This is a genomic window from Micromonospora sp. CPCC 206061 (genome assembly GCF_036906915.1).
GTDB lineage: Bacteria > Actinomycetota > Actinomycetes > Mycobacteriales > Micromonosporaceae > Phytohabitans.
Genome location: NZ_JBAKHX010000019.1, coordinates 57,672 through 106,804, shown reverse-complemented (window position 1 = coordinate 106,804; position 49,133 = coordinate 57,672). Strand labels below are relative to the sequence as shown.

The following is a 49,133-nucleotide window of genomic DNA, read 5'->3' as shown; positions in this document are numbered from 1 at the left end:
CGGCAGCCGCCGACGGCCGCGCCGCCACCGCCGCCACCACCGCCCGGTGCCGCCGCTGGGCCCGTCGCCGAGCCGGCCGCCCAACCGGAGGCGTCGACCCGCGAGGTGCAAAACATCTTCCTCGGGCTGGGCGCGCTGCTGCTCGCCGTCGCCGCGGTCGTGTTCGCGCTGGTGGCGCTCAGCTCGTTCGACGATGTCAGCCGCGTCGGAATCCTGCTCGGGGCCACCGCGCTGATGCTGGTCGCGCCGCCCGCCGTCGCCCGCCGGGGCCTCACCTCGACCGCCGAGACGATCGCCGCCGTCGGGCTCATGCTGATCCCGCTCGACGGGTATGCGCTGTGGACGGTCGACGCGCTCCACTCGGAGACGGTGCCGGACGCCGTCGCCGCAGGGGTCATCTTCGCCATCACCGCGCTCGCCGCCGGCTGGTACGCGGGCGTGACCGGGTTCAGCGTGCCGCGGTACGCGACCGTGCTCGCCCTCCAACCGATCGTGCCGCTGCTGGCGTACGAGTGGATCTCGGGGCCGACCGGCTGGGCGCTGGCCTTCACCGCCGTCGCCGGGCTCGACCTGGCGCTCGCGCGGCAGTTCGACCAGCGCGGCCTGGGCACTGCGCCGCTGCTGAGCACGGCGGCACCCGCAGCACCGGCGAAGCCGGCCGGCCCACCCACAAACGGACAGACCTCGCAGAACGGCGAGACGAGCGAGCCGGACCGGCCGGAGAGCGCGCCGGAAGAGGCCGACGCGGTGGTCTCCCCCGCCGGACAGCCCGCCCGCACAGCCGCACCGGTGCCAGCGATCTGGCTGCGACAGGTGACGTGGGGTCTGCACGGCGTGGCGGTAGCCATCGCGCTGGCGTACGCGACCATCGCCACGGTCGACACCGGCACCGTGCCGGGTGCGGTGAGCGCCGGGCTTGCCCTGGTGCTGGCAGCCGTGCTCGGGCTGGCCGGTGCGCGCAGCGTCGACCGGTTCCAACTGCCGGACCTCGCGGCCGGCATCGTCACGCTCGCCGTCATCGGCGCGGCTGGACGCGTCGTCTCGGTCGCGGTACCGGGACGGGCGCTCCTGCTGATGGCCATCGTCATCGTGTTGACCGGGTTCGGCGTGCGGGCACTGCCGGAAGACGCGCGGCGCGGGCCGCAGCTCGCCTCGGCGGGCGCGCTCATCGTCATGGGCCTGGTGGTCGCCGGCTCGGCGATCCGCGCCGCACTCGCCCCGGTGCAGGCCGCGCTGCCGGTGTGGAAGGCGGATCTGTCGGCGTACCCGGACAAGCTCGCCGACGCGGTGGGTGACATGGGCTGGCAGCTGGCGGTGAGCGCGCTGCTCCTGACCATCGCCGCTGTGCTGTCGCTGCCGCCCGAAGGGCGGCGGGCGTCCGCGGTGGCTGGCGCGGCGCTGACCGCGGTGGCCGCGCCGGCATCGTTGGGGCTGCCCTGGGCCGCCGCGCCGTGGCTGCCCGTTCTAGCGGCGATCGGCATCGGCGCGACCGGCCTGTACGCGCGCACCACCGGCGCCGCGCGAGCTCACATCGCCGGGGCGGCCGTGGTCGGTCTCGTGGGTGCCGGCGCGGCGCTCGCCCGGCCCGCGCTGACCGCCGGGGTGCTCGCTGTGCTGGCGCTCGCGGGGGCAATGATCGCGATTGCCGCGCCGTGGCTCTCCGAGCAGACCGACGTCCTGCGCGACGAGCCGGTGCCGGCGCAACTCGTGCGGGCCGGCCCAGACGCGCACGAGGTCGGCGAGTGGGCGGCCGGCGGCGCGGCGTTCGCGCTCCCCGGCGCGGTCGCGGCGGGCGTGGCGGCGATGGCCGGCATGACGGCGACCGCCGTGCTGGCGGCGGCCTTCGTGGCGGTGTGCGCGACGCTCGGGTACGCGGCGCTGTCCCAGGTCGCGCGGCGTCACATCAGCCTGCCGCTCACGCTCGGCACCGGCCTCGGCGCGCTCGCGGTGACGGCGGCGGCGTTCGGCGCGCCGGGCGCCACGGTCTCCGACGCGTGGGTCGGAGCGCTGCTGCTCGTCGGCGCGGTGCTGCTGGTCATGGCGCCCTCGATCGACGCGGGCCGGCGGGCCGACCGGGTCCTGGACGGCGCGGACTTCGCCGCGGCGGCGGCCACCGCTGGCGTGATCGGTACGTTCGCACGGATCTCCGCGATCCTCTTCCCCGACGCCGTCCTCGCGGTGAGCGCCCTGATCGTCCTGCTGGTCGCGGTCGGTGTCCGCGCGATGCCGTCAGATTGGCGGCGCGGGCCGGTGCTCGGCGTTGCGGCCAGCGGTGCGGTGATCGCGGTGATCGCCGGATACACCGCACTCAGCGGCGGCCTGCGGGTGCTGGCCACGCCGGGCGCGCTGTGGGAGGCCGACCTGAACGCTTGGCCCGCTACGCCCGGCGGGGTGGGCTGGCAGGCGCCGGTCGCGCTGGCCCTGCTCGCCGCGGCGGCGGCGGTCGTGCTACCCAGGCCGTGGGCGTACGACGTGGCCGGCGTCTGCGTCGGCCTGGCGACCGTCGGTGCCCCGGTGGCGCTTGGCCTGCCCTGGTGGTCGCCCATGCTGGTCGGCGGCGCGGTGGCGACGGCGTACGGCGTGGCGGCCGTGATGGCGAAGGACCCGCGCGCCGGGCTGGCCCGCACGGCGGTGGCTGCCGCGGTGGCGCTGCACGCCGTGGGCGCGAGCCTCGTGCGCCCCTGGACCACCGCGGCCGCCCTGGGCGTGGTGACCCTCGTTGGGCTGCTGGTCGCGGTGCTGGCCCGGTTGCAGGCCGACGAAGACATGCCGCCGCACCTGGGGCAGATCGGCGGGCTCGCGGCGGGTGGAGCGCTGCTTGCGCTGCCCGGCATGCTCGCGGCGGGCGCCGCCGAGGCCGGCCGCCCCGCCTCGCTCGTGCTGGCCGCCGCCGTGGCGGGCTCCACGATCGGGCTGGGGCTGGTCGCGCTGGCGCGCCGGCAGGTACCGCGATACCTGCCCTACGCCACCGTTGGCATAGCCGGCGGTGCCACGATCACGGCGATCGCGTCGCTGCCCACCGGCCTGTCCACCGGCGTGTACGCGGCCGCCGCCGCCCTCCTCGGTGTGGTGGCCGAACTGCTGCGCAGTGCCACCCCGGCCCCCGACACCGTGGTCGAGCCGACCCAGCGCTGGTCGGTGCGGCTCGGCGGGGTGTGGCGGCGCATCGAGGGCTTCGAGGGTTTCCGCGGCCGCTGGGCGGTCAGCCCCGCGATGGGCGCGGTGCTGGTCGCGGCGGTGCCGACCGCGCTGGCTCTCGCCGGCATCGCCCCGATCCTGGTCGACTCGCTGATCGACCCGCACCAGACCGTGTACCACATCTGGGAGGGGCCGCCGGCCGTGCTCACCCAGGTGCGGCCGGGCGCCGACCCGACCGACGTGCTGGCCGCGCTGCTACTGACGATCGCCGCGGCGCTGGCGGCCATCGGGTTCGGCGGGCGGCGGATCTCGCGCGCGATCCCGGTCGTGCTGCCCGGCGCGGCGATCACGCTGCTGATCGCGCCGCTGTCGCTGGGCGCCGAGTGGCCGGCCGCCACGATGGCCGCCCTGGCCGTCTTCACGCTGTCGATGCTCGGGCTCGCGGTCACTCCGCCGCCACCACCGTCCGAGCGTGCCCGTCCGCTGCGCGTGACGCGGCTCGTGGTGTTCGCGATCGGGCTGGCCGCGGGTGGCGCCGGGCTCGCCGGCAGCCTGGCCGAAAAGCCGCTCACCCTCGTCACCCTCGGCGGGGCGGTCGCGGTGGGCGCCACAGCGGCGATCGTCGGGCAGACCCAGAAGGCCCGCATCCTGGGCTGGCTGTTCGCGGCCGTGTCGGCGGAAGGCTTCGTGCTCACCAGCGCGCTGATCGCCGGGCTGGAGCCCGAGTGGTCCGCGTTCGGCGTACTGGCCGTTGGCGCCGCCCTACTCGTGGTCGCCGCGGTGCTGCCGCGCCTGCGCCGGCCGGAGTCCTACCGCGAGGCCGCCACCGTGGAGTGGAGCGGGTACGCCGCCGCGCTGATCGCGCTGGCGCTGGCGTTCGACTCGCCGCGGCACGTGGCGGCACTGCTGGCCGCCTGGGGCGCGGTGTTGGGTATCGCGTCCACCCGGCCCGGCCGCCGGACGTTCGAGCGGCGCATCCTCTTCTGGTCAGCGGTGCTGTGTGAGCTGATCGCCTGGTGGCTGCTGATGGGCCTGTCCAATGTGGGCGTGCCCGAGGTATACACCCTGCCGTTCGCGGCGTTGGCGCTGCTCATCGGCGTGATCGAGCTGCGTCAGCGGCCCGATCTGAGCAGCTGGACGGCGTACGGGCCGGCGCTGGTGGCCGCGTTCGTGCCGACGCTGGTGATCGCGCTGACCACCGAGGCGACCGCGATCCGCGAGGTGGGGCTGCTGCTCGGCGCGGTGGCTACGTTGATCTTCGGGGCGTTCACCCGGCAGCAGGCGCCGCTGGTGGTCGGCACGGTGGTCACGGTGATCACCGCGCTGCACGCGCTGACGCTGGTGGGGCTGTCGTGGCTGATGCTGATCCCGGTCGGGCTGCTGCTGATGCTCTTCGGCGCCACGAACGAAAGCCGGCGCCGCACCCAGGAACGCTTCCGCGCGGTAACCCGAATGCGCTAGGCGTTGCGGGCGGCGGCTGCCTTCATGTCGCGCTTGAGCTCCTGCGGGAGCGAGAACGTCAGCCGCTCCTCGGCCGTGGTGACCTCGGTGACGTCGGCGAAGCCGCGCTCGGCCAGGTGGTCGAGCACCTGCGTCACCAGGTCGTCGGGGACGCTCGCGCCCGAGGTCACCCCGACCGTCGTGGCGCCCGCCAGCCACTCGTCCTGGATCTCGGAGGCGTAGTCGATCAGGTATCCGCCGCGGGCGCCGCCGTCGAGGGCCACCTCGACGAGGCGTACCGAGTTGGACGAGTTGCGGGAGCCGACCACGAGCACCACGTCGCACTCCGGGGCGATCTCCTTGACGACGTGCTGGCGGTTCTGCGTGGCGTAGCAGATGTCGTCGCTGGGCGGCGACTGGAGCAACGGCAGCCGGGTCTTGAGCCGGGCGACAGTCTCCATGGTCTCGTCGACGGAGAGCGTGGTCTGCGAGAGCCAGACGACCTTGCTCGGGTCACGGACGGTCACCTTGTCGACCCCGTCGGGACCGTCGACGAGCTGGATGTGGGCGGGCGCCTCGCCGGCCGTACCGATGACCTCTTCGTGCCCTTCGTGACCGATGAGCAGAATGTCGTAGTCCTCCGCCGCGAACCGGCGGGCCTCATGGTGCACCTTCGTGACCAGCGGGCAGGTGGCGTCGATCGCCTTCAGCGACCGCTCCTTCGCCTGCTCGTACACCTCGGGCGCCACGCCGTGCGCCGAGAAGATCACGGTGGACCCCTCCGGCACCTCTTCGTTTTCCTCCACGAAGATCGCGCCGCGCGCCTCCAGCGTCGAGACCACGTGCTTGTTGTGCACGATCTGCTTACGAACGTAGATCGGCGCCCCGTAGAGCTTGAGCGCCTCCTCGACGGTCTGAACCGCACGATCGACGCCGGCGCAGTAGCCGCGCGGCTTGGCCAGCAGCACACGCTTGCGGGTCTCGGTCACCCCGCTATGGTACGTGGCCCACGTGGACCGGGCCGGCGCGAGCGAAGGCGAGCGCCAGATGATGCTGCGACTAGGGCCACACTTAGGCTCACAGAGTGACGCAGCCGGAGATACCTCGCAGTACGCCCGAGGAGCCGTGGCCCGTACGGGTGGTCAGCCAGAAGCTGAGCGCGTGGATCGCGAAGCTCGGCTGGGTGTGGGTCGATGGCCAGGTCGCCCAGATCAGCCGGCGCCCCGGCGCGAGCACCGTCTTCCTCACGCTCCGTGACCCGTCCGCCGACCTGAGCCTGACCGTCACCACGAACCGTGACGTCCTCGACTTGGGCGCCCCCTCTCTCGAAGAGGGAGCCCGGGTGGTCATGCACGCCAAGCCGGAGTTCTACGCCGCCCGGGGCACCCTCAGCCTGCGCGCCGACGAGGTCCGCCAGGTGGGGCTCGGCGAGCTGCTGGCGCGCCTGGAAAAGCTCAAGAAGCTGCTGGCCGCCGAGGGGCTCTTCGCCCGCGAGCGCAAGCGCCGCCCGCCCTTCCTGCCGAGCCGCATCGGGCTGATCACCGGTCGGTCCTCCGCCGCCGAGCGCGACGTGCTCACCAACGCCAAGCGGCGCTGGCCGGCAGTGGAGTTCCGGGTGATCAACGTGGCGGTGCAGGGGCCGACGGCGGTGCCGCAGATGATCGACGCGCTCAAGGTGCTCGACGGCGACGACACGATCGACGTGATCATCCTGGCCCGGGGCGGCGGCAGCGTCGAAGACCTGCTGCCGTTCTCGGACGAGGCGCTGTGCCGTGCGGTTTTCCACTGCCGCACCCCGGTCGTGAGCGCCATCGGGCACGAGACCGACACGCCACTGGTCGACTACGTCGCCGACGTCCGCGCGTCCACCCCCACCGACGCCGCCAAGCGGATCGTGCCTGATCTGGCCGAGGAGCTGCGCCTCATCAAGCTCGCGCGGCACCGCCTCGACCGCGCGGTCACCGGCCTGCTCGACCGCGAGCAGCACCGCCTCGACGCCATCCGGTCCCGCCCCGTGCTCGCCCGGCCGGACGTGATGGTCGACCAGCGCGCCACCGACGTGACCGCGCTGCGCGACCGGGCCACCCGCTGCCTCGACCACCGACTCAGGGGCGCGGGCGAGGAACTGCGGCACACGCTCGCCCGGCTCCGTGCGCTCTCCCCGGCGGCGACGCTCCAGCGGGGGTACGCGATCGTGCAACGCGCCGACGGCCACGTGGTGCGAGCGGCGGGCGATGTCGCGGAGGACGACCCGCTGCGGGTGCGCCTGTCCGAGGGGGAGCTGGCCGCTAGGGTGGTTGGTCATGGGTGAGGCGCAGTTGAGCTACGAGCAGGCCCGCGCCGAGCTGGCGTCCGTGGTCGAGCGGCTGGAGGCCGGCGGCGGGACGCTGGAAGAGTCGCTCGCGCTCTGGGAGCGCGGCGAGCAGCTCGCCGACGTGTGCCAGCGGTGGCTCGACGGCGCCCGCGAGCGTCTGGACGCCGCGCGGGCCGCCCGCGACGCGGGTTAGCGGGTCACACCGCCGCCGCCAGCTCCCGCAGCTCGTCTTCGTCGGCGTGGCCGACCACGATCACCGTCCGGTCCGGTTGAAGCAGCACCAGCGCCGATTCGCCCTTCCGCGCGCTGTACCGCTGCCAGGTCTCCCCGTCGACCTCGGCCGACCCCTCCGGCGCGCCGCCCTCGGACAGCTCGGCGGGCAGCAGTCGCTCGACCGGCACGCTGCTCTGGATGAGCTGCACGCCACCGTCGTCCGGCGTCACGTACCCGATCCGCAGCGTCCGGCCGCCGTCGCCCTGCTGAAACGCCGCGCTGATCGGCAGCCATTCGTCGTCGAGCCCGGCCATGTCGCTCACCGGGAACTCGCCCGCGGCTCGCGCCTGGGCGATCACCGACGCGGTGTCGACCTCGACAGGCTGGTCACCGCCCTGCACCACCCGATAGATGAGCACCACGACTAGAACCGGCACCAGCAGCACCACGAGCGACAGTGCCATGTCGCGGGGTCGCCGCTCGCTTCGCGTCGGGCGCGGCACCTCGGTCTCAGCCTCCATGTGACCATCTTGGCAGCCCCGGCTAGGGCCTGTATCGGAGTGGGGCCGGAGCCAGGCGAGGCCCGGGGGTCGTCCGGCAGCGCCGGTCGAAGTCTGGGTCCGCCACAGCCCGATCATCTGCTCCGATATCGGCCCTTGGGGCAGCTCATGACAGTATCTGTGTAAGGACTGCCCGCAGCGCCGCGAGGAGGACCCGGCATGAGCACCGCCCGCACCCCGCAGGATCTCGACCGCAACCTGGCCCTGGACCTGGTACGGGTCACCGAGGCAGCCGCCATGGCCGCAGGACGGTGGGTCGGCCGCGGCGACAAGGAAGGCGGCGACGGCGCTGCGGTAGACGCCATGCGCAAACTCATCAACTCGATCCAGATGCGCGGCGTCGTCGTCATCGGCGAGGGTGAAAAAGACAACGCGCCGATGCTCTTCAACGGCGAAGAGGTGGGCGACGGCACGGGCCCAGACGTCGACGTGGCGGTCGACCCGATCGACGGCACGACGCTGATGAGCAAGGGCATGCCGAACGCGCTCGCGGTGCTCGCGGTCGCCGAGCGCGGCGCGATGTTCGACCCGAGCGCGGTCTTCTACATGGAAAAGCTCGCCGTCGGCCCCGACTGCGCCGACGTCATCGATATCAACGCGGGCGTGGCGGAAAATCTGCGCCGCATCGCCAAGGTGAAGAACTCCACCGTCTCCGACGTCACCGTGTGCATCCTCGACCGCCCCAGGCACCAGCAGCTCGTGCAGGAGGTCCGCAAGTCCGGCGCGCGCATCCGCTTCATCTCCGACGGCGACATCGCCGGCGCCATCTCCGCCGCGAGCGAGCAGTCCGATGTAGACGTTCTGATGGGCATCGGCGGCACACCCGAGGGCATCACCGCGGCGTGCGCGCTCAAGTGCATGGGCGGCGCGATCCAGACCAAGCTATGGCCGCGCGACGAGGCCGAGCGCGAAAAGGCGCTCGCCGCCGGCCACGATCTTGATCGCGTACTGTCGACAGACGACCTGGTAACCGGTGACAACGCCTTCTTCGTCGCCACGGGCATCACGACGGGTGACCTGCTTCGCGGTGTGCGCTACCGGTCCGGCGGCGCATACACCCAGTCGATCGTCATGCGCTCGAAGAGCGGCACGATCCGCGTCATCGACTCCTACCACCGCCTGGAAAAGCTGGCCCGCTACTCCATGGTCGACTTCGACGGCACCCCTCTGGTCGACCTCGACTGAGCCCCTTCTCCGTCGATCAAGGGCAAATGCACGTGGTTTGACCTCATTTCCACGTGCATTTGCCCTTGATCGATGCGAATGCCCTTGATCGACGGGGAGAGGGCGCCGGAGGCCGCGGGCGTCCGACGAAGGGCGCCCTGGCACGAGGGGCGCTAGCGCGGCTGAGAGCGGAGGAACTTCTCCAGGCCGGCCAGGTCGTCGGTGTTGATGTGGTCTACGCCTGCCGCAAGCAGCTCGTGCCATACCGCTTCGCGGGCGGGGCCGGGCGCGTCCGGAGTGGCCCAGAAGCGCACCCGCTGCCCGCTGGCGTGCGCGATGGCGACGGCCTGGTGCAGGAACTGCCGCTCGCCGGCCGGCATCTCGCCGACGCCCTGCCACGTGAAGACGCCGGTCCAGTTCTCGCTGAGCAGCGGCATGAACGACGCCGGTACGCCCGTACCCAGGTCCGGGCCGCGCCCGTCGTAGAACGCGTACCGGACCTCCTGCGACGCCATCAAATCGCGCGGCCGGTCACCGCTGATCACGACGGTGATCGCGTCCTGCTTGACCTCGCCGTGCGCGTACGTGGTCAGCATCTTGCGGTACTTGCGCAGCACCCGGTCGAGCTCGGTGTACGCGTTCACCCCGTCGTACTTGATGTCGACCAGGAGCTGAAGCTGCTGCTTGCTGCCCCGGAAGACCTTGCCCTTGTTGGCTTTCACGATGCGGGCCAGCGGGTCGAGGTAGAGCTTCTGGAGCGTCCGGCCGGGCACCAGCTCTTCTGGGCTGTGTGCGACCAGCAGCTCCCCGTCGACGAGGAAGATGTCGGCCTCGACGCTGGTGAAGCCGTGGCTGAGCGCGTCGTACAGCGGGCGCTCGTGCAGGTAGTCGTTGTGTGCGTGGGCGTTGGGCAGCGGCGCGGGCCGGTGGCGGCCGCCCGCCTGTGCCGGAGCGGCGCCGACCAAGGCGCCGACCATCGCACCTGCCAGCGCCAGTGCGGCCAGTTTTCGATGGAACATGCTTAGTCCTCCCCTGTGGCATCGAAGTCCAGGACGCATCGACCCTATGGGGGGACGGCAAATTCTCAGCCAGCGTCGGAGGAATGCCCGGGGAAGAGATGTGCGGCCGGGTCGATGACGATGGCGGCGTTGTTGACGGCGGTGGCGGCCTCGCCGAATCCGGTCGCGATGAGGCGCACCTTGCCCGGGTACTCGGTGATGTCGCCGGCGGCGAAGATCCGCGGCCGGTTGGTGGCCATTGTGGAGTCGACGCGAATGTGTCGCTTGTCGAGCTCCAGCCCCCACTCGACGAGCGGGCCGAGGTCGGCGGTGAAGCCGAGCGCGGCCACGACGGTGTCGACCGGCACGGTCTCGGTGCCGCCGCCCTTGATGCTGATGTCCGCACCGGTGACCCGCTCGGCGCCGTGCAGCTTGGTGACTTCGGCGTTCACCACGATGCGTACGGGGAGCTGCTGGACCCGGGCGACGGTGGAAGCGTGGGCGCGGAACTTCTCGCGGCGGTGCACGAGCGTCACCGAGCGGGCGAGCGGCTCCAGCGCGAGCGCCCAGTCGAACGCCGAGTCGCCGCCACCCACGATCAGCACGTCTTGCCCGGCGAGTTCGGCGAGGCGGGGCACGAAGAACATCACGCCCTCGCCGTCGAACGCGTCAGCAGCCGGCAACGGTCGCGGGCTGAAGCTGCCCAGTCCCGCGGTGATGATCACCGCGCCGCAGTGCAGCTTGTCACCCTGCGACAGCGCGAGCACCGGTCGATCGTCCAGATAGGAGAGCTCTTCGGCGCGTACGCCCAGTATGTACTCCGGCGTGAACTGGTCGGCCTGGGCGACGAGGTTGGCGACCAGGTCGCGGCCCTTGATCGTCGGAAACCCGGCGACGTCGAAGATGGCCTTCTCCGGGTACATGGCGGTGACCTGACCGCCCGGCTCGGGCAGCGCGTCGAGCACCGCCACGGAGAGCCCGCGGAAGCCTGCGTAGTAGGCCGCGAACAGGCCGGTCGGGCCGGCACCGATTATCGCGACATCGATCTCCCGCATTTGTCACCGTCGCTTTCGCTCGCGGTATCCACGGCTGCTGAGCAGACGGTAGGCACAGTCATGACCAGCCGGCAAGCACATCGCGGTCAATAGGGGACCCCTGAGACCGGGCGTCGTGCCCGAAAGATGACGGCGGCGATCATTCCGCCCAGAAAGCCGAACAGGTGACCTTGCCAGGAGACCCGCGGGTCGGTGGGCAGGAGGCCGATCAGCTGCCAGCCGTACAGCAGGCCCACCAGCAGCACCACACCGAAGTTCCACCAGCTGCGCTCGACGATCCCGCGCATGAGCAGCAGGCCGAAGTATCCGAAGATGACCCCGCTGGCGCCGACCACGATCGTGTTGGGGCTGCCGGTGAACCAGACCCCCAGGCCGCTCACAAAAATGATCAACAGCGTCGAGTACAGGAACCGGCGCACCCCCGCGGCCAGCACGAACGTGCCAAGCAGGATCAGCGGCACGCTGTTGCTGTACAGGTGCTCGAAGCCGTGGTGCAACAACGGCGCGAAGAACACGCCGTCGAGCCCCTCGATGCGGCGCGGCACGATGCCGGCTGCCGTGTCGAACGGGTTGTCGAGCCACCCGTCGATGGCCTCGATCGCGAAGAGCACCGGAATCGCGGCGCACATCGCGACGAACGCCCGTCCGATGGAGGCGTAGAACGCCTCGGTGCCAAAGCGGTTGGCGTCGGTCCGGTCGTAGGCCACGCTCAAGTTGCTATCAGGTCAGCGGCGTACCCGCCACCGTAGCGAGGCGCGCCTCCGACAGGTCAACCGATTTACGCGCGATTGTCCGGGCGACCGTGGACACCTGCGTGTACACGCCCGCGTATCCCTTGCGCGCGCAGCCATACCCCCAGCTGACGATGCCGACCTGGATCCACCTGCCGGAGCCGTCGCGGCGCACTAGCGGCCCGCCAGAGTCGCCCTGGCACGCGTCGATGCCGCCCCGCCTGGGGTCACCGGCGCAGAGCATCTTCTTGGCCACGAAGCCGTACCCGAGGTCCCGGTAGGGACGCCCACAGGTCTTGTCGGACACGAAGGGCACGTCAACCTCGCGCAGGTGCCACTGCTGCCTGACCCCTCCCTCGCGGGTGGCGCCCCAGCCCATCACGGTGAAGGTGCCGCGGTCGTAGGTGCGGTCGGTGGCGATCCGGAGCAGCGGCAGGTCGAGATCCTCGGCCAGTTGTACGAGCGCCCAGTCGTCGCCCTCGGTGGCGTCCCGGAAGCCGGGGGCCCGCATGACGTACCGCGACTTGACCCGGATGGCGTCCCGCGCGTGCAGGTCGGTGCTGCCCGCCGTGACCGTGATGCTGCTGTCGTACCCGGTGCCCTTGACGCAGTGCGCGGCGGTGAGCACGACGCGCGGCGCGGTCAACGCACCCGCGCAGCCCATCGAGAGGCGGACCATCCAGGGGTACGCGTCAGCCGGTGCGGTGGTGCCGCCGACGATCTCCTCGCGGTCGCCCCGCTGCGCGTATGCCGGGCCAGCCATCACAGGGCCAGCCATCACAGGGCCAGCCATCACAGGGCCAGCCATCACAGGGCCAGCCATCACAGGGCCAGCCATCACAGGGCCAGCCATCACAGGGCCAGCCATCACAGGGCCAGCCACGAGTGACCCCACCGCCGCCGCTACCGCCAACACGCCGATCCACCGCCACGACCTCATATGCGCTCCTCCCGATTCCGCCAGGTTTGCCCATTATGGACGGATACTCGTCGGCCACCCGGAAGCAAACGCCAGGAAGGGCACGCACCGAACCGGTGCGCGCCCTTTCCCGACGGTCAGTGACTCAGTACCAGCCCACGTCCTGCGAATGCGCCCAGGCGCCACAGGGGTTCTTGTACCGGCCCTTGATGTACCCGAGGCCCCACTTGATCTGTGTGGCCGGGTTGGTCTGCCAGTCGTCCGCGACCGAACTCATCTTGCCCGGCGGCAGCGCCTGCGCGATGCCGTAGGCGCCGGACGAAGGGTTGCGGGCCTTGTGGTTCCAGCCGCTCTCCTTGTCCCACAGCTTGTTCAGGCACGGGAACTGGTCGATCTTGAAGCCGGCCGCGATCATCAACGCACACCCGGTCTTACGGTTGCCGCTGAACTCGTTGCACGACGCGGGAATCGGGCCCGTGTAGGGCTTCGGCGCGGCGTTGTTCTTGGCTTCCTCGCGCTTCTTGCGGCTCGCGGCGTCTTCGGCCTTCTGCGCCCGCTCGGCCTCCGCCTTGGCGGCGGCCAGAGCCTTCTCGCGGGCGACCCGCTCCGCCTCCCGCTGCTGAGCGGTGGCGATCATGTTTTGCCGGTGCCGCTCCTTGATCAGCTCCTTCTCCTGCTGATCGGCGTTGGCGGCGAGCTGCGCGCTGATGCCTTGCTGCTGGACTTCCCGATCCTGACCCAGGTAGTACCCGCCAACCACGCCCACGAGGAGCAGAACGACAGCGAGTGCCCGGATACCGAACCGGCTCCACAGCCGACTCACGAAGCGGTCCCTTCGTCGGGGGCAAGGTCCCGGCGCGGACCGTGGCTGGGGGTGCCAACCGTGGCTGGAGACCAGCGGTCCATGCCGTGGGCGCCTCGCACCCCCGACGAATGGTGCCGGTGATGCGCGAGCGCCCGCAGGACACCATTGCGCACCGTGAGGCCGAAGGGAAACCGCAGGCCGCTATTGTGACTTGCGCCACGCCATTTATCGGGGCGAAATCGGACCTAACGCGGGATGTCTTCGAGGAGATCGGTGACCACCTCAGCGATCGGTGACCGCTCGGACCGCGTCAGTGTGACATGGGCGAAGATCGGATGGCCCTTCAGGGCCTCGATCACCGCGGTCACACCGTCGTGGCGGCCAACCCGCAGGTTGTCGCGCTGGGCCACGTCGTGGGTGAGCACCACCCGCGAGCCCTGCCCGATCCGCGAGAGCACGGTGAGCAGCACGCCTCGTTCGAGCGACTGCGCCTCGTCGACGATGACGAACGCGTCGTGCAGGCTCCGGCCGCGGATGTGGGTCAGCGGCAGCACTTCGAGCATGCCGCGCGACATGACCTCTTCCATGACGTTCTCGTGCACGACAGCGCCCAGGGTGTCGAAGACCGCCTGTGCCCACGGCGACATCTTCTCCGCCTCCGAGCCGGGCAGGTAGCCGAGTTCCTGGCCACCCACGGCGTATAGCGGCCGGAAGACGATGACCCTCTTGTGCTTGCGGCGTTCCATCGTCGCTTCGAGGCCGGCGCAGAGCGCGAGCGCCGACTTGCCGGTGCCCGCCCGGCCACCGAGCGAGACGATGCCGATCGACTCGTCGAGCAGCAGGTCGAGCGCGACCCGCTGCTCGGCGGAGCGGCCGCGAAGGCCGAACGCGTCGCGGTCGCCGCGGACCAGCCGGACGGTCTTGTCGGGCAGGACTCTGCCGAGGGCCGAGCCGCGCGGCGAGTGCAGCACCAAGCCGGTGTGGCAGGGCAGACCCGCGGCGTCGTCGAGGCTCAGTGCCTCGCCCGCGTACAGCTGATTGATCTCTTCTTCGCCTAGCTCCAGATCGGACATACCGGTCCAGGTCGGGTCACTGGCCTGCCCGTGGCGGTATTCGTCGGCGTCCAAGCCGACGGACGCCGCCTTGACCCGCAGCGGCATGTCCTTGCTCACGAGCGTGACGTCGCGCCCTTCGGCCGCGAGGCCGAGCGCGACCGACAGGATGCGCGCGTCGTTCGAGTCGTTGCGAAAGCCCTGCGGCAACACGTCGAAGTCGGCGTGGTTGAGCTCTACGCGCAGCGTGCCCCCGACGTCGTTGACCGGCAGCGGCGCGTCCAGGCGGCCGTGCTTGATGCGCAGCTCGTCGAGCATGCGCAGGCACTGTCGGGCGAACCAGCCGAGCTCAGGGTGGTGGCGCTTCCCCTCCAACTCAGAGATGACCACCAGCGGTAGCACCACTTCGTGCTCTGCGAACCGGTAGAAACCAGCCGGGTCGGACAGAAGCACGGAGGTGTCAAGCACATAGGTCTTGATCGCGGTGGATTCCTGATCGGCTCGGGGATTGGTACGGCGAGTCGTCACAGGCCAGCTCCTGGCGGGCGTGCACCCGGACACCCGCGTCGCGCCGCTTCCGGCACCCGGTGGACACGGGGTCGGATGCGGGCCCCGTGGCAAAATCGCAGGTCCGGGCCGGCCGGATGGCTTGGGATGACCCCGCGCCATGGAATAGAAGCTAACCGTCCAAAGCCAGCTTGGGTAGTACGTAGGTCACGGCGCGCCGAGCGGCCTGACTCCTTACTCAGCTCAACGGACGCGCCGGTGACAAGCGGGTACGCTGGCGCCCGTGCGGCCGAACGACCTGGGCGGAGCCCGCCCGTCCCGTCCCTTCACCGCGGATCAGGCGTGGCATCACACCGCTACGCGAGCCGCGGAATGCGTCCTGTTCTTCGACTTCGACGGGGTGCTCGCGCCGGTCGAAGACGACCCGAATGCCGCGCAGCCGGTGCCCGAGGTGACGGCCGCCGTCGCCGGTTTGGCCGAGCACGTGCGGCAGGTATCGCTGGTGTCGGCCCGTCCGGTCGACTTCCTGCGCGACCGGTTCCCGACGCTGGACAACGTGGACTTCCACGGGCTCTACGGCCTGGAGCACAGTCGCGGCATGGGTGAGACGGTCACAGAGCCGGACGCTCTGCCCTGGGTGCCTGCCATGGCAGAGCTGGCCGAGCGGGCCAGGGCCGAGCTTCCCGAGGGCGCGCTGGTGGAGTACAAGCGGCTCTCCGTCGCCCTGCACTACCGCACGGGCCCGCACCTGGCGTCCGAGGTCGAGGCGTGGGGTATGGCAGAAGCCAGCCGGCTGGGCCTCAAGGTGCAGGGTGGCCGCATGGTCATCGAGCTGAAGCCGCCGGTCGACCGCGACAAGGGCATGGTGACCCGGGATGCGGTCGGTGACGCCCGCATCGCCTGGTACTTCGGCGACGACGTCTCGGACATCAAGGCGTTCAACGCGTTGCGCGCCCGGGAGGCCGAAGACCCCGACTTCTTCGGAGTGTGCGTGGCCGTCGCCAACCCGGAGACCGGCCAGGAGGTGGCCGGCGCCGCCGACCTGACCATCGACTCGCCGCAGGCGCTAGGCAAATTCCTGGCGTCGGCCCTGCAAAGCCTGCGCTGAAATGTTGGCCCTCGCTCCGCTTGAGCGGCTCGCGGCCCTGTGCGTGGCCTAGGCGCCGTAGCGGCGCTGGCGGTTGCCGTACGACCGCAGCGCCCGCAGGAAGTCGATGTGCCGGAAGTCCGGCCAGTTCATGTCGCAGAAGTAGAACTCGGACTGTGCCGACTGCCACAGCAGGAACCCGGACAGGCGCTGCTCGCCACTGGTCCGGATGATCAGGTCGGGGTCCGGCTGGCCGCGCGTGTACAGGTGCTCCGCGATGTGGTCGACGTCGAGCACCTCGACCAGCTCTTCGATCGTGCCGCCCGCCTTGGCGTGCTCGTGCAGCAGCGACCGCACCGCGTCGGCGATCTCCCGCCGGCCTCCGTACCCAACTGCCAGGTTGATCTCGACGCCACCGGTGCGCCCGAGCGTGCGCTCCTGGGCTGCCTTCAGCGTGGTCGCCGTCTCGGTCGGCAGCACGTCGAGCGCGCCGACCACGCGCAGCTGCCACGGGTTGCCGTCTTCGGCCAGCTCCGTCACGAGATCTTCGATGATCCGCAACAGCGGGTCGAGCTCACTCGCTGGCCGCCGCAGGTTGTCGGTCGCCAGCAGGTACAGCGTGACGATGCCAACACCCGCCTGGTCGCACCAACCGAGCATGTGCTTGATCTTTTCGGCGCCGACGCGGTGACCGTCGTTGGGGTCGACGTACCCCATTTCCCGCGCCCACCGGCGATTCCCGTCACACATGACGCCCACGTGCTGCGGCACCGGCTTGCCAGTGAGCTTCTTGGTCAGCCGCCGCTCGTACACCGAGTAGATCAGGCTTCGCAGATTCACCTATGCAGAGTAGGGCTTACAGCGACAAACAACTACCTGCCGGCCGCAATCCGACCAAGAGTACGGCGATCGAGCAGCCCGTCTCCCAGACCCAGATCCACCAGGGACGCGAACACCCGTTGATCCCGGTCGGCCGCGCGGATGGCCCGGTCGACCACCCACCGGCGGCTCGCCAGCGATGCCGCCACGCGGCTGTGCCGCAGGTGCTTTCCCAGCCGCCGGCCCAGCGCGTCCGCGTACCGGATGGCCGCCTCGGGCCCGGAGGTCGACGCGGTGCCGGCGAGCGCTCCGGACAGCACCGCGTAGAAGATCCCCTCGCCGGTGAACGGATTGATCAGCGAAAGCGCGTCACCGGCCAGCACGATCCGGCCCCGGCCCGGCGGCGGACGGCGCGTCGACAGCGGCAGGTGGTGCGCGCGCAGCCCCGTCACCGCCGCCGGATCCACGTCGGGCAGCAGCCTCGCCAGCCGGTCGAGCAGGTGCGCGCGGCTCACCGGACGACCGCGCAGCAGTTCGCCGTACCCGATGTTGGCCGACCCGTCGCCCACCGGAAACGACCACGCGTAGGCCGGCCATCCCGCCGCCGATGTCACGATGAGCTGCTCGACCTCCGGTCGAGCCGGCGCGTAGCCGCGGATCGCGAGCGCGAGATGGCCGGGCGGGTTGGGCGCGAAGCCCAGTGTCCGCCGCACGACGGACCCGGCGCCGTCGGCGCCAACCACCGCCCGCGCCACGAATTCTCCGTCGATGGCCACCAGGTCATCGCGCACCTCAAGATGGCGTACGCCGTGAGTGTGCACCTCGGCACCGATGGCCACCGCCGTCGCGAGCAGGCGTGCGTCGAAGACCTTGCGGGGCACCGTGTACGCCGGGCGAGGCAGCGCCCGGGCGACCGCACCGCCTCCCGGACCCACCATCCGCAGCACCGGCACCGGCGCGTACCCGTTCACCGGATCGGGCACGCCAAGCTCCGCCAACACGTCGAGCGCATGGGCCGCGATCCCGTCGCCACACGCCTTGTCGCGCGGGAACTCGGCACGGTCCAGTAGCAGCACCCGTGCACCGGCGCGCCGGGCGGCGATCGCCGCACACGACCCCGCCGGCCCGGCACCGACGACCGCGACGTCGTACACCGTCATCGCGCCCGACCCATGCCGTACAGGGCGAGCCCGGCGGCGACCACGAGCGGGCCGCCGTCGCGGATCAGTCCGTCGACGCCGAGCAGCCACCAGCACAGCGGCAGGTCGAAGACGAGCACGCCCAGCGTGATACCCGCCATCATCCACCGTGCCCACCCCTGCCCCCGCAGCAGGAAGATCGAGGCGAACAGCACTGCGTAGCTCACACCGATCGCGACCAGAAACCACACCACGATCACCGGCAGCGCGTACACCCTGTCGTCGAAGGCCACGCCGATCGACACCAGGCACGGCACCAGCATCAGCGGCGCGTACGTGAAGGAAGCGACCCGGGCGGTGAGCAGCCAGCCGGTGGCCTGCGGGCGGCGCGGCGCCGCCTCCTGCCACTTGATGCCCTTGCGGTCTGCTACCAGCCGGTTCGGGTGGCGAACCAGGTACTCCTGGATCGACGGCCAGCGGTAGAGCAGCACGACGATCGTGGCGCACAGCAGGGCGAGCGCCGCGAACGCGAGGACGCCGGGCAGCGGTGGCATGCCGTTGCGCGGCACCAGCAGGCGGCCGACCGCGAAGACCGTGGTGACCGCGAGGATCAGCCCGAACGGCTTGGCGCCGGCGCGCCCGCGGCGCACGTGCCACACCAGGATCAGGAAGCCGAGCGACCGCAGCAGAGCCCATCCGGTGCGCACGCCGAGCGTGAAACCCTGCTCGTCGGCGTGCCACCAGTTGAGGGCCTCCACCGCCGCGGTCGCGACCGCCGCGAGATACAGCAGCGCCGTGAGCGCGCGAACGGCAGGCGGCCTCATGCCGCTCAGCTTCCCCGTGATCAACGCGTCCTTCAAGTTGTAGGAGCGACTTGAAGGACGAATGGTCCGAGTCGCTGCGCGGCGCCTTCGCACGACGTCGTATGCGACTCGGACCATTCACTGCCTTGTCACTGAGCTACGCGGCGTCCAGGCGAGCCTTCAGCGCGTCTAGTTCCGCCCACAGGACGCCAGGGAGCTTGTCGCCGAACTTCTCGAACCACTCGGTGACCTGTGGGATCTCGGCCTTCCACTCCTCGGCGTCGACCCGCAGCACCTCTTCGAGGTCGTCACGGGTGAGGTCGAGGCCGGAGACGTCGAGCGCGTCGGCGGTCGGCACGAAGCCGATCGGCGTCTCGACGGCCGCGCCGCTGCCTTCCAGCCGCTCGACGATCCACTTGAGGACCCGCGAGTTCTCGCCGAAGCCTGGCCACAGGAAGCGGCCGTCGTCGCCGCGGCGGAACCAGTTCACATAGAAGATCTTGGGAAGCTTGCTGGCGTCGCCGGCACCGGCACCCGCGCCCTTGCCCATCTCGATCCAGTGCCGGAAGTAGTCGCCGCCGTGGTACCCGATGAAGGGCAGCATCGCCATCGGATCGCGCCGCACGACGCCGACCTGGCCCACCGCCGCAGCGGTCGTCTCGGACGAGAGCGTCGCGCCCATGTACACGCCGTGCACCCAGTCACGGGCCTCCGTGACCAGCGGGATCGTGGTCTTGCGGCGACCGCCGAAGAGGATCGCGTCGATCGGCACGCCGCGCGGGTCGTAGTACTCGTCGGCGAGGATCGGGCACTGCGTGATCGGCGTGCAGAAACGCGAGTTGGGGTGGCTGGACAGCTCGTCCGAGTCGGGTGTCCAGTCGTTGGCCTTCCAGTCGGTGAGGTGCGCGGGCGGCTCGCCCATGCCCTCCCACCAGATGTCGCCGTCGTCGGTGAGGGCGACGTTGGTGAAGACGGAGTTGCCCCGGTCCAGCGTGCGCATGGCGTTGGGGTTGGTCTTCCAGTCGGTGCCCGGCGCCACGCCGAACAGCCCGTATTCGGGGTTCGTGGCGTACAGGCGGCCGTCGTCACCGAAGCGCATCCACGCGATGTCGTCGCCGATCGTCTCGACCTTCCAGCCGGGGATCGTGGGTTGGAGCATCGCGAGGTTGGTCTTGCCGCACGCCGACGGGAATGCGCCCGCCACGTAGTGCACGCGCCCTTCGGGCGAGGTCAGCTTGAGGATCAGCATGTGCTCGGCCAGCCAGCCCTCGTCGCGGGCCATGACGCTGGCGATACGCAGGGAGTAGCACTTCTTGCCGAGCAGCGAGTTGCCGCCGTACCCGGACCCGTACGACCAGATTTCGCGGGTCTCCGGGAAGTGCGAGATGTACTTGGTCTGGTTGCAGGGCCAGGCCGTGTCGGCCTCGTCGTTATCGAGAGGCGCGCCGACCGAGTGCAGCGCGTGCACGAACCAGGCATCGTCGCCCATGGCTTCGAGCACATCGCTTCCCATTCGCGTCATGATCCGCATCGACGCTACGACGTAGGGGCTGTCGGTCAGCTCCACGCCGAACATCGGCTCGGCCGCCTCCAGCGAGCCCATGCAGAACGGGATCACGTACATCGTCCGGCCCCGCATGCTGCCCCGGTACAGGCCGGTCATCGTGCGCTTCATCTCGGCCGGTGCCATCCAGTTGTTGGTGGGACCGGCGTCGGCCTCGTCGACCGAGCAGATGAACGTGCGCTCCTCCACCCGCGCCACGTCGGACGGGTCGGTGCGGGCCCAGAACGAGTTGGGCTTGCGCTCCGCGTTGAGCCGGACGAGGGTGCCGGCGTCGACCAGTTCGTCGGTGAGCCGCCGCCACTCTGCTTCGGAGCCGTCGCACCAGACGATCCGATCGGGGGTGGTCAGGTCGGCGACCTCACCTACCCATGCGAGAAGCTTCGGGTGGCGGGTAGGGGCGCTGTCGAGCCCGGGGACGGTAGCCGGAGGAGCCGTCATGACCTGTTCTCCTTGGTGGTCGTCGTTGACCGAAATTGGAAATGCGTAGTACGGACGTACCGGAAAAACCGCCACGCCGTACGAGGTCACAGGATTTCCAGTCAGCGTAAACCGAGCCGCCGTTCGGGGCAGCGTGAGCGGTTGTGAAAATGTGCACAAGCTGCGGCCGACCTGCACTCTGACGGCCTTTTCCACGCTCCCATGCGCAACTTCGCGCAAGATTTTCAGACGGATCACGTTCCGGCCCTGGTGAAAATCACCCCTTCGCTACTCGCCCGTATTGCCCTAGGGTGACAGCTATCTGGTGAACCGCCCGATTAGTCCCCCAGGAGGCGGAGTTGACGACCCAGGAGTTGAGTGACGCCCATCTGCTCGCCGCCGTACGCGGCGGCGACCTAACCGCGTACGGCGCGCTCTACGCACGGCACGCCGGAGCCGCTCGGCGGCTCGCATACACGCTCGTCCACTGCCCGGCCGACGCCGACGACCTCGTCGCCGAGACGTTCGCCAAGGTGCTCGCGGTGCTGCGCGCCGGTCGCGGCCCGCACGTCGCGTTCCGGGCGTACCTGCACACCACCCTGCGGCACGTCCGGTACGACCGGGTGCGCCGCGACCGCCGCATCGAGTTCACCGATGACCTGTCGCGGTACGAACAGGTGGTGCCCTTCCACGACACGACGATCGCCCGGCTCGAACGGCTGCACGCCGCCCGGGCGTTCGCCAAGCTGCCCGAGCGATGGCGCACCGTGCTGTGGCACACCGCCATCGAGGGCGAGCCGCACGCGCAGGTCGCGCCCCTGCTCGGCCTCACGCCCGGCGGGGTCGCGGCGCTGGCGTTCCGGGCCAGGGAGCGGCTGCGTCAGATATACGAACGGGAGGCGGCAGGTGCCGGGTGACCGCAGCCGGTACTCTCGACTCCGTGTCCGCGACCGTCACAGGCGAGCCCTCCACACCCACGCCACGACCCGGCTTCCTGCGTCGCCTGTGGGAGCGGTTTGGCCACCTGGTGCACGAGTTGGGCAAGTTCGGGATCGTCGGGATCATAGCGTTCATCGTCGATCTGATCCTGTTCAATATCGCGTTGGCCGTCCTCGATATGGAGTCATTGACCGCCAAGGTCTTCTCCACGGCGATCGCCGCCTCGGTTGCCTTTGTCGGCAACCGGTTCTGGACGTGGCGGCACCGCGCCCGCTCCAACCTCGCCCGCGAGTACGTCCTCTACTTCGTACTCAACGCGATCGGCCTGGGCTTCAGCTTGATAACGCTCGCGATTTCGCACTACGGCCTGGGGAGTGTGTGGCCGGTATTTCAAACCCCGGTCGTCGATAACATTTCCGCAAACTTTATTGGCGCTGCGATGGGCACCACGTTCCGTTTCTGGTCGTACCGCCGTTGGGTATTCCTGAACCCAGCTGTCCAGCCAGATACACAGCGCGTGCCAGCGGTCGTCACGGAGAGCGAGTAGCTCGGAGTGACGTTAGCCAAACCGTTGCCGGTCGCCAGGACGCGGCCGCCGAACTGCCGTAAGGTGGCCCAATGCGTCTTGTCCGCCTGCTACCCGAGCGTTGGCAAAAGTTCATCCGCGAGGCGTTCAAGTTCGGTGCCGTAGGCGGCATCAACACGATCCTCAACTACGGATTGTTCAACGTTCTGGTGCTCACCGTCCTCAAAGACGGTCAGCTCAAGGCGACTGTGATCGCGACTGTGGTTGCCACCACATCGTCGTACTTCATGAACCGGCACTGGACCTATCGCGACCGGTCCAAGTCGGCGATGCGCCGCGAGTACCTGCTGTTCTTCGTCTTCAACGCCACCGGCCTGCTGATCGAGCTGGGCATCCTGGCGATCGCGAAGTACGGCCTGGCCATCACCGGCCTGCTCGCCATCAACCTCGTCAAGACCTTCGGGCTGGTGCTCGGCATGGTCTTCCGCTTCTGGTCGTACCGCACGTTCGTCTTCCGTCCGGTGCCCGCCGGTGCCGAGCACCCGCACCACTTCGACCCGGTTGGCGAGCTGGTCGAGGCGGTCGCCGAGCTGGAAGAGACCCCCACCGTCGTGCCACCGCAGCCGCGCTCCGCGGAGGCGCAGGACGGCATCGACGAGCTCGACATGGAGCTGGCGGCCGAACTGGACGCCGCGCAGCGGTCCACCACCTCCTGAGCCCGGCCGTGCGGTCGGGCACCGGGGCGAAAGCGGAGCTCTTCTTCGAAGACCTCGTGCCCGGCCGGTGGTTCGACCTGGGCGCCATCACCGTCGATGGCACCGAGATGGTGGCGTTCGCCGAGCGGTACGACCCACAGTGGTACCACGTCGACGCCGCGCTGGCCGCGGAGAGCGAGTACGGCGGCCTGATCGCCAGTGGGTTCTACACGGTCAGCCTGTTCATGCGGGCGTACGTCGACCACGTGCTCGCCAGGGCCGCCGCGGACGCCTCGCCAGGGCTGGAGGAGCTGCGGTGGCTTGCCGCGGTGCGCGCCGGCGATCGGCTGGTGGTGCGGCTCGAAGTACTCGATCAGCGGCCATCCACCGCGAAGCCGCACCTCGGCACGGTGACGCTGCAGGGCGTGATGCTGCGCGACGAACGCGAGGTGCTGCGTCTGCGGTTCCGCGGCTGGTTCCGGCGGCGCGGGGCGGCGCCCGCCGTAGCGGGCGCCTGACCGCGTTACAGCTGCGTTTCCTTCATGATCTGCCGCATCTCATCGTCACCGAGGGAGTGCTTGTCCTGGTTGGCTTCGATCAGCTCGTAGAGCGTGGTCTGAACCTTCTCGACCTGTGGCATGTCGCGCAACACCGACTGGCCACGTTCGCCGGCCGACTCGATGGTAAGCGTGCCGCAGCCGAGCATCCGCTCGATGAACGTCTGGCTCATGGCGTGGTCGTTGACCCGCCCCAGCGGGATGTCGCGCCGGTCGCGGGAGAAGACACCGTGCTGGAGGATCACCCGCTCGTTCGTGAAGACGTGGTGGGTGGTGCGCCAGAGCAGTACCGGCCAGAGTGTCTGCCAGAGCACCAGGACCACCGCCGCGGCGGCGATCGCGTACAGCGCGATCATCCCGCCCGTGCCTGACGGCAGCAGCACCCATCCGGTGATGAGCGCGGCCAGAGCAAGGACCAGCACGAACGCCGGCCGGATCGCTTCTTTCCAGTGCGGGTGCATATGGAGAACGACATGCTCATCCTTGGTGAGCACGTCATCGGGGAAAGCCACGCCAACCTCCTCATACCGTTTATGACGGGCTGACGGTAGCGTCTGCGCGGTCCCCGCGGAAACGTGGAGCGCCAGCGGAGCGTTTTTTGTGGGGTGCGTTCAGCGCACGTGGAGCACGTCTCCGGCCGCTATCGAGTGTTCGCCGCCGGCGCCGCTCACGACCAGCTGGCCGTCCGCGTCGATCCCGGTGGCCGTGCCGGATAGCTCAGCACCCCCAGGCAGCTGCACCCGCACCTCGCGGCCAAGCGTGCCGCAGTGGTGCCGATACGCCTCCCGCAGCCCGCTCGCCTCGGCGTCGCCGGCCGCGAGCCGCCACCGGTCGTACCAGGTCGCGAAGGCACGCAGCAGCGACCGCAACAGCGGGTCGCGGTCGGTCAGCTCGGCGCCGGCGAGCTGGAGTGAGGTCGCCGGGCGGTCGGTGGGAAGCTCGTGCGCGCGCAAGGTGACGTTGAGCCCGATGCCGACGACGACCGCGCCGGCCACCCCTTCGGCGAGGATGCCCGCGCACTTCGCATCGCCGATCATCAGATCGTTTGGCCACTTGAGCACCGCCGGGACCTCGGCCACCCGGGTCGCGGTCTCGACCAGGGCCACGCCGGCCATCAGCGGCAGCCAGCCGTACGCCGCCACGGGCGCCGCGGGCCACGCCCGGTCGACGTTGGGCTGGCCGGGCCGCAGCAGGACGCTGGCGGCGATCCCGGCGCGCGCCGGGGAGACCCATGTGCGGTCGCGGCGCCCACGGCCGGCGGTCTGGCGCTCGGCGACAACGACCAGGCCCTCGGGCTCGCCGCGCTGCGCCGCCTCGGCCGCGTCGGCGTTGGTCGAGGCGGTCTCGGCCCGCAGGTCCAGGCGGGTCCAGAGCCCACCGGGTCGCACCAGCGCCCGCTCCAGGTTGCGCCCGTGAAGTGGCGGCCGGTCGATATCGGTGTACGGGGAGCTCACCAACCCAACCTAGTCGTCCTCCACCTGGGGTATGCCGGAGACGTAGATGGTGCCCCGGTCGGCCGGTACATAGATCGGTTGCGCCTCGTAGTCGATCGCCGGCGGCTCGGCGGCGGGCTCGGGATCCTCGTCACGGACGTCCCGCCACCATCGCGAGTGGCGCATCGCCACCAGCACGCCAGCCCCTAGCAGGATGAGCGCCAGACCCAACAGCATCACGTTATGTCAACGAACAGGGCAATACCGACGAAACGTTGAGGCGAACCGCACAGGCTGTGAACCCCTGCCGCCTCCCCGCCGTCGATACGATCCAGGCATGACCACCGCCGAGATCAATATCCACACGACCGCCGGCAAGCTGGCCGACCTGGAGCGCCGGGTCGACGACGCAGTGCACGCCGGCTCCGCCCGGGCGGTGGAGAAGCAGCACGCCCGCGGCAAGAAGACGGCCCGCGAGCGGATCGAGATGCTGCTCGACCCCGGCTCGTTCGTGGAGATGGACGAGCTGGCCCGGCACCGGTCGACCAACTTCGGGCTCGACAAGACCCGCCCGTACGGCGACGGGGTGGTCACCGGATACGGCACGGTCGACGGCCGGCCGGTGTGCATCTTCGCGCAGGACTTCACGATCTTCGGCGGCTCGCTCGGCGAGGTCTTCGGCGAAAAGATCGTCAAGGTCATGGACCTGGCGATGAAGACCGGCTGCCCGGTCATCGGCATCAACGACTCCGGCGGCGCCCGCATCCAGGAGGGCGTGGTCAGCCTTGGCCTGTACGGCGAGATCTTCTTCCGCAACGTGCGCGCCAGCGGCGTGATCCCGCAGATCTCGCTCGTCATGGGCCCGTGCGCGGGCGGCGCGGTGTACTCCCCCGCCGTCACCGACTTCACCGTGATGGTCGACCAGACCTCGCACATGTTCATCACCGGTCCCGACGTAATCAAGACGGTCACCGGCGAAGACGTTGGTTTCGAGGAGCTCGGCGGCGCGCGCACCCACAACACCCGCAGCGGCAACGCGCACTACCTCGGCGCCGACGAGGAAGACGCCATCGACTACGTCAAGGCGTTGCTGTCGTATCTGCCGTCCAACAACATGGACGACCCACCGCTGGTCCCAGTTGACTCCTCTGTGGACGTCACCGACGACGACCTGGCTCTCGACACGCTGATCCCCGACTCAGCCAACCAGCCGTACGACATCCACCGTGTGATCGAGCACGTGCTCGACGACGGTGAGTTCCTCGAAGTACAGCCGTTGTACGCGCAGAACATCGTCGTCGGCTTCGGTCGCGTCGAGGGCCGGCCGGTCGGCGTCGTCGCCAACCAGCCCATGCACTTCGCCGGCTGCCTCGACATCGCGGCGTCCGAAAAGGCGGCCCGGTTCGTGCGCACCTGCGACGCCTTCAACCTGCCCGTACTGACCTTTGTGGACGTTCCCGGGTTCCTGCCCGGGACCGGCCAGGAGTGGGACGGCATCATCCGGCGCGGCGCGAAGCTCATCTACGCGTACGCCGAAGCCACCGTCCCGAAGGTCACCGTCATCACGCGCAAGGCGTACGGCGGCGCGTACGACGTCATGGGTTCCAAGCACCTCGGCGCCGACCTGAACTTCGCCTGGCCCACCGCGCAGATCGCGGTCATGGGCGCGCAGGGCGCGGTAAACATCCTGCACCGGGCCGCGCTGGCCGCCGCCGACGACCCGGCCGCGCTGCGCGCCGACCTCGTCACCGAGTACGAGGACACGCTCGCCAACCCGTACGTCGCAGCGGAACGCGGCTATGTGGACGCGGTGATCCGGCCGTCGCAGACGCGGGTGCAGATCGTGCGGGCGCTGCGAACGCTGCGCACCAAGCGCGAGACGCTGCCGCCGAAGAAGCACGGCAACATCCCGCTGTAGCTGCGGCGGTTACAGGAACGGGCTTGCGAGCAGGGCCGCGCCGGCTAGCAGGGCGGCCAGGTTCACCAAGCCGAAGAAGCCCACCCAGAACAGGCCGGGAACGCGCGTCAGCCCGGCCAACTGGTCCGCGTCCGAGTCCGGCAGGCGCCCACGTGAGCGCAGCGTCTGCAGCTCACCCACCGGCCGTACACCGCCGATCAGCAGGAACCACACGCCCGCGTACGCGAACGCCGCCTGTACGTCAGCAGGCGTGAACCAGGAGACGCAGAAGACGACGCCGCCCGTCACCACGAGCGAGATGATCCCGAAGACGTTCCGGATCATCACGAGCATGGCCAGCAGCAACGCGATGGCCACCCAGAGCAACAGCGTGATGCGGTTTCCGCCGAGCAGCCAGGCACCCGCCAGGCCGATCAGCGACGGCGCGAGGTACCCGGCGAGCAGCGTGAACACCATGCCCAGCCCGGTCGGGCGGCCAGCCGACAGAGTGAGACCGGAGGTGTCGGAGTGCAGGCGGATGCCGCGCAGCTTGCGCCCGGTCAGCAGGGCCACCAGAGCGTGCCCGCCTTCGTGGGCGATGGTGATGGCGTTGCGGGCTATTCGCCACGGCAGGCGGGTCAGCACCACCACGAGCGCCACGACGCCGGTGATGGCGACGAGCAGCACGGGCGGATCAGGCTGGGCACCGAAGAGCCGGTCCCAGAGGTCGGTCACGCCGTCGAGAGACAACACAGCCCGCGAGCCTAGCGGGATATTCTCTCGCACGCTCATGCGGTTACGGACGAATTACCGGATTCTCCCCCGGCGGCTGTGACGCACTGCGCAGGCTGCCAACGGGTGGGCAACTCGCCTACTCCCGGTCAACACCGGATCGGTGCAGTCATTCATGGGGGACAGATGAGGATCACGCATCGCCGGCTCGCCGCCCTTGCCATCGCCGCCACGCTGGTCACGGGCGGCCTTGCCACCGGTGGCGCGGCGGCAGCGTCTGCGGCGCCCGGCACGACTACCCAGTCGGCGCTAGCAGACGACGGCGACCAGGAGGACGGGGATCGCTGCCCTGAGTGGCTCTGGTGGGACTTCTGCGACCACAAGGGCAAACACGAGTACGAGCACGAGTACAAGGACCATCACGGCTGGTTCCGCGGGGGTCCCTGGTGTGATGGTGAGACTTCCGGATGGGACGGCGCCGTTGGCGCCGCCCCATCTCGTGGCCGTCTCGCCTCCCCAGGATCAGGACTGACCTGAGCCCATCTTTGAAGAAAACTGCCCAAGATCACAATGGTTAGCACGGAAATTTTCGCGCTCGCTCGGCCGCCCTAACGGGCGAGTCGACGCTGCGGGCCGTGCCGCACAGGCTGGGGCTCAGGGCGCCGCAGGACCATCCAGGCGGCGGCGACTACGCCAAGCGCCACGACCGCGGCCACCGCGAGAACGAAGAGCATGACGGCGACGCTCACGCCCGAGACCAGCAGGGCCGCGTCACCCGCCGCGATCAGCGCCCACAGCGCCATCGTCGGCTTCGTCGCATGTCGTCGGTATCTCACGAGGAAGTGGTACCCCCGATGGGAACCAACCATGCCAGCTAGTCCCGTACGGGCCTGAAACTGCTCGCTATCAGGGCAAACTCGTCTTGGTTGGCCGCCCAACTGGCGTCCGGCGTGGACCAGTAGATCGCGTACGCCTTGTCGGGAGCGGTGACGAAGCCGCGGTTGACGACGTGGATCCTGTTGCCGGCCAGGCTGGTGTAGACCCACTCCCAGTCGGCGGCCTTGTCGAAGTAGTCCACCGCGGCGATCTTCACGCGCTGGTAGCTGCGGTAGTCGTTGCGACGCTGCTGCTCTTGCCTGGTCCAGTCGGCCACGGGGTCCGACTTCGGCTGGTCGGTCTGGTCGATCCCGAGGATGCGGTACTCACCGCCCTGCTCGCGGAAGTAGACCATCGTGCGGCTGCGGCTCACCGTCCAGCTCTCAGGCACCGCCACGGAGAAGCCGGTGCGGTCGGTGTAGATGTGCCAGCCGGCTGGCAGAGTCAGGCCACTGGGAGCGGCGGTCGCGCTGGGCGCCGGCGTGGTCGGCGCGGCCGTCGTCGGTGCCGGCGCCGCCGTCGTCGGCGCGGCAGCCGGCGTGGTCGGCGCTGACGTGCCTGCCGCCGGGCCGCCCGACACCTGCTCATCGTCGTTCAGCACCGAGATGAGCACCACCGCGAGCACCACGACCAGCAGCGCTGCCACCGCCGCAAGCCATGGCAACCGGTTGACCGGCGCAGGCTCACTCGGCACGGCCGGCTGCTTCGATGTCGTCTCGACGACCTCAGCCGGCTCCACGACCGTCGTCTCGGCGGCCGGAGGCTCCGGAGTCGGTGCCGTGGACGGCATTGCAATCTTCGCCGTTTTGCCCGGAATGACAGGGATCGCCATCTCAGCCGACTGCCGCGGTGCCGGCACGACCTTGGTAGCGGGCTCACTCTCGCGAGGACCGAACACGCTTGGCCGGCGTACCCCATCAAGAAGTGGACGCCCCGCGCGGGGCCGGCGGCCGGTCGCGCGCCGCAACAGCTTCTCCGCCTCGTCCGCCGTGATCCGCGCCCGGGGATCCTTGCGCAGCAGACCGTTGAGCACCGGCTTCAGCGGACCCGCGCGGCGCGGCGGTGGCGGCGGCTCGGTCGCCAGCGCGGCCAGCGTGCCGATCGCGGACGGGCGCGCGTACGGCGATTGGCCCTCCACAGCGGCGAAAAGCGTGGCGCCCAGCGACCACAGGTCGGCCTCGGGACCGGCTGTGCCGTCGCGGGCACGCTCCGGAGCGATGTACGCCGGCGAACCGAGCACCAGTCCGGTGCGCGTCACGTTGGGGTCACCCGGCACCGTGGCCAAGCCGAAGTCGGTGAGCACCACCCGACCGTCGTCGGCCAGCAACACGTTGCCCGGCTTGACATCGCGGTGAACGACCCCGGACCGGTGCGCGGCACCCAGCGCACCCAGCACGCCCAGCCCGATCTCCGCCGCCCGCACCGGCGTCACTGGCCCGTCACTCGCGAGCACGTCCTGCAACGACCGCGAAGCCACATACTCCATGACGATCCAGGGATCACCGTCGGTGCGCAGCACGTCGAAGATGCGGACCACGTTGACGTTGTTGAGCCGGGCGATCGCGCGCGCCTCGCGCAAGGAGCGCTCCCGCATCTCTTGCCGCTCCTCGGGCGTCAATCCCGGCGGCGGCACCAGCTCCTTGATGGCGACGTCACGGTGCAACACCTCGTCGCGGGCCTTCCACACGCGCCCCATGCCGCCCTGGCCGAGCGGTTCGATCAGCCGGTAACGATCGGCGACGAGTTGGGGGGTGGCAGACACCCGTGGACTTTACCCTGCCAGCACACCAGCTACACGTCAGGGAGTCCGTCGCTGTGACGTAGGCTGCTTGTCATGTCGGAGTCTGAGCCGCTGTTTCGAGTGGTTCGCGGCACGCCCACCGCGGAAGAGCTGGCCGCCCTGGTCGGTGCGGTCCTCTCGCGCTCCCGAACCGCCGTCCCGGCGCCGCCCGCTGTCTCCCAGTGGGCTCGCAGTGCTCGTCCCGGTGGGGGCGCGTTGAGGCGATGGAATCGACTAGCATCGTGATGTGGTGGCGCGACCGTTCGACGACCCCACACCGGGGTGGCTAAGCGACTACGCCCAAATCGAGGCTGATATCGGCCAGATGGCCGAGTTCGCCGCCGTCCTGCGCTCCGAAGTCGTCGACAACTACGCGCCGCGCGCACTCCACGTCTCCGACGAGCTCGCCGCCGAGCTGCCCGACCCACCCGCGTCATTTCCCGAGCTGGCAAACTTCGCGCGCACCCACCGAGACTCTCAGCTCAACACGTCCGACCTCGTGTACTTCTACCAGGAAGCCACCTGGGGCCTCGCCACCGCCGCATCCGACATCAGCGCACGATACGGCGAAGCCGACGCGTTCTCCGCCGCCCGAGTGTCCGAAGTGGAGGATGCACTCGACCGGACCGCGGCCGCCAAGCCGCCTCCGACCGAGGCCTGACAATGTCCTGGGAGCGAAGCGGAATCCCGGGCGGCTACACCGGCACCGACTGGCACCGCCACGACGTAGCGACAATGTGGCAAGCCGTCCAAGACCAGCACACCGACAACCATTGGAAACTCGTATCCGGCTGGCGCCGCACCGCCGAACTGACCTCAACTCACCTGAGCCGGCTCGAGCAGTACCGCGCCAACCTCATCGCCGCCTGGCCACCCGACCGCAACGCAGCAGCGGCCGCATACGTGTCCCGCCTCGACTTCCTCATCCAAAATGTCCGCACGACACACGAAGTCGCGGTGGCCAACTACACGACGTTCGGCGCGACCGTTGGGGCACTAGCGGGGGCACAACGGGAGCTGAAGCCGCTCTACGACGAGTACCTGCGGACGCGGCAGGCGATCCGCGACCACGAGACGATGATGGCCCACAACGGCGCGTCGGAAGCGGTAAGCACGGTGTGGCGCCCGCCCGCGACCCAGCGCGACATCGAGGTGCTGAACAACCGAGCCCGCGCCATCATGTTCTCCCTGAGCCAAACCATAATCGAGGCCGAAGCCGCCCTAAAACACCCCCCGACCTACCCATCGCAGATTCCACGCGAGAATCTTGATCCTGACATCTACGGTCCAAGCACGACTCAGTCAGTCGGTCGTCACCGGCCGTCGGTGACCGCAGCCACCTGGGACTTCAGCAGTCCATCGCCAGCTGCACAATCGGTCAACAATAGACCCGCCGCCGGCAGCATGCGGACAAGGCCACGCACAGAACCCACGCCTACCAGGGCAACGAACTCGACATTACCGGCGCCAGGCCTGGGACGCTCCCAACCGACAACGCCTGGAGCGACGAGACGCAGCCACCTCGACGATACGCAAACCGCGACACGGAGAGGATTACCAGCGGGTGAAATCATCGGCGCGGTGCGCAGCGTAACGAATTCTCCGGCCCCACGGCGGCCGCCATCCCGCGTCAATCCGATCGGCGGTGTGATCGGCGAAACGCCAACCCCGCCGCCACCCGGGATGCTCGCAGTTAGCCGGCCCACCGACCCGACGGCGGGCGAAAAACATCGACGTAGAGGCATCAACGACGAGCCGTGGGATGTCGCAGAAGGTGTTCCACCGGTCCTACAACCGTCGAAGCGCCGAGACCTGACTGATCCCGGTCCCGCGATCGGCTTGTGGCGTTGAACTCGATTGTACTGAAGCGCGCTGCATCGCTGGCTGCGGCAATCAACCTTATCGTCCCCCTATTCCATGCGGATCGCATCCGAGACGATCAGTGGCATTTGCGTTTTCTAAGCATTGATAGCGCGCACAAGCAAAATTTGGGAGAAGGTGTGACGGTTGCCACCGTTGACACCGGCGTATCACCTCACAGCGACCTGCGGAAGAACCTCACATCTGGGACGGACCTAATCACGGGCGGCAACGGGCAGCAAGACATAAACTCGCACGGGACCAGCATGGCCGGCCTGATTGCAGCGCATGGGAATGGCAGCGGTGGCGCTCTTGGAATTGCGCCGAGGTCGCGAATTCTACCCGTGCGAATAGCTGCCCAAGACGGTCGTGGCACACCCGACGACGTCGCCGCAGGAATCGATTGGGCCATTGAGCATGAGGCAAAGGTTATAAGCGTTTCGTATGCGGGTGCTTCGTCGGCCAGGCTCAGGATGTCAGTAGATCGTGCGGCAAGAGAAGACACCATTGTTGTTGCGGCTGCCGGAAACAGACCGGAGAGCCTAGCGGTGGGATTCCCGGCGGCGTTGGATGGGGTTTTGGCGGTTGGGGCTGTGGGGCGGGACGGGGAGCATGCTGAGTTGTCTGTCACCGGGGAGGCTGTTGCGATCACGGCGCCGGGTGTAGACATCTACAGCACGAGTACGAACAACAACTATTCGAAAGGCAGCGGCACGTCGGCGGCTACGGCGATCGTGGCGGGGGCGGCTGCGCTGGTGCGGAGTAAGTATCCGGAGTTGTCGGCGCCCGAGGTGGTTCATAGGCTTACTGCCACGGCCACCGACAAAGGGGCGCCTGGGCGGGACGAGCAGTACGGGTACGGAGTGCTCAATCTTGTCGCGGCGCTGACCGCCGATGTGCCGCCGCTTTCGGCGAGCGCCGCACCGCCGGCGACGTCGTCTGCTGCTACCCCCGAGCACGAAGGCGGTGGGCGGCTTCCTTGGGCGGTGGTGGTGGTTCTCGTGGCGGCGGGTCTTGCGCTTCCTTTGTTCTTGTGGATGCGGTATCGGCGCCGGGAAGGCGCGGTGAAGTAGAGCGAGGCGGGCGCGACGCTGCGGGCGGGGCTGCCACGAAGTTATCTTGACCGTTTCCGTTGCCCTGACAGCGACTCGGCTGCCTAACGGGGTCTACGTGCGAAGGCGGGAGGCCATTGTCTCGGCCATCGATCGGGCCTGGTTCTCGATGTCGCCTGGCAGGCTCAGCGTGCTGACCAGGGATCCGACGCGGACGACGACGAGGTAGGCGACGTTTCTGCCTGACTGCTTGCGGATCAGCAGGGAATTGTCGCCAGCGAAGCCCTGGTCGACCACCGTCTGCTTAATTTCGACTCCATCCGGGACGGCGTAAGCGCGGCAATTGATGAGAACGCGGCCGATGTCCAGGATGTTCGCTTGCGCGTCCGGGTAGCGCTCGACGATCTGCACGGCCTGCCAGCCGTCGGCGCTCGTATAGGTGGCTGCGCGTGCGCTGCGGCGTTGTGACAGCGACGGATAGTCGGCCGGGCGGTACTCGGGACAGGACTTTTCGGCGAAGGGCCAGTCTGGGCCGTCCGCGCCTTGGTCGTCGAGCTCGCCGACCTCGACTTCGACGGAGGAGAAGTCGGGCCCTCTCAGGAGGGCGGACGTTGGGATTCCGGTCGGCACCGCGGAGGGCGGCGCTGATGGGGAGACCGAGGTGCCGGGGCGGGGTGGGGCGGCGGACGGACGGATTGCGGCCCAGCCGGCGCCCGCGCCGGCGACAGCGAGTATCGCGCACGCTGCCGCCATGACCTGGCGGCGGCTGCGCTGGCGGCCGCGGCTGCGGACCTGGTCCGAGGACGCGAACGGGGCCGGTGGTTGGGCGCCGTGCATCTGCTCGAAGAGCGTCGAAAGCTTGTCAGACATGCGAGTCCTCCGACGGGTCCAGGGATAGCAGTTCGGCGAGCGCGCGGCGGCCGCGGGAGAGACGGGCCTTGACTGTGCCGGGCGCTACGCCGGTTTCGCGGGCCACCTCGGCAACTGGCAGGCCCACCAGGTGGTGGAGCACGATCGCTTCGCGCTGGGGTAACGGCAGGCGGCTGAGGGCTGAGATCAGGAGGACGGTGTCGGGGTTGGGGCCGGGGATCGGGGGCGGTGGCCCGGCGCGGCGGTGGGCGAAGACGGCGTTTCGGGCGCGGCGCCAGCGGCTGATGGCGATCCGGCGGGCGACGGTGCGCACCCAGGCTTCGGGGTCGCCGTACCCGCGCACAGTTGACCAGCGTTGCCACGCGCGGGCGTACGCCTCCTGGATGACGTCCTGGGCTTCGGCTGCGTTGCTGGTCAGGGCGTACAGGCACTCGAAGAGCCGCTGGCGACTCTCCGCATAAAAAGCATCAAAACCGTCATTATCTGCCACAACCGCTCCCCCAGGATCGCTGATCCGACCCTAGTCACGCCCGCCGAGGCCAGAAGGTTGCATGAATTGGGGAAGACCAACCGGCCGCCCCCAAGGCCCGCGATCTGCCCGGTAGCGTCGGAGCCGTGCGTACCCACAACGGGCCGCGGCTGGTGCTCGCGTCGGCGAGTCCGGCGCGGCGCAAGTTGCTTCAAGCCGCCGGCATCGAGCCGGAAGTCCTGGTGAGCGGCGTCGACGAGTCGGCAGTTGAGGCGGCCACCGCCGAAGAGCTCTGCCTCACGCTGGCCCGTCTGAAGGCAGAGGCCATCAAAGATCCGGATGCGCTAGTGCTCGGCTGCGACTCCGTGCTGGCCTTCGAGGGCGAGATCCTCGGCAAGCCCGCCGACGCCGACGAGGCCACCAAGCGCTGGCTGCGGATGCGCGGCCGGAGCGGGATCCTGCACACCGGCCACTGCCTCATCGGCGGTGAAAGCAGGGCCGAAGCCGTCGCGAAGACCACCGTCTACTTCGCCGACGTCAGCGACGCGGAGATCGCGGCGTACGTGGCGACGGGTGAGCCGCTGCGGGTGGCGGGAGCGTTCACGATCGATGGGATTGGCGCGGCGTTCATCGAACGGCTTGAGGGCGATCATGGCAATGTGATCGGCTTGTCGCTGCCGCTATTGCGTAGGCTGCTCGGCGAACTCGGATATTCGATCACCGATCTGTGGAGGCGATGATGACGCTCAAGACGCTGCCGATGACTGCGGATCTGCAGGCGTACGTCGTCGCCCATGGCGCGCCGCCCGACGAGATCATCCAGGATCTGATCGACGAGACACAGGCGGCGCTGCCGGCAAACGCGGAGATGCAGGTCGCGCCGGACCAGGCGGCGCTGCTGACGTTTCTGACCAGGCTGGTCGGTGCGCGCCAGGCCGTCGAGGTGGGCACGTTCACCGGGTTGTCATCGCTGTCTATTGCGCGCGGGCTGCCCGCCGACGGCAAGCTGACCTGCTTCGACATCTCTGACGAGTTCACCTCGGTGGCCCGGCGGTACTGGGAGCGGGCCGGGGTGGCCGATCGGATCGAGCTGCTCATCGGGCCAGCTGCCGAGCGGCTCACGGAGTTGCCCGCCGAGCCGCACCTGGACTTGGCGTTCATCGACGCCGACAAGACGGGGTACCCGACGTACTGGGCGGAGATCGTGCCACGCATGCGCCCGGGTGGCCTGATCCTCGTCGACAACGTGCTGCGGCACGGCCGGGTCCTCGCCCCGAACGACGCCGGCGACCACGCGATCGTGAAGTTCAACGAGCAGGTGCTGGGCGACGACCGGGTCGACCAGGTGTTGCTGCCAGTCGCGGACGGCCTGACGCTAGCCCGTCGCCGGTAGCAGACGCAGGCTCGAAGAATCAACGACGCGAGCGCGACCAGCGCGATCAGGACGACCACGACGGCGGGGCCGGGCCGCCAGCCTCGTCGCGCAACAGTGGCACCAACTGGACCGAAGCCGTAGAGGAAGAAGCCCCACGTGCCGAGCTGCGCCTAGATCAATCAGGTCACGCGGTCATGCACGAGCCGGGGCACGGTCCTACCGTACGGACCGTGCCCGGCTGTAACAGCTAGCTTCTATCGAACGCCGCGGGCGAACGAGCGGCCCGCCCACATGAGCGCAGCCACGGTGAGCACGCCGAGAATCAGCAGCGACTGCCACACCTTCGGGTCGCCGGCGTTGCCGGCGAAAAGCGCCCGGCTGGCGTCGACCGCCCACGCGAACGGGTTGAACTTGGCGACCGTCGCCAGCCAGCCGGTCAGCGGCAGCAGGATGCCGGAGAGGAGCAGGAGCGGCTGCGCGAGCCCGTTCATGAACGGTGCCAGCGCGTCTTCGGTCTTCAGCTTGAGCGCGAGCGCGTTGGACGCCGCCGACATCATCACGCCGATCAAGCCGAGCATGAGGAACGCCAGCAGCAGGTTACCAATGTGGACGGTCAGCCCGAACGGGATGGCCAGCAGCGTGATGAGCAGCGCCTGGACGAGCAGCGTGGCCACGTCGCGCAGGGCGCGGCCGAGCATGAGCGCAATGCGGCTGATCGGGGTGACCCGGCTGCGTTCGATCACGCCGGCCCGCAGCTCCGCGATCAGCCCGAACCCGGTGAACATCGCGCCGAACATCGCCAGCATCACCAGCAGGCCGGGTACGAAGATTCGGTACGCCTCGGCGGCGTTGCTGACCGGGAGCGCGTCCTTGAGCAGCGGACCGAAGAGCAGCAGGAAGTAGAGCGGCTGGAGCACCCCGATGATCAGCCACACCGGGTTGCGCAGGATGAGCAGCGTCTGGCGCTGGAAGATCAGCCAGGTGTCACGGAACGGTTTCATCGTCAGCTCTCCCGCAGGGATCGGCCGGTCTTCTCCAGGAACACGTCGTCGAGGCTCGGGCGGTGCAGCTCAATCGAGCCCAGCGCGATGCCGGCGCCGTCGAGCTTGCGCAGGATCAGCGGGATGACGGTGGCGCCCTCGTCGACGTACAGCCGCAGGCCGTCGTCAACGGTCTCCAGCTTTTTGATGTACGGCTCGGTGTCGAACAGCTCGGCCACCTTCGGCGTCGATCCGTTGAGCCCGACGGTGACCACGTCGCCGGAGATCTCGCGCTTGAGCTCGGCGGGCGTGCCCTCGGCGACGATTAGGCCGTGGTCCATGATCGCCATCCGGTCGCAGAGCGCATCGGCCTCTTCGAGGTAGTGCGTGGTCACGAAGATCGTTATGCCCTCGGCGCGCAGCCGGCGGATCTCGTCCCACATGTGCGCGCGGCTTTGCGGGTCGAGGCCGGTGGTGGGCTCGTCGAGGAAGAGCACCTTGGGCTCGTGGATGATGCCGAGCGCGATGTCGACGCGGCGACGCTGGCCGCCGGAGTAGGTCTTGCACTTGCGGTCGGCGTACTCGGTCAGCTGGAACGCGTCCAGCGCGCGCACCGCGCGGCGCTGCGCCTCCACCTTGCTGATGCCGTACATGCGGGCGTGCAGCACCAGCTCTTCGCGGGCGCTGACCTCGTCCCACGTCGTGCCGCCCTGCGCGACGTACCCGATGCGCCGGCGCACCTCGCCCGGGTCTTTGCGGAGGTCGGCCCCCGCGACGGTGGCCTCGCCATCGTCGGGCTCGATGAGCGTCGCCAGCATGCGCAGCGTGGTGGTCTTGCCGGCGCCGTTCGGCCCGAGGAAGCCGAAGATCTCCCCCGGCTGAACGAACAGGTCGACGCCGCGCACCGCCTCGACGGTCTTGGTCTCGCGGCCTTGCCTGGATTTGAACGACTTCCGTAGGCCCTTGGTTTCGATCATGCCCCGCTCCCCGTGACACGGTTGACTGTCACGCGCCACGCTAACGCGATATAACGCAACTAGTCAAGCTTGATTATTACTCGACCTTGTCTCGCCACTGCTGCCAACCCGGATGCGGGGGCATCCTGCCCGGCAGGTACGACGTTCCGGACTCGATCAGCCCCGCCACCCACTCGCACCAGGCGATCTCACCCTCGTTGCGCGCCACGGCCAGCTCCCACATCCAGGTCACGTGCGGCGGCTTCTCGCGCAGCCAGCCCTTTTCGGCGGCCACCTCGAGGCTGTCGTTACCGGCGCGCAGCTGGGCGGCCCGGTTGCGCAGCGCCGCCGCCGCCTCGTCGCGAGGCATCGCCGGCAGGAACGCCAGCGCCGCGAAGAACGGGTCAGGAGCCGGCTTTACCTCCCACCAGTAGCTCCGCAGCAGGTTTTCGAACTCGTCCACACCCTTCGGCGTGATCTCGTACGTCGTCCGGGCTGGGCGCGATCCGACCTGCTCGGTCCTGACCTCGCGCAGCAGCTCTTCCTCGGTCAGCTTGCGCAGGGCATGGTAGATGGAACCGGGCTGAACGTTCCCCCATTTATCGGCGCTCCAGCTGAGCAGCTCACGACGCACGTCGTAGCCGTGCACAGGCTGCATCCAGTTGACGAGGCCCAGGATTAACATGCGCGTTGTCGACACCCCACAAGCGTAATAGACAAATTTGACTAACCAACGAGTAACATCGGCTCAAGAACGTCGCTATACACTCCCCACCATGCGCAAGGTCCTCATCGCCAACCGTGGCGAGATCGCCGTGCGGGTCATCCGCGCGTGCCGCGACGCCGGGCTTGGCAGCGTGGCGGTTTATGCCGATTCCGACCGCGACGCGCTGCACGCGACGCTCGCCGACGAGGCCTACGCGCTCGGGGGTGACACGGCCGCCGAGACGTACCTGCGCATCGACAAGCTCATCGACGTGGCTCGTAAGGCGGATGCCGACGCCGTCCACCCCGGATACGGCTTCCTGGCCGAAAACGCGGACTTCGCGGAGGCCGTCCTCGCAGCGGGACTCACCTGGATCGGCCCCACCCCGCAGGCCATCCGCGACCTCGGCGACAAGGTGACGGCCCGCCACATCGCGCAGCGGGCAGGCGCGCCGCTCGTGCCCGGCACCCCCGACCCGGTCGGTGGGCCGGACGAGGTGGTCGCGTTCGCCGAGCAGCACGGCCTTCCGGTGGCGATCAAGGCGGCGTTCGGCGGCGGCGGGCGCGGCCTCAAGGTCGCCCGCACCATCGAGGAGATCCCCGCACTGTTCGAGTCGGCCACCCGCGAGGCGGTCGCCGCGTTCGGGCGCGGCGAGTGCTTCGTCGAGCGTTACCTCGACAAGCCCCGGCACGTCGAGGCCCAGGTCCTCGCCGACCAGCACGGCAACGTGATCGTCGTCGGCACGCGCGACTGCTCGCTCCAGCGTCGCCACCAGAAGCTCGTCGAGGAGGCCCCTGCTCCCTTCCTCAGCGACGACCAACGCAAGCAGATCCACGAGTCGGCCAAGGCGATCTGCCGCGAGGCCGGCTACCACGGCGCCGGCACGGTCGAGTACCTCGTCGGGCAGGACGGCACCATCTCGTTCCTGGAGGTCAACACGCGCCTCCAGGTCGAGCACCCGGTCACCGAGGAGACCGCCGGCGTCGACCTGGTGCGCGAGCAGTTCCGGATCGCGGACGGCGACAAACTCCGGCTGCTGGCCGACCCGACGCCGCGCGGGCACTCGATCGAGTTCCGCATCAACGGTGAGGACGCCGGCCGCAACTTCCTGCCCGCCCCCGGCACCGTCACCGAACTGCGCCTGCCGTCCGGGCCGGGCGTCCGCGTCGACAGCGGCGTGAGCGCCGGCGACGTGATCGGCGGCAACTTCGACTCGCTGCTCGCCAAGGTGGTCATCACGGGCGAGACCCGCACCGAAGCCATCGAACGCGCCCGCCGCGCCCTCGACGAGATGGTCGTCGAAGGGATGGCGACGGTCCTGCCGTTCCACCGCCTGATCGTCCGCGACCCCGCCTTCACCAGCGAACCCTTCACCGTCCACACCCGCTGGATCGAAACCGAGTGGTCGCAGGGCGTGCCCCCGTTCGGCGCCGGGGCCGCCGCGAGCGGCCCCGAAGAACGCGACACCGTCGTGGTCGAGGTCGGCGGCAAGCGCCTCGAGGTCTCCTTTCCAGCCGGCTTCGGCGGTACGGCAGGTGGGGCGGCCGCCCGAGGCGCCGCTCCGCGCCGCGGTCGTGGCCGCCCCGCTGCAGCGGCTGCCGGTGGTGACGCGCTCACGTCCCCGATGCAGGGCACGATCGTGAAGATCGCCGTTGCCGACGGTGACACCGTGGCCGAAGGCGACACGATCGTGGTCCTCGAAGCCATGAAGATGGAGCAGCCGCTCACCGCACACAAGGCCGGCGTAGTGACGGATCTCACAGCCTCAGTTGGCGACGTCGTCACCGCGGGAGCGGCGATCTGCCAGCTCAAATAACATGAGCTAAGTGCGGTTTCTCTCCGGCGCGTCCTACGCGCACGATCTGACCTACAGCGACGTCTTCATGGTGCCGACCCGGTCCGAGATCGGGTCGCGGCTCGACGTCGACCTCGCCACCACCGACGGCACCGGCACGACCGTCCCCATCGTGGTGGCGAACATGACCGCGGTGGCCGGCCGCCGGATGGCCGAGACGGTGGCCCGGCGGGGTGCGGTCGCCGTGATCCCGCAGGACATCCCGATCGACGTGGTCGCCGAGGTGATCTCGTGGGTCAAGCAGCGGCACCTCGTACACGACACGGCGATCACGCTGCGCCCCACCGACACCGTGGGCGACGCGATTCACCTGCTGCCGAAGCGTGCTCACGGCGCGGTGGTCGTGGTCGACGACGACGAGCGGCCGGTCGGCGTGGTCACCGAGGCAGACTGCGTGAGCGTCGACCGGTTCGCGCAGCTGCGGCACGTGATGTCCACGGAGCTGCACACCGTGCGGGCCGAGGCCGATCCCCGGGAAGGGTTCGAGCGGCTGTCGGCGGGGCGGCGCCGGCTCGCCCCTGTCGTCGACATCGAGGGGCGGCTGGTCGGCGTACTGACCCGGCAGGGTGCCCTGCGGGCCACGCTGTACCGGCCGGCGCTCGACGACAAGGGGCGCCTGCGCACCGCCGCCGCGATCGGCATCAACGGCGACGTGGCCCGCAAGGCGGCCGCGCTGCTGGAGGCGGGCGTCGACACGCTGGTCATCGACACCGCGCACGGTCACCAGGAGCGGATGATCGCGGCGCTGCGGGCGGTGCGCTCGCTCGACCCGGCGGTGCCGATCGTGGGCGGCAACGTGGTGACCGCCGAGGGCGTGCGCGAGCTTGTCGAGGCGGGCGCCGACATCGTCAAGGTGGGCGTCGGACCGGGCGCGATGTGCACCACGCGCATGATGACCGGTGTGGGGCGGCCGCAGTTCTCGGCGGTACTCGAATGCGCCGCCGCCGCGCGTGAGCTGGGCCGGCACGTGTGGGCGGACGGCGGGGTGCGGCACCCGCGCGATGTGGCGCTGGCGCTGGCGGCGGGCGCGTCCAACGTGATGATCGGTTCGTGGTTCGCCGGCACCTACGAGTCGCCCGGCGACCTGTACACCGACGCGGACGGCCGGCGGTACAAGGAGAACTTCGGGATGGCGTCGGCTCGGGCGGTGAGCGCCCGCACCGCCGACGACACCCCGTTCGACCGGGCTCGCAAGGCGGTCTTCGAGGAGGGCATCTCGACCGCCCGCATGTACCTGGATCCCGAGCGCCCCGGCGTGGAAGACGTGCTCGACGAGATCGTGGCCGGGGTGCGCAGCGCGTGCACGTACGCCGGCGCCCGCTCGCTGGCCGAACTCCACGAGCGAGCGGTCGTGGGTGTGCAGACGTCCGCCGGCTTCACCGAGGGGATGCCGGTGCCGACGAGCTGGTAGCTCCTCGGTCGCTGAACAGGAAGCGGGCCATAGTTCGTACGGCGGCCTCCGGATCGGTGCCCACCTCGGGTGGCAGCGCGCCGCCGAGCCAAAGTGTCGCGAAGCCGTGCACGATCGACCAGGCGGCGATCTGGGCGGGCAGCGCGTCGCCGCCCACCCGTTCCTTCGGCAGGGTCGCCACACCGAGGCTCAGTCCTTCCCCGGACCGGTCGCGGGCGGCCTGGAGCGCCGGGTCGTCGGCGTCGTAGAGGTCTGGGCGGAACATCACCTCGAAGTGCGCCCGGTGGTCGACGGCGAACCGCACGTATGCCACGCCGACCTCCAGCAGGTCGCCGGTGCGTTCGCGCGCCTCGGACAGTGCGGCCGCCAGCAGGTCGAACCCTTCGGTGGCGAGCGCGGTGAGCAGCCCGGACTTGTCGCCGAAGTGGTGCGCCGGCGCCGCGTGCGATACGCCCGCCCGGCGCGCGAGGTCGCGCAGGCTGAGCGCAGCCGGCCCGGATTCGTTGATCGCGGCGACCGCGGCCGACAGCAGCGTGCGCCGCAGGTCGCCGTGGTGGTACGAGCGCCTGTTCATGCGCCGCGCGAGCGAAGGTGAGCGCTAGCAAACTCCGTCATGTCCATCACTCTAACTTGTCATTGACAAGATGACACTCGCGAGGGCAATCTTGTCAGCGACAAGTTAGGGAGGTACCGCCGCATGGCACCACTGATCGCTCTGATCGCCGGCTCGCTCCTGGCGCGCATAGCCGGCTTCGCCGGTGTCGACGCGCTCGACGGCTGGCAGCCGGCCCTGCGGGTGGGGTTGGCACTGATGTTCCTGCTCACGGGGTACGCACACTTCGCACCGAAGATGCGAAGTGACCTGATCGCGATGGTCCCGCCCGCGCTGCCCCGCCCCGACCTGCTGGTCACCGCCACCGGCGTACTCGAAATCGCCGGGGCGATCGGCCTGCTGATCCCCGCGACCGCACCCTGGGCGGCGGCGGGGTTGGCCCTGTTGATGCTCGCGATGTTTCCGGCCAACGTCTCCGCCGCGCGCCGCAAGGTGCCGTTCGGCGACCGCCCGGCAACGCCGTTGGGGCCCCGCACGGCAGAACAGGCTCTCTTCGTTGGCGCGGCCGTGGCAATCTTGTTTGGCACCTAACTGTCAGGGGGCTAACCTAGCCACGGTCAGGTGGCCGAGCACTGCCTCGTCCGGCCCGCCACGCTCACCGGCATCGTGGACACGCTGGAAAATCCGGGCGGCTACTGGTCGCCTACACGCACCGGGGCCTGCCGCTGACCACTGTGGACGCCGATCCCGCCAAGGCCGCCGTGGTTCGCGAGTTTCTCCTCGAACTCATCCGCAAACTACACACGGGGGAGGAATCAGATGAGCGCAGCCGTTGAGGTGCGCGACCTGGTGAAGCGATACCCGAAACGCGACGTCAACGCCGTCGACGGGCTGAGCTTCACGGTCAAGCCGGGAGAGATCTTCGGGCTGCTCGGCCCGAACGGCGCTGGCAAGTCCACGACGATCGGGGTGCTCACCACCCGCGTCCGGGCCACCAGTGGCGACGCGATGGTCGCCGGTGTCGACGTGGTGCGCGACCCGGTCCCCGCGCGGCGGCTTCTCGCAGTCGTGCCCCAGCAGAGCAACCTGGACCGGTCGCTCACGCCCCGCCAGAACCTGGCGTTTCACGCGGCGTACCACGGCTATCCGCGCGCGGAACGCAACGCCCGCGCGACAACCCTGCTCGACGAGTTCGGCCTCGCCGAGCAGGCCGACGTCAAGGTCGACTGGTATTCGGGCGGCATGGCGCAGCGCCTCATGATCGCCCGCGCGATGATGCACGAGCCCAAGGTGTTGTTTCTCGACGAGCCCACGACCGGGCTCGACCCGCAGTCACGCATCTTCATGTGGGAGCGAGTGCGCGACCTGCGCTCCCGCGGCGTCACCGTGGTGCTGACCACGCACGACATGGACGAGGCGGCGGAGATGGCCGACCGGGTCGGCATCGTCGACCACGGCAAGCTGCTGGCGTTGGACACACCGGCGGGCCTCACCCGCCGCCTCGCCGGGCAGGGCGTGCTCGACCTCAGCGTCACCCCCGCACCCGGCGACGACCTCGACAAGCTGATCGCGGCACTCACCGACGTGGCCGGGGTGGAGCGCGGCGAATCGGTGGATAACGGCTCCATCCGGCTGTACCTGACCGCGGAGCCCGAGACGCTGATCGGGCCGGCGGTGACCGTGCTGACCGCGCGCTGCGCCACCGTCACCGACGTGCACATGGGCTCCGCCACCCTCGAAGACGTGTTCATCGAGCTCACCGGGAGGGCACTGCGATGACCGATGTGGACATTCGCCCCTCCGCCGGACGGGCGTTCCGCGCGATCCTCTGGCGCGACGTGTTCGTGACCGGCAAGGAGTTCTGGGTGTTCCTGGCCCAGGTGGCGCTCCAGCCGCTGTTCATGCTCTTCGTGTTCGCCAAGGTGCTCAACGCCGGCGGATACGTCAGCGACGACTACGCGCACCTGCTACTGCCCGGGATCGTGGCGCTGACCGCGTTCCTGACCGCGCTGCAAACCGTGTCGTTCCCACTGATCATGGAGTTCAGCTTCACCCGTGAGATCGAAGACCGGCTGCTCGCACCGCTCCCGACATACCTGGTGGCGGTCGAGAAGCTGACGCTGGCCGTGGTGCGGGCGCTCGCGTCGGCCGTGGTGATGTTTCCAGTCGGCGCCCTGGTGCTCGGCTCGGCGCCATGGCACCCCGACGGTCTGCTCCTGCTGATCGTCAGCCTGATTCTCGGCAGCTGGGTGGGCGCGGGCATCGGGTTGACGCTCGGCACGATGGTGCCGCCCAGCAAGATCAGCGTGATCTTCGCGGTGATCCTGACACCGTTGATGTTCACCGGCGCCACCCAGTACCCGTGGAAGTCGCTGGACTCGATGCGCTGGTTCCAGGTGGTGACCGCATTCAACCCACTGACGTACCTGTCCGAGGTCGTGCGGGCCGCGGTCGTGCCCGACGTGCCGCACATCGCGCCGTGGATCTGCCTCCTCGTCCTGGTGCTGTCCGGCGCCTTGTTCACGGCAGTGGGCATCCGCGGCTTCATGCGCCGCGCCCTGTCCTAGCACCACCTCCAGCCGCAGCCCCAGGCATGGGGCTGCGGCTGGTCACGCGCGGTCAGTGGACCGAGGCCGCGGCGGCGATCTCGGCGATGGCCTCGCGGAACGGGACCGGCGGGAGGGGGTCCGCGGACCTCGGGCGCAGGGACACCCGGTCGGGGTCGCGGGCGCCGATCACTGCCGCATACGGGATGCGGCGGCCGGCCACCTCGCGGATCCGGGAACCGAGGCTGCCTTCGGCGTTCACCCGGACGCGCAGCCCTGCCGCGATGGCCTCCTGGACAAAACCGTCCACCGACCCTCCAATCGCCGAGCGGTTTCCCACAGGCAGGACTTCCACCTGCACCGGGGCGTACCACACCGGAAACGCGCCCTCGTGCACCTCGATGAGGTACGCGAACAGCCGCTCCATACTGCCCACGATGCTGCGGTGCACGATGACCGGCCGGCGCCGCTCGCCATCGCGGTCCACATAGGACAAGTCGAACTGGGCCGGCTGGTGGAAGTCGAGTTGCACGGTCGACAGGCTCATCTCCCGACCGGCCGCGTCGAGCACCTGCACGTCGATTTTCGGACCGTAGAACGCAGCCTCACCCGGCGCGTCCACATAGGGCAGTCCGAGCCGGTCGAGTGCCGAACGGAGCACCGCCGAGGCACGGTCCCACATCGGCGGGTTGTCGACGTACTTGCCGCCCTCACCACGCAGCGACAGCCGGAACCCGGCCGGCCGTACGCCAAGCGCGGCGTGCGCCCGCTGGATCATCTGAAGGATCGCGGCGACCTCGTCGCCGGCCTGGTCGATCGCGCAGAAGTTGTGCGCGTCGTTGAGCCAGATGCTGCGCACCCGGCTCAAGCCGCCGAGCACGCCGGAGCGCTCCGCGCGGTACATGCCGCCCAGTTCGGCGATCCGCAGCGGCAGGTCGCGATAGGAGCGTCCTCTGGACCGGAAGACCAGGGCATGGTACGGACACATGGCCGGCCGCAGCACGAACTCGTCGTCCTCCGACAGGCGCATCGAGGGGAACATGTCGTCTTCGAAGTGCGGCAGATGGCCCGAGAGCTCGAAGAGCTGCCGTTTACCGAGCGGCGGCGAATACACGTGCTGGTATCCGGCGCGCCGCTCCTCCTCCCGTATGTACTCCTCGACGGCGTGCCGCGCGGCGGCGCCGTCGGGCAGCCAGATCGGCAGGCCGGCGCCGGCGAGCGGGTCGGAACGGAACAGGTCGAGCTCGCGGCCGAGCTTGCGGTGGTCGATCATTTCTCCCCCTGACGGGTGCGTGGGGCGACCCGCCGCGAGGCACGACAAAGGCCCCGGAGCGGATTGCCCCGGGGCCTTTGGATGTCGTGGTCAGCGCATCACGATTCGGCGCCGGGGTGACCCGGCGTTGTCGTGACGAATGCGCTGCGCATGAATCAACGATACTCCTCACCGCAAGCGTGTAATGGCGACCTCGACGCCCTGGCCGGTGTTCGCCGGGCCCGAGTAGACGCCCTTGAGGGGCGGCACGTCGCCGTACTCGCGGCCCCGCCCTATCACGACGTGCTGCTCGCGAACGGGGATGCCGTTGGTGGCGTCGAAGGCCATCCACCGGCCGACCCACCACTCGGCCCAGGCGTGGCTCTGCCCGACGACGGTCTCGCCGATGGCCGCGTTGGACGAGGGGTGCAGGTACCCGGACACGTACCGCGTCGGCACCCCGACCGACCGCAGCAGCCCGACGACGAGGTGGCTGATGTCCTGGCAGACGCCCTTGCGCTGCCGCCAGGCGTGTACCGCGTCGGTCTGCACCCCCGTCGCACCGGGCTCGTACTCGACCTCGGCGCGCACCCGCTCGCAGATGGCCATGGCGGCCGCCTGCGGGGTGGCGTGCGCACCCTTGATCGACTCGGCCAGCTCGGTCAGTTCTTCGTCGAGCGCGGTGCGCGGGGTGGGCAGCAGCAACTCGTGCCAGCGGTCGACATTGTCGGGCATCGCCAGGTCGGCCCAGCCCGCACCGTCACCGGTCAGCCGGTCACCCGCCGGAAGCGCCTCGACCGTGGCGGTCGCCGTGACCTGGAGCGCCTCGTGCGCGGCGTGAACGTCGAAAGCGGTGACCGCCGTGCCCCAGTAGTCCTCGTACCGGTAGGTGCGGGCCGGCGGCCACACCTCCACGCGCGCGTCGAGCACCGCCTGGTGCGGCTCGTTGCGAGGCGACATCCGGGCCTCGTTGTACGACGAGCTGACCTTGCCCGCGTACGTGAACCCGGTCTTGTGCTGCACCCGCAGCCGCCAACTCTGCACCACTTATGCCACCGCCTCAGACACCCACATGACCGCTGACGTCTGGCGGAAGTACCGCCGCGACACCGCGTCGTTGACCTGCGAACACGTGCGTTCCAGGCCGCCCAGCACCGAGCCCAGGTCGGCGATCAGCTCGTCGGCGCCGCGAAACTCCAGGTTGGTGCGGGACCGGCCGACGATCCGCTGCGCGTCGGTGACGACGCCGGCGCGGCCCTGGTCTGGTTCCAGCTCGGCGAGGCACGACTCGGCAGCCGACAGCACGGCGAACACCGAGCGCGGGAAGAGCCGGTCGAGCAGCAGGAACTCGGCGGCGTGGCGGTCGTCGAGGGAGCCACGGTAGGTGCGGAGGTAGGTTTCCCAGGCGCCGCAGGAGCGCAGCAGCGTCAGCCATGACGGGATGCTGCCCCCGGCACGCACGTGGGTCGACAGCAGCCGCGCGGTCATGTCGACCCGTTCGATGCTGCGTCCGAGTACCAGAAAGAGCCAGCCCTCGTCGCGGCTCATGGTGGCGTCGGTGAGCCCGGCCATCACCGCGCAGCGCTCCCGTACCCACCGGAAGAACGCGTGGACGCCCTGCTGCTCGACCCGCCGCCGCGCGTCCGGCAGCCCGTGCCACGTGGCGTTCAGCGTTTCCCACATCTCCGACGAGACGGTCTCGCGCGCGCCGCGGGCGTTTTCCCGGGCGGCGGCCAGCGCGCCGACGACCGAGCTGGGGTTACTCTCGTCGAGCCCCAACAGGCCCACGACGCGCGCGGCCGACATTGGCTGCTCCACATTGGATACGCCCATGACGCCGAGCAGCGACCGGCAGGCGGTCTTCTCGTCGACCCACGGGTCGGCGAGCATCCGGTGCAGGTGCACGTCGAGGATGCGGGCGGTGTCTTCGGCGCGCTCGACGTAGCGGCCGATCCAGTACAGGGACTCGGCGATCCGACTCAGCACGGCACACTCCTTGCGGCCTGTTGCTGTTGCTGTTGCTGGGCGGTGACCGGCCCGAGGTCGGGACCGGGGTCGGGCCCTTGCGAGGTGGGCGTGACCGTGATCGGCGGATCGAGGGCCTCTTGGAGCACCGCCGGGTCGGTCGGGCTGTCGGTCAGCACCCAGGTGTCCTTGGAGCCGCCGCCCTGGCTGGAGTTGACGACCAGGGCGCCCTCGGGCAGCGCGACGCGGGTGAGCCCGCCGGGCAGCACCCACACGTTCTCGCCGTCGTTGACCGCGAACGGGCGCAGGTCGACGTGCCTGGCCCGCAGCCGGTTGCCGATCAGCGTAGGCACCATCGACAGGGCCACCTCGCGCTGGGCGATCCAGCCGCGCGGGTCTTTCTCGACCCGCTCGCGCAGCCGGGTCAGCTGCTCGTCGGTGGCCTGGGAGCCGATGACGATGCCGGCGCCGCCCGAGCCGTCGACGGGCTTGAGCACGAGCTGGTCGAGGCGGTCGAGCACGTGGGCCAGGACGTCCGCGTCGCCGTCGAGGCGGTACGTCTCGACGTTGGGCAGGAGCGACTCCTCGTTGAGGTAGTACCGGATCAGGTCGGGGACGTACGTGTAGAGCAGCTTGTCGTCGGCGACCCCGTTGCCGATCGCGTTGGCGACCGTGACCCGGCCGGCGCGGGCGGCGTTGAGCAGGCCCGCGCAGCCGACCACCGAGTCGGCTCGGAAGTGCACCGGATCGAGAAACTCGTCGTCGATCCGGCGGTAGATCACGTCGACCCGCCGCTCGCCCGCCGTGGTGCGCATGGCCACCTCGTTGCCCACGCAGATCAGGTCGCGCCCCTCCACCAGTTCGACGCCCATCTCGCGGGCGAGCAGGGCGTGCTCGAAGTAGGCCGAGTTGTAGACGCCAGGCGTGAGGACCACGACGGTGGGCTCGTTCACGCCGACCGGTGCGGCGGCGCGCAGCGCGCGCAGGAGCTGCCCCGGGTACGAGTCGACGGGCTGGACCCGGGTCGACGCGAACACCTCGGGCAGCACGTGCGCCATGGCCCGCCGGTTCTCCATCACGTAGCTGACCCCGGAGGGCACCCGGACGTTGTCTTCCAGCACCC

Annotated in this window: 50 protein-coding genes (1 of these 50 only partly in view); 22 read left to right on the top strand and 28 right to left on the bottom strand. The window is 69.6% G+C overall.

Annotated features, from left to right (window positions below; translation table 11 throughout):
* Positions 1-4,599: SCO7613 C-terminal domain-containing membrane protein (locus V6V89_RS16175; RefSeq protein WP_334619935.1), on the top strand; the 4,599-nt coding region annotated here is incomplete at its 5' end.
* Here V6V89_RS16175 and V6V89_RS16170 read toward each other — a convergent pair.
* Positions 4,596-5,567: a 4-hydroxy-3-methylbut-2-enyl diphosphate reductase gene (locus tag V6V89_RS16170; RefSeq protein WP_334619934.1), complete on the bottom strand. Its 972-nt coding sequence runs from the start codon at positions 5,565-5,567 to the stop codon at positions 4,596-4,598. The genes V6V89_RS16175 and V6V89_RS16170 overlap by 4 nt on opposite strands.
* 95 nt (positions 5,568-5,662) lie before the next feature.
* Between V6V89_RS16170 and xseA the strand changes: the two genes are divergently transcribed.
* A complete protein-coding gene (gene xseA, locus V6V89_RS16165) occupies positions 5,663-6,889 on the top strand; it encodes an exodeoxyribonuclease VII large subunit (protein WP_334619933.1) in 1,227 nt (408 codons plus the stop codon).
* The gene (locus tag V6V89_RS16160; protein ID WP_334619932.1) at positions 6,882-7,085 is read left to right on the top strand and encodes an exodeoxyribonuclease VII small subunit; all 204 of its coding nucleotides are present in this window, start codon (positions 6,882-6,884) and stop codon (positions 7,083-7,085) included. Before xseA ends, V6V89_RS16160 begins: the two co-directional genes overlap by 8 nt.
* Before the next feature lie 4 nt (positions 7,086-7,089).
* Here V6V89_RS16160 and V6V89_RS16155 read toward each other — a convergent pair whose 3' ends face one another.
* Positions 7,090-7,626 (bottom strand): DUF4245 domain-containing protein, encoded by a 537-nt coding sequence (locus V6V89_RS16155; RefSeq protein WP_334619931.1) that lies wholly within the window; start codon positions 7,624-7,626, stop codon positions 7,090-7,092.
* Between the two features lie 198 nt (positions 7,627-7,824).
* Here V6V89_RS16155 and glpX point away from each other — a divergent pair, with 198 nt between their 5' ends.
* Positions 7,825-8,850 carry a class II fructose-bisphosphatase gene (glpX, locus tag V6V89_RS16150; RefSeq protein WP_334619930.1) on the top strand — a complete coding sequence of 342 codons (1,026 nt, stop codon included), beginning with the start codon at positions 7,825-7,827 and terminating at the stop codon, positions 8,848-8,850.
* Between the two features lie 152 nt (positions 8,851-9,002).
* On the opposite strand, the gene V6V89_RS16145 is transcribed toward glpX, so the two are convergent.
* The 6 genes from V6V89_RS16145 to V6V89_RS16120 form a co-directional block, all read right to left on the bottom strand.
* Positions 9,003-9,848 (bottom strand): phosphatidylinositol-specific phospholipase C/glycerophosphodiester phosphodiesterase family protein, encoded by an 846-nt coding sequence (locus V6V89_RS16145; RefSeq protein WP_334619929.1) that lies wholly within the window; start codon positions 9,846-9,848, stop codon positions 9,003-9,005.
* A gap of 65 nt (positions 9,849-9,913) precedes the next feature.
* Entirely contained in the window at positions 9,914-10,882 is a 969-nt protein-coding gene (locus V6V89_RS16140; RefSeq protein WP_334619928.1) for an NAD(P)/FAD-dependent oxidoreductase, read from the bottom strand.
* An 86-nt stretch (positions 10,883-10,968) separates the two neighbouring features.
* On the bottom strand, positions 10,969-11,589 hold the full coding sequence (locus V6V89_RS16135; RefSeq protein ID WP_442935152.1) for a rhomboid family intramembrane serine protease: 621 nt from the start codon (positions 11,587-11,589) through the stop codon (positions 10,969-10,971).
* 13 nt (positions 11,590-11,602) lie between these two features.
* Positions 11,603-12,391 (bottom strand): serine protease, encoded by a 789-nt coding sequence (locus V6V89_RS16130; RefSeq protein WP_334619926.1) that lies wholly within the window; start codon positions 12,389-12,391, stop codon positions 11,603-11,605.
* A gap of 286 nt (positions 12,392-12,677) precedes the next feature.
* Positions 12,678-13,355, bottom strand: coding sequence for a lytic transglycosylase domain-containing protein (locus V6V89_RS16125; protein WP_334619925.1), 678 nt, complete (start codon positions 13,353-13,355; stop codon positions 12,678-12,680).
* A 227-nt stretch (positions 13,356-13,582) separates the two neighbouring features.
* The gene (locus tag V6V89_RS16120; RefSeq protein ID WP_334619924.1) at positions 13,583-14,917 is read right to left on the bottom strand and encodes a PhoH family protein; all 1,335 of its coding nucleotides are present in this window, start codon (positions 14,915-14,917) and stop codon (positions 13,583-13,585) included.
* A gap of 262 nt (positions 14,918-15,179) precedes the next feature.
* Between V6V89_RS16120 and otsB the strand changes: the two genes are divergently transcribed.
* The gene (gene otsB, locus V6V89_RS16115) at positions 15,180-16,004 is read left to right on the top strand and encodes a trehalose-phosphatase (protein WP_334619923.1); all 825 of its coding nucleotides are present in this window, start codon (positions 15,180-15,182) and stop codon (positions 16,002-16,004) included.
* A gap of 48 nt (positions 16,005-16,052) precedes the next feature.
* Here the strand turns inward: otsB and V6V89_RS16110 are convergent, their stop codons facing one another.
* The 4 genes from V6V89_RS16110 to V6V89_RS16095 form a co-directional block, all read right to left on the bottom strand.
* The gene (locus V6V89_RS16110) at positions 16,053-16,823 is read right to left on the bottom strand and encodes an isoprenyl transferase (protein ID WP_334619922.1); all 771 of its coding nucleotides are present in this window, start codon (positions 16,821-16,823) and stop codon (positions 16,053-16,055) included.
* Between the two features lie 32 nt (positions 16,824-16,855).
* Positions 16,856-17,962 carry a geranylgeranyl reductase family protein gene (locus V6V89_RS16105; RefSeq protein ID WP_334619921.1) on the bottom strand — a complete coding sequence of 369 codons (1,107 nt, stop codon included), beginning with the start codon at positions 17,960-17,962 and terminating at the stop codon, positions 16,856-16,858.
* Positions 17,959-18,765: a hypothetical protein gene (locus V6V89_RS16100; protein ID WP_334619920.1), complete on the bottom strand. Its 807-nt coding sequence runs from the start codon at positions 18,763-18,765 to the stop codon at positions 17,959-17,961. The genes V6V89_RS16105 and V6V89_RS16100 overlap by 4 nt, the downstream gene beginning before the upstream one ends.
* A 136-nt stretch (positions 18,766-18,901) precedes the next feature.
* Entirely contained in the window at positions 18,902-20,746 is a 1,845-nt protein-coding gene (locus V6V89_RS16095; RefSeq protein ID WP_334619919.1) for a phosphoenolpyruvate carboxykinase (GTP), read from the bottom strand.
* Positions 20,747-21,084: 338 nt separating this feature from the next.
* Between V6V89_RS16095 and V6V89_RS16090 the strand changes: the two genes are divergently transcribed.
* The 4 genes from V6V89_RS16090 to V6V89_RS16075 all read left to right on the top strand — a co-directional run bounded on the left by V6V89_RS16090 (position 21,085) and on the right by V6V89_RS16075 (position 23,403).
* On the top strand, positions 21,085-21,642 hold the full coding sequence (locus V6V89_RS16090) for an RNA polymerase sigma factor (protein ID WP_334619918.1): 558 nt from the start codon (positions 21,085-21,087) through the stop codon (positions 21,640-21,642).
* Positions 21,643-21,665: 23 nt separating this feature from the next.
* The gene (locus V6V89_RS16085; RefSeq protein ID WP_334619917.1) at positions 21,666-22,211 is read left to right on the top strand and encodes a GtrA family protein; all 546 of its coding nucleotides are present in this window, start codon (positions 21,666-21,668) and stop codon (positions 22,209-22,211) included.
* A 71-nt stretch (positions 22,212-22,282) separates the two neighbouring features.
* A complete protein-coding gene (locus V6V89_RS16080) occupies positions 22,283-22,906 on the top strand; it encodes a GtrA family protein (RefSeq protein WP_334619916.1) in 624 nt (207 codons plus the stop codon).
* Positions 22,907-22,914: 8 nt separating this feature from the next.
* Positions 22,915-23,403, top strand: a complete 489-nt coding sequence (locus V6V89_RS16075; RefSeq protein WP_334619915.1) for a MaoC/PaaZ C-terminal domain-containing protein — start codon at positions 22,915-22,917, stop codon at positions 23,401-23,403.
* A 5-nt stretch (positions 23,404-23,408) separates the two neighbouring features.
* On the opposite strand, the gene V6V89_RS16070 is transcribed toward V6V89_RS16075, so the two are convergent.
* The 3 genes from V6V89_RS16070 to V6V89_RS16060 all read right to left on the bottom strand — a co-directional run bounded on the left by V6V89_RS16070 (position 23,409) and on the right by V6V89_RS16060 (position 25,112).
* A complete protein-coding gene (locus tag V6V89_RS16070) occupies positions 23,409-23,954 on the bottom strand; it encodes a PH domain-containing protein (RefSeq protein WP_334619914.1) in 546 nt (181 codons plus the stop codon).
* Between the two features lie 99 nt (positions 23,955-24,053).
* Positions 24,054-24,899 carry a biotin--[acetyl-CoA-carboxylase] ligase gene (locus tag V6V89_RS16065; RefSeq protein WP_334619913.1) on the bottom strand — a complete coding sequence of 282 codons (846 nt, stop codon included), beginning with the start codon at positions 24,897-24,899 and terminating at the stop codon, positions 24,054-24,056.
* Between the two features lie 6 nt (positions 24,900-24,905).
* A complete protein-coding gene (locus V6V89_RS16060) occupies positions 24,906-25,112 on the bottom strand; it encodes a hypothetical protein (protein ID WP_334619912.1) in 207 nt (68 codons plus the stop codon).
* A 100-nt stretch (positions 25,113-25,212) separates the two neighbouring features.
* Here V6V89_RS16060 and V6V89_RS16055 point away from each other — a divergent pair, with 100 nt between their 5' ends.
* Positions 25,213-26,793 (top strand): acyl-CoA carboxylase subunit beta, encoded by a 1,581-nt coding sequence (locus V6V89_RS16055; RefSeq protein ID WP_334619911.1) that lies wholly within the window; start codon positions 25,213-25,215, stop codon positions 26,791-26,793.
* A gap of 9 nt (positions 26,794-26,802) precedes the next feature.
* Here the strand turns inward: V6V89_RS16055 and V6V89_RS16050 are convergent, their stop codons facing one another.
* Positions 26,803-27,525, bottom strand: coding sequence for a M50 family metallopeptidase (locus V6V89_RS16050; protein ID WP_334619910.1), 723 nt, complete (start codon positions 27,523-27,525; stop codon positions 26,803-26,805).
* A gap of 165 nt (positions 27,526-27,690) precedes the next feature.
* Here V6V89_RS16050 and V6V89_RS16045 point away from each other — a divergent pair, with 165 nt between their 5' ends.
* Positions 27,691-28,041: a hypothetical protein gene (locus V6V89_RS16045; RefSeq protein ID WP_334619909.1), complete on the top strand. Its 351-nt coding sequence runs from the start codon at positions 27,691-27,693 to the stop codon at positions 28,039-28,041.
* A gap of 71 nt (positions 28,042-28,112) precedes the next feature.
* Here V6V89_RS16045 and V6V89_RS16040 read toward each other — a convergent pair whose 3' ends face one another.
* Complete coding sequence (locus V6V89_RS16040) at positions 28,113-28,340, bottom strand: hypothetical protein (RefSeq protein WP_334619908.1); 228 nt, start codon at positions 28,338-28,340, stop codon at positions 28,113-28,115.
* Between the two features lie 38 nt (positions 28,341-28,378).
* Positions 28,379-30,142, bottom strand: coding sequence for a serine/threonine-protein kinase (locus tag V6V89_RS16035; protein ID WP_334619907.1), 1,764 nt, complete (start codon positions 30,140-30,142; stop codon positions 28,379-28,381).
* 72 nt (positions 30,143-30,214) lie between these two features.
* Between V6V89_RS16035 and V6V89_RS16030 the strand changes: the two genes are divergently transcribed.
* From V6V89_RS16030 to V6V89_RS16015, 4 genes are read left to right on the top strand one after another with little or no spacing between them, the layout of a single operon-like run.
* Positions 30,215-30,406, top strand: coding sequence for an acyl-CoA carboxylase subunit epsilon (locus tag V6V89_RS16030; protein WP_334619906.1), 192 nt, complete (start codon positions 30,215-30,217; stop codon positions 30,404-30,406).
* A 4-nt stretch (positions 30,407-30,410) separates the two neighbouring features.
* A complete protein-coding gene (locus V6V89_RS16025) occupies positions 30,411-30,821 on the top strand; it encodes a hypothetical protein (RefSeq protein WP_334619905.1) in 411 nt (136 codons plus the stop codon).
* Positions 30,822-30,823: 2 nt separating this feature from the next.
* Complete coding sequence (locus V6V89_RS16020) at positions 30,824-32,011, top strand: hypothetical protein (RefSeq protein WP_334619904.1); 1,188 nt, start codon at positions 30,824-30,826, stop codon at positions 32,009-32,011.
* Complete coding sequence (locus tag V6V89_RS16015) at positions 32,002-33,093, top strand: S8 family serine peptidase (protein WP_334619903.1); 1,092 nt, start codon at positions 32,002-32,004, stop codon at positions 33,091-33,093. Before V6V89_RS16020 ends, V6V89_RS16015 begins: the two co-directional genes overlap by 10 nt.
* A gap of 93 nt (positions 33,094-33,186) precedes the next feature.
* Here V6V89_RS16015 and V6V89_RS16010 read toward each other — a convergent pair whose 3' ends face one another.
* Both V6V89_RS16010 and V6V89_RS16005 read right to left on the bottom strand, forming a co-directional pair.
* The gene (locus V6V89_RS16010; RefSeq protein WP_334619902.1) at positions 33,187-33,942 is read right to left on the bottom strand and encodes a hypothetical protein; all 756 of its coding nucleotides are present in this window, start codon (positions 33,940-33,942) and stop codon (positions 33,187-33,189) included.
* Positions 33,935-34,432, bottom strand: coding sequence for a SigE family RNA polymerase sigma factor (locus V6V89_RS16005; RefSeq protein ID WP_334619901.1), 498 nt, complete (start codon positions 34,430-34,432; stop codon positions 33,935-33,937). The genes V6V89_RS16010 and V6V89_RS16005 overlap by 8 nt, the downstream gene beginning before the upstream one ends.
* Before the next feature lie 125 nt (positions 34,433-34,557).
* Between V6V89_RS16005 and V6V89_RS16000 the strand changes: the two genes are divergently transcribed.
* Positions 34,558-35,151 carry a Maf family protein gene (locus V6V89_RS16000; RefSeq protein ID WP_334619900.1) on the top strand — a complete coding sequence of 198 codons (594 nt, stop codon included), beginning with the start codon at positions 34,558-34,560 and terminating at the stop codon, positions 35,149-35,151.
* Entirely contained in the window at positions 35,151-35,804 is a 654-nt protein-coding gene (locus V6V89_RS15995; RefSeq protein WP_334619899.1) for an O-methyltransferase, read from the top strand. The genes V6V89_RS16000 and V6V89_RS15995 overlap by 1 nt, the downstream gene beginning before the upstream one ends.
* A 236-nt stretch (positions 35,805-36,040) precedes the next feature.
* Here the strand turns inward: V6V89_RS15995 and V6V89_RS15990 are convergent, their stop codons facing one another.
* The 3 genes from V6V89_RS15990 to V6V89_RS15980 form a co-directional block, all read right to left on the bottom strand.
* The gene (locus V6V89_RS15990; protein WP_334619898.1) at positions 36,041-36,787 is read right to left on the bottom strand and encodes an ABC transporter permease; all 747 of its coding nucleotides are present in this window, start codon (positions 36,785-36,787) and stop codon (positions 36,041-36,043) included.
* A 2-nt stretch (positions 36,788-36,789) separates the two neighbouring features.
* Positions 36,790-37,743, bottom strand: coding sequence for an ATP-binding cassette domain-containing protein (locus tag V6V89_RS15985; RefSeq protein WP_334619897.1), 954 nt, complete (start codon positions 37,741-37,743; stop codon positions 36,790-36,792).
* 76 nt (positions 37,744-37,819) lie between these two features.
* Positions 37,820-38,422 (bottom strand): PadR family transcriptional regulator, encoded by a 603-nt coding sequence (locus V6V89_RS15980; protein WP_334619896.1) that lies wholly within the window; start codon positions 38,420-38,422, stop codon positions 37,820-37,822.
* 76 nt (positions 38,423-38,498) lie between these two features.
* Between V6V89_RS15980 and V6V89_RS15975 the strand changes: the two genes are divergently transcribed.
* Entirely contained in the window at positions 38,499-40,244 is a 1,746-nt protein-coding gene (locus V6V89_RS15975; protein WP_334619895.1) for an acetyl/propionyl/methylcrotonyl-CoA carboxylase subunit alpha, read from the top strand.
* Positions 40,245-40,254: 10 nt separating this feature from the next.
* Positions 40,255-41,694, top strand: coding sequence for a GuaB1 family IMP dehydrogenase-related protein (locus tag V6V89_RS15970; protein ID WP_334619894.1), 1,440 nt, complete (start codon positions 40,255-40,257; stop codon positions 41,692-41,694).
* Here the strand turns inward: V6V89_RS15970 and V6V89_RS15965 are convergent.
* The gene (locus V6V89_RS15965) at positions 41,660-42,268 is read right to left on the bottom strand and encodes a TetR/AcrR family transcriptional regulator (RefSeq protein ID WP_334619893.1); all 609 of its coding nucleotides are present in this window, start codon (positions 42,266-42,268) and stop codon (positions 41,660-41,662) included. The genes V6V89_RS15970 and V6V89_RS15965 overlap by 35 nt on opposite strands.
* 123 nt (positions 42,269-42,391) lie before the next feature.
* On the opposite strand from V6V89_RS15965, the gene V6V89_RS15960 reads away from it, so the two are divergent.
* From V6V89_RS15960 to V6V89_RS15950, 3 genes are all read left to right on the top strand, one after another.
* Positions 42,392-42,838 (top strand): DoxX family protein, encoded by a 447-nt coding sequence (locus tag V6V89_RS15960; RefSeq protein WP_334619892.1) that lies wholly within the window; start codon positions 42,392-42,394, stop codon positions 42,836-42,838.
* Between the two features lie 228 nt (positions 42,839-43,066).
* Positions 43,067-44,026, top strand: coding sequence for an ABC transporter ATP-binding protein (locus V6V89_RS15955; RefSeq protein WP_334619891.1), 960 nt, complete (start codon positions 43,067-43,069; stop codon positions 44,024-44,026).
* Positions 44,023-44,814: an ABC transporter permease gene (locus V6V89_RS15950; RefSeq protein ID WP_334619890.1), complete on the top strand. Its 792-nt coding sequence runs from the start codon at positions 44,023-44,025 to the stop codon at positions 44,812-44,814. Before V6V89_RS15955 ends, V6V89_RS15950 begins: the two co-directional genes overlap by 4 nt.
* Before the next feature lie 52 nt (positions 44,815-44,866).
* Here the strand turns inward: V6V89_RS15950 and thrS are convergent, their stop codons facing one another.
* From thrS to V6V89_RS15930, 4 genes are all read right to left on the bottom strand, one after another.
* Positions 44,867-46,066 (bottom strand): threonine--tRNA ligase, encoded by a 1,200-nt coding sequence (gene thrS / locus V6V89_RS15945; protein ID WP_334619889.1) that lies wholly within the window; start codon positions 46,064-46,066, stop codon positions 44,867-44,869.
* Positions 46,067-46,234: 168 nt separating this feature from the next.
* A complete protein-coding gene (locus V6V89_RS15940) occupies positions 46,235-47,092 on the bottom strand; it encodes a transglutaminase family protein (RefSeq protein WP_334619888.1) in 858 nt (285 codons plus the stop codon).
* Entirely contained in the window at positions 47,093-48,031 is a 939-nt protein-coding gene (locus V6V89_RS15935; RefSeq protein ID WP_334619887.1) for an alpha-E domain-containing protein, read from the bottom strand. It abuts the gene before it with no gap.
* Positions 48,025-49,133: the 3' portion of a circularly permuted type 2 ATP-grasp protein gene (locus tag V6V89_RS15930; protein ID WP_334619886.1), read on the bottom strand. The gene runs 475 nt beyond the window's last position; the window shows 1,109 of its 1,584 coding nt (coding positions 476-1,584); its start codon lies off the right edge, out of view — the gene reads right to left on this strand; it ends in the stop codon at positions 48,025-48,027. The genes V6V89_RS15935 and V6V89_RS15930 overlap by 7 nt, the downstream gene beginning before the upstream one ends.

Coding starts and splice junctions, on each gene's coding strand:
- V6V89_RS16160 (WP_334619932.1), top strand. CDS start 6,882: ATGGGTGAGGCGCAGTTGAGCTACGAGCAGGCCCGCGCCGAGCTGGCG.
- V6V89_RS16155 (WP_334619931.1), bottom strand. CDS start 7,626: ATGGAGGCTGAGACCGAGGTGCCGCGCCCGACGCGAAGCGAGCGGCGA.
- glpX (WP_334619930.1), top strand. CDS start 7,825: ATGAGCACCGCCCGCACCCCGCAGGATCTCGACCGCAACCTGGCCCTG.
- V6V89_RS16145 (WP_334619929.1), bottom strand. CDS start 9,848: ATGTTCCATCGAAAACTGGCCGCACTGGCGCTGGCAGGTGCGATGGTC.
- V6V89_RS16140 (WP_334619928.1), bottom strand. CDS start 10,882: ATGCGGGAGATCGATGTCGCGATAATCGGTGCCGGCCCGACCGGCCTG.
- V6V89_RS16130 (WP_334619926.1), bottom strand. CDS start 12,391: ATGGCTGGCCCTGTGATGGCTGGCCCGGCATACGCGCAGCGGGGCGAC.
- V6V89_RS16105 (WP_334619921.1), bottom strand. CDS start 17,962: ATGACGGTGTACGACGTCGCGGTCGTCGGTGCCGGGCCGGCGGGGTCG.
- V6V89_RS16100 (WP_334619920.1), bottom strand. CDS start 18,765: ATGAGGCCGCCTGCCGTTCGCGCGCTCACGGCGCTGCTGTATCTCGCG.
- V6V89_RS16095 (WP_334619919.1), bottom strand. CDS start 20,746: ATGACGGCTCCTCCGGCTACCGTCCCCGGGCTCGACAGCGCCCCTACC.
- V6V89_RS16080 (WP_334619916.1), top strand. CDS start 22,283: ATGCGTCTTGTCCGCCTGCTACCCGAGCGTTGGCAAAAGTTCATCCGC.
- V6V89_RS16060 (WP_334619912.1), bottom strand. CDS start 25,112: ATGCTGTTGGGTCTGGCGCTCATCCTGCTAGGGGCTGGCGTGCTGGTG.
- V6V89_RS16055 (WP_334619911.1), top strand. CDS start 25,213: ATGACCACCGCCGAGATCAATATCCACACGACCGCCGGCAAGCTGGCC.
- V6V89_RS16045 (WP_334619909.1), top strand. CDS start 27,691: ATGAGGATCACGCATCGCCGGCTCGCCGCCCTTGCCATCGCCGCCACG.
- V6V89_RS16030 (WP_334619906.1), top strand. CDS start 30,215: ATGTCGGAGTCTGAGCCGCTGTTTCGAGTGGTTCGCGGCACGCCCACC.
- V6V89_RS16020 (WP_334619904.1), top strand. CDS start 30,824: ATGTCCTGGGAGCGAAGCGGAATCCCGGGCGGCTACACCGGCACCGAC.
- V6V89_RS16010 (WP_334619902.1), bottom strand. CDS start 33,942: ATGTCTGACAAGCTTTCGACGCTCTTCGAGCAGATGCACGGCGCCCAA.
- V6V89_RS15995 (WP_334619899.1), top strand. CDS start 35,151: ATGACGCTCAAGACGCTGCCGATGACTGCGGATCTGCAGGCGTACGTC.
- V6V89_RS15990 (WP_334619898.1), bottom strand. CDS start 36,787: ATGAAACCGTTCCGTGACACCTGGCTGATCTTCCAGCGCCAGACGCTG.
- V6V89_RS15985 (WP_334619897.1), bottom strand. CDS start 37,743: ATGATCGAAACCAAGGGCCTACGGAAGTCGTTCAAATCCAGGCAAGGC.
- V6V89_RS15975 (WP_334619895.1), top strand. CDS start 38,499: ATGCGCAAGGTCCTCATCGCCAACCGTGGCGAGATCGCCGTGCGGGTC.
- V6V89_RS15965 (WP_334619893.1), bottom strand. CDS start 42,268: ATGAACAGGCGCTCGTACCACCACGGCGACCTGCGGCGCACGCTGCTG.
- V6V89_RS15960 (WP_334619892.1), top strand. CDS start 42,392: ATGGCACCACTGATCGCTCTGATCGCCGGCTCGCTCCTGGCGCGCATA.
- V6V89_RS15955 (WP_334619891.1), top strand. CDS start 43,067: ATGAGCGCAGCCGTTGAGGTGCGCGACCTGGTGAAGCGATACCCGAAA.
- V6V89_RS15950 (WP_334619890.1), top strand. CDS start 44,023: ATGACCGATGTGGACATTCGCCCCTCCGCCGGACGGGCGTTCCGCGCG.
- thrS (WP_334619889.1), bottom strand. CDS start 46,066: ATGATCGACCACCGCAAGCTCGGCCGCGAGCTCGACCTGTTCCGTTCC.